Here is a 57,671-nt window from a genome sequence, read left to right as displayed (position 1 = left end):
AACCCCTGGGAGCAGGCGCTGGACAGTGCGGTTGAACTGGCAAGGCAGAGCAAACTGCCGGCGGCACTGGAGCTGCTGGAACAAGGCCTGGCCGATGCCCGGGAGCCCCGGGAACGGCTGTACTGGCGTCTGGCCAGTGCCAGGCTACTGAAAGAAACCGGCCTGAAAGCCATGGCCGCGCAACAGATTCAGGACCTGCAAGGGCAGGTCCGAGGCCTGGTTCTGGAAGACTGGGAACCCGGCCTGATCAAACAACTGGAACGACTGGCGTAACGCCCGCACGCATCAAACGCAGGAATGGAAACCATGTGGAGAAAAGCCTTACTCATTGGTCGTTGGCTACTGCCTCATCTTCGTAACGCCGCACCGGTCACCCTGGCGCTGGCGGTTATCGCCTTGCTGGTGGCCACCTGGTGGCTAGGCCCCCGCCTGGAAATTGGCGGAGAGTACCCGTTGATGGCCTGGCAGATGCGGGCCCTGGTGACCCTGGGTGTGATTTTGCTGGTGGTGGTGTTCTGGGGTATGGCCCTGGCTCGCCGGCTGGGCAAGGTGAATAAAGCCAAGGCCGAGGAGCAACAGGAACAGGAAGATCCGATCCTGCCCATGGAACGCCGGCAGCAGCGCTTGCTGGACCGCCAGTTGCAGGCCCTGAAAAGCAATCTGCCCGGCCGCAAAGGCCTGTACCGCCTGCCCTGGTACCTGGTGATGGGCCTGGAAGATGCCGGCAAGACCAGCCTGATTCAGCGGGCAGGGCAAACCTACACCCTCACCAACGTCACCCGGAATAACCGGGGCGACCGCAACCCCTTCGGTTTTGACTGGTGGATTGGCGATAACGGCGTACTGATCGACCCGGACGGCGAACTGCTGAGCCAGAACCAGGGCGAAGGCGCCACCGGCGAAATCCAGAACCGGCTGTGGAACCATTTTATCGGCTGGCTCGAGCGCAGCCGTCCCCAGCGCCCGCTGAACGGCGTGATTCTGGCCGTGGACCTGGCCCGCCTGAGCACCGCCAGTGATAAGCAGCGGGAAGCCCACGCCATCCTGCTGCGCACCCGCCTGCGGGAACTGATGGAACAGCTGGGTTCGCGGCTGCCAGTGTATGTCACCTTTACCAAGATGGACCTGATGTATGGCTTCGCACCGTTCGTGCGTACCCTGTCAAAAGCTGAGAAAGACAAGGCTTTAGGCTTCACCTTCCGACTGGATGGCCAGCAGGATCACGATCAGTGGTTGGAGCAATTCGCAGATCGCTACAACGACATGGTGGATGAGCTTAGCCAGCGCCTGCCGGATGTCCTGGCGGACACCCGCGATAACGAAGAGCGGGCCGCTGCCTATTCGTTCACCCGCCAGCTGGCAGGCCTGAAAACCACCATGGAACAATTCCTGACCGACCTGTTGTCGGCCGATGCCTTCTCCACGCCTGCCCTGGTCCGTGGGACCTATTTCACCTCGGTGCTGCAGGAAGGTGTGCCGGAAGATGCCTTTGTCTCTGCCGCTGCCCACAATTACCAGATGACCAGCCCCATCCAGCCGGCCCAGCGAGGCGGTCAGTCGGTCAGCCTGTTTACCAAAGGGCTGTTCCCGGAGGTGATCTATCCAGAGGCGGGCCTGGCGGGCGATAACCGCAAGGTGGTCGGCAAACGCCGTCGCAAAGTCGCTGTGGCCGCCGCCGTGGCGGTGTGTGCCGGTGCCGGAATGACCGCCGGCTGGCAGCACTATTTCATCAAGAACGCAGACGCCGCCGCCCAGGTGGAAAACCGGGTAAACGCCTTTATCAACAACTGGCAGCCGGTGGGCTACGAGCCCGACAGCACCGGCCGTAATCTGCTGCAACCGCTGGATGAATTGCGCGAGGCCACCATGGCCTTTGGCGACTACCGCAACGAGTGGAGCCTGGTAGCCGATATGGGCCTGTATCAGGGCCACAAAGTGGGGCCGGAAGTAGATGCCGCCTACCTCGACATGTTGGCCTACCAGTACCTGCCTGCATTGATGTTTGGCGTGATGGAAGAAATGGGCCGGGCACCTGACAACAGCACCGAGCGCCTGGAACACCTGCGGGTGTTGCGCATGCTGTACGACGCCAGCGGTCGGCGCAGTGACCTTGTCGCCGCTTACATGCGAAGCTACTGGCAGAACCGTTTCCCCGGCCAGCGGGAGGTGCAGAACCGTCTCTATGGCCACCTGCAATACGCCATGGCCCACACCAACCTGGCCGGCATGGCGGCCGAGGGCGACCAGACCGCCACCATGGCACTGGCACCGTTCCGCAGCAGCGTGCAGTGGGCGCAGCATGAGCTGGGCCGGATCAGCACGCCAGACCGCGTGTACCGTGATCTGCAGGTGGAAGCCAACCGGGAATTCCAGGCACCGCTGGAGCTGGCGCGCAGCTCCGGGCCGGCCTTCTCCACCGTGTTCACCCGCATGGACGCCTACGGCGAACCGCTGGGTGATGAATTACCGTCCGCAGAGGATCCGTTGTCCATCCCTGCGTTGCTGACCCGCGAAGGCCTGGAGAAGTGGTTCCTGCGCAAATCCGGTTCGGTTACCGAACTGGCGTTGGTGGATGCCTGGGTGCTGGGCCGGCGTAACGATGTGGATTTCAGCAAGGCGGACGAGGCAGAGCTGCTGGCCAGCCTGCAAACGCTGTATGCCGAGAATTATGCGGAGGCCTGGCGCACCGCCGTCAGCCGGCTGGATGTCCACCGGTTTGAAGACCTGAACCACGGCGTGCGCATTCTGGAAAGCCTGACCAGCGGCCACGAACCCCTGGCCCGGTTCCTTGGCCAGGTCCAGAGTAATACCCGCCTGATCCCGGTGGGTGACGGTGAAGCCGAGGCAGCCCGAAAACTGCTGGAACAGTCGCCCCATTTCCGTATGTTGCAGGATATCGAGCGCCAGTTCGCCGACCTGAACCGGCTGACCCGCAAGCAGGGTGACCAGCCTTCTGGCCTGGATGAAATCATGCAGGTGGTGGGTGAACTGCATGAATACCTGCGCAACATCCAGGAGTCCCCGGATGCCGGCAAAGCCGCGCTCAGCGCCGCCCGTGCCCGCATGGGCCTGCAGGGGGCAGACCCCATCTTCACGCTGCAGCGCATGGCCAACCACCAGCCGGAGCCACTGAACCGCGTGCTCAACCGACTGGCCACGGAAAGCTGGCGCGTGGTGCTTGACCGTGCGGTGGCTCAGTTGGAGCGCGAGTGGTACCGGGAAGTTTACCAGCCGTTCCAGCAGAACCTGGCCCGGCATTATCCGTTCACCGCCGGTGCCGGTCGCGATGCCGCACTGCAGGACTTCGAGCGCTTCTTCGCCCCGGATGGCATCCTGGAAACTTTCTACAATGACAACCTGAAACTGTTCCTGGAAGACCATCCCGAGCATGTGGGCGACGCCCGCCGGGCCAGCCTGGTACGCCGGGACGTGGTGGCCTCTCTGGACCGGGCCCGGCAGATTCGCCAGGCCTTCTTCACCCGCAGCGGCACACTGGACGTAGAATTCGCCCTGGAACCCCTGAACCTGACCAACAACAAGCGCCGGGCGGTAGTGAACATCGACGGCCAGCTGGTGGAGTTCTCCCATGGACCGCGCCAGAGCATACCGCTGGTCTGGCCCAATACCCTGCGGGATTCGGTGGAAAGCCGCATTACCCTGGTGCCGATTCAGGTCAACCGTTCGCCCCGGAGTATCTCCGAAAGCGGCCCCTGGGCATTGTTCCGCTTGCTCGACAAAGCCGAGATTGCCGGCGTCAGCAGCAGTGCGGTCGATGTGAAGTTCACCGTGGACGATGGCGAGATGCGATATCGCCTGCATGCGGCCAGTAATACCAACCCGTTCACACAGCAGCTGCTCTCGGGGTACCGCATACCCCGCAGCTTGTATTAAACTGTGTCCCGTCGCCCGGGCTTGAATGCTCGGGTTGACCGGAGCCTGCACCTGGATGGTGCCGGCTGAAACGGAAATGTTCATTCTTCAGGGACCGAAGTCATGCCCCAGGCAAGCGGATTGCAGTTCACCGCCCGTGTAGGCGAATTCCCCTCAGATCACTTTTCGGTAGTTGGCTTTAAGCTGGCCGAACAGCTGTCTTCCTTGTTTCATGGCCGGTTAGAACTGGCGAGCACTGACCCGGATGTGGCCGCTGCTGACGTTCTGGAACAACCGGTGGACCTGGTGGTGTGGCAAGACGGCCAACCGGTGCGGCGCTTTACCGGCGTGGTCAACGAATTCGTCCGCGGCAACACCGGCCACCGCCGCACCGCCTACGAAGTGGTCATCCAGCCCCCGGTCTGGCGCCTGGGCCTGATGCACAACAGCCGCATCTTCCAGACCCAGGCCACCGACGCCATCGTGCGTACCTTGCTCGAAGAGCGGGGCATTATTGATACGGTCTTTGACTTCAAGCGCGCCCCCGAAGAACGGGAATACTGCGTCCAGCACCGGGAAAGCGACCTGCAGTTCATTGAACGATTGGCCGCCGAAGAAGGCTGGCACTACCGTTACCAGCACGGCAGCGTGGATGGCGAAGAACAACCGGCCCTGATCATCGCCGACCACCATGGCGACGCCCCCAAGCTGGACCCGGTGCCCTGCAACACCCAGGCCGGCGGCAGCAGCAAACAGGCTTGCGTGTTCAGCTTCGCCTACGAAGAGCGCATCAAAGCCGCCTCCGTGGCCATGAAGGACTACACCTTCAAAAACCCCGCCTACGCCCTGATGCACGAACACAGCGCGGGCGGTGTGAACCACCGAGAAGACTACCAACACTACGACTACCCCGGTCGCTACAAGGCCGACGCCAGCGGCCAGCCCTTCACCCAGGCCAGGCTAGACGCCCTGAGAAACGACGCCTCCCTGGCCCAGGGCGAAAGCAACCGCCCGGACTTCACCCCCGGCGCCAAAGTGGAGTTGCAGGACCACGACAGCCAGAGCCTGAACCGGGAATGGCTGCTGACCGCCATCACCCACACCGGCAAACAGCCCCAGGCCATGGAAGAAGAGGGTGGCAGCGAACCCACCAGTTACCACAACGACTTCACCGCCATTCCGGCCGACAAAACCTGGCGGCCTCTTTGTGAACATAAACCCATGATGGACGGCCCCCAGATGGCCATCGTCACCGGCCCCGAGGGTGAAGAGATCCACTGCGACCAGTACGGCCGCGTCAAAGTCCGGTTTCCATGGGACCGCTACTCAAAAAATGATGAACACAGCAGCGCCTGGTTACGCGTCGCCCAGGGCTGGGCCGGCGGCCAATACGGCTTTATGGCCCTGCCCAGAATCGGCAACGAAGTGATTGTGTCCTTCCTGGACGGCGACCCGGACCAGCCGATCATTACCGGAAGAACCTACCACGCCACCAACACACCGCCCTACGCGCTGCCGGAACACAAAACCCGGACCACATTAAAAACCAAAACCCACAAGGGTGAGGGCAGCAACGAACTGCGCTTCGAAGACGAAGCAGACCAAGAGCAAATCTACGTTCACGCCCAGAAAGACCTGGACCTGCTGACGGAAAACAACCGCACGGAAGTCATCAAGAACGACAGCCACCTGACGGTGGAGAACAACCGCTTCAGCCACACCAAAGGCAACAGCCACCACACCGTGGACGGCGAGAAGCGCGAACAAACCGGCAAAGACCACAGCTTCAACGTCACCGGCACCCTGCACCTCAAAGCCGGCACCGCCTGGCTCAGTGACTCGGGCACCGAGCTGCATATCAAAGCCGGTCAGAAAGCGGTGATCGAAGCAGGAGCCGAAATCACCCTGAAAGCCGGCGGCAGCTTCGTAAAGATCGACCCCAGCGGCGTGGCCTTGGGTGGTGCGAGTATCAAGATGAACGCCGGTGGCGCTGGTGGCAAAGGCAGTGGGCAGAAGGTGCAGGTGCCGGAGAGGCCGGGGTTGGTGGATGCCGGTGGGGCGTATACCGAGCCCGCTGCGCAGGCCACGGTCGGCCAGAGAACCAATGCGCAACCGGATGCCCAGATGCGTGCGCTGCAGGAAGGCAAAGCCCTGACCTCCATTTGCCAATCAGAAGAGAACACATCGGGAGATGGGTCCGATGCTTGATGTTTTCGAGGGACCTTCAAAAGCTAACAATCAGCTTCAGGACATGCATTTCAATTATGTCCTGATTGATGGCAGCAAACGCGCAGAGGCGGAACGCTGGCTGTACGAGCTTGTTGACACTCCGGACTATCGTAATCTGTTTGATGGCACTGAGTGGGCATCGATTCGCGATGTTGCACCGTTGCTGGTGAGCACTGACCGGGGCCACCCGTTGTTGGAAAAACTGTCTCTGGAGGGCAAAACGTTCGAGTGGGGCTACGCGATCGCCAGTGATGAATCGTTGGACGCGGTAGCTGCTCATCTATGCCGGTTTATCACGGTACGCCACCCTTTGGGCTATAGCGTCATGTTGCGGTTCGCCGATCCCACGGTTGCAAGGGTCCTGCTGGCTTCTTCCGGTGATGGCGGTGTGCCCGAATACTGGTCTCCGTTTACTGCGGTAAAACTCCCCGATGCTTTATGGGATGGTTGGCATCTTGAGGTGCGCCCGGACTCGTTGCCAGAGGTTGGCGTTGGAAGGAACACGGAGGGTAGCGCTTCATTTCGGCTGGGTGAACACACCCTCAGAGGTTTAACGGACACTGATCGGCGTACAACGTTGGTCAAATTGATCCAGCATTTTGAGACCTATTTCCCGAGTAGAGCCGCGCCAAATGTAAGGCAGGCTGTAATAAAGGATCTTAGGACCATCATGGAACAGGCGTTGGCCAACGGCTATGAATCGCTTCAGGCCTTGCTCCATTGGTGTACCGTGTACGGCTATCAGGGAGAGCTGTCACTGTGGGAAGCAGCGGCCTCTGGCATTTATGACCTTTTTCATCGGTGGCCAGGAACGGCCGCAGAAGCGCAGGCTAGAAAAGCAGCGATGATCGCCATGTCCTCAGCTGGAACCCAAGTGCAAGGAGAGCCTATCCATGGGTAAGCAACTTACTAACCCCATAACCGCCGCCGATCGCGCAAGCCTGGCAAGCGCCACGGCTCAAGGCGCCTGCCCGTTGACCCGGTCGGATATTCAGTTGATCCCGGTACGATACGCCTATGCCGATGAAGCGGCGGGACACCCCTCATTGGAGCCCCGGTTCAACCTCGAATTTCAGCCAATTGGCATCCGTCAGGTACGGGATGGTTACCTCTACTTGTTCCATTCCGATGCCCCGGACATTCTGCATGAGTACGAAGTCAAAGACGGCGGCGCGGTCACCAAGCGGTTATGGCAAGGTAACGAGGGCGCTCAGGATCAGCGTACTGGAGCCCCGGATACTCCGGCCATCGTGGTGCCGCGCAGGGGGCATGTCGATGTCTTTTTCTCGTCCACACAGCTGACCGCGAAAAAGTGCAGCATGCTGATGCGCTGGGATGATTACCGTCGAGAGGTGATGCAGCGGGTGAGTCTATCTGGTTACTGCCCCATCAACGGCAAGCCGCAGTTGTTGAGCAAGGCAAATCTGGAATCGCTGCTGACACACCCAGATGCCCAAGCCGTGCCAATGGATGGGAAAACCCATTTACCCTCGTGGTACTGGGCACAAAATACACTGGATGCCGGCTCTGAACCGTTCGCCCATCGATTGCCAGCTTATGATCTGGACCATGCCTATATCGTGGTTGATGATTTTATGGGCCATATCGATGACCTGCTGGATGCCTGGGCGATTGTGGATACCAACCATAACGCATGGTTGGAGGCAGAGGACGCGAAATACTATCCGGCGCGCTTCATCAGCGATCTGATTCGATTGGATGACGAGCGAGTAGCCGAGCTGGCCCGCGCGTTTTCGGCGCAGGTTGAAGATGAAGATGCCAGGGCATTGTTTGAAAAGGTTGCTCAGGGGAGCCGCGACCAACATGTCCGGTTGAAAGAGCTGATCGACGACTTCCCTGAATATCAGCAAAGCGCCCGAAAGGTCGCTGGCCCCAGCACCTATAGCTATATGCCGTCCGACCATGAACGGGTCACCAGAATGCGTGACGCTGCTAAAGCGCTGGCAACAGAATTGGGCATGTCACAGCGTGACGTATTCAGTATCGTCGAATCCATGGCGGACTATCAGGCCGACCTTGTGGAAGGTTCTGCTCTCAGTGGTCAACAAGGTATCGCGGATTTGGTGAAGCTGGAAGACATGAACGCCTATCTGGAACAGGCTCAGCAACACCTGATGCAGTTCGCCGAGGAAAAACGACGGATCGTCACGGATATCCAGTCGTTACTAGCTACCTTTTACCTTCATGGTCATCTGCACGACCGGGAAAGCGATGCCGACTATATGGCGCTGCTGAAGATGGACAACGGTCTGATTGCGGTGCTTACGGAGTGGGCACAGTCATCGGGTGATTTTTCCTTCCTGAAGCGATTTTACTTTGAGGAGATCGGGCACCAGCATTTGATCTCCCTGGATCTGAAACCCGAGATCATCCCCGGCACATTAAAAGACGTAGTCGACGGCCTGAAAGCCATAATGGATGCAAAGCAAGCTCCTGCGGCATACAAAGAGTGGGTTCGGCTGGTTGAGCAGAGCCCCCATTTGCAATTTCCGTCGCTTTCAGAGGGCGCTGCCGCACAACTCAGCCACCATCTGGCTCAGCTCAACATTACCGGGCGATTGGCGGTATTCGAGCTGGTACAGGCGGTGGATGCAGCCGATCTGCATGGCCGACTGAAGCAAGTGTTCGAACGGATGGATCCTGGGCTTCGAGCCCACATCTTCGAGAACCAAAGGCTGTACCAGGTTGACCTGGAGATTGCAGATGCCGACAGCCTTGCCAGGCATGAATCTCTCGTGAAGGAAATCGAACGGCTGGCCAAGTTGCGTGAGGAGGTTTTGGAGCGGGAAAATCGCCTTCAGCAGCGGCATAGCGAGGCCAGCACCCGAGACCGTCGCCGATATAAACGAGAGTACGACGAACAGATCCAAGCCATTCGTGCTCAAAAGCAAGAACTGACCCATCAGCTTCGGGAACGGGGGTTCAGATTATTGGATACATCCCCGTTAGAGGGTGAAAATCATAGCGGAGAGCTCTTGATTGCTGGGTTGACCCGGACTGCCTACGGCCGTGCTGTGCAATCTGAAGTCGATGAACTGAAACGTCTGAGAGAGCGGGGCGGGCTTACCCGCATGATGGATTATGGCCGGGGTATGATCCACGGACAGGATACACTTGACCTGCCGAAACGAGTTGGTGGTTTGGGATTAGTGTCGTTTATGGGGCTGGTGGGGGCTGTTGGGGCTTGGGATGCGCTTAAAAAAATTCGAGATGATGCTCCTGACGCCAGTTATGCTGATGCAGTTTCCGGTGTATTTGGGACAATCGGCGCGGCAGCCAGTGTACTGACCATCGTCGGCAGTGCCCGCCTGAATTATTACTACCAGACCATATCCCAGGCGGATGACGTGCTCACGCGACTGGCCCGGGTGAATGTATGGGGCGGCACGATTGCGGCTTGGGCTGGGTTCTTTTCGGCGCTAGCGGACGGTATAAAGCAACTTGATGTCATTACCAAAGAAGGTCAAGGTGCCGGAATAAAGACAGGTGCCGGTATAACCTTTGCTGGAGACAGTATGCTGCTCTATGGCAGTGGTCGAATGGCGGTCAATGGATCTGCCGGTATCTACCACGTTCTCCGCAAAACCTCGGTCGACATCACCTGGAAATCGGTCAATCGGGGAATGCTGTCGTTGGCCGGCGGTGTGTTCAGGGGATTGAACGTTTACCTGTGGATAGGTACCGCTTTGGTCTGCATAGGCAATTGGGTACAAAGCTATTATAAACGCACAGACGTGCAGCGCTGGTGTGAGCAGAGTGCCTGGGGCAATGACGCCAAGGGTTGGGATACGGATCAGCAGCGCCACGAACTGGCCAAGGTCATTTACCAACCCACTCTGTCAGTGAAGGCAGAACAAGCCGCGTTGGATGGGCGCACGAGTTATTGCGCCTTCCGCCTGGAATTACCCGGACTGAGTTCGCTGGACGTAGATAATATGGAATGGGCAATCCTGCGGCAGGAAGGGACGGCCTGGGACCCGGACCACGACTACTGGAATCAGGCCATTACTACCACGAGCATGGGCGCGGCGGGCGTTGCCTTGGAACTATCCTTGACCGGAGCCGACCTAGAGACGGCCGACGGGTTCTATTTGGCATTCCGCTACAAGGCAGCCAATTCCCTTAATTGGTTGCCAGAGACAGACAAGGCGTACCACTACAGGCTGACCTTGCACGAGCAGGGTAATTTGCCGATGGTCGGAGCCAACGAAACTAAGCAATGGCAACTCGTCACACCTCTGGAAACACCGGACACTAGATTGACCGCGTTGATTATCGAATATCATACCCTGATAAATGACCCCACTAAGTCGTGACTATGACCAAAGACAACGAGAATCCGTCATCAGCACAGAAGTCGCGTGAATCCGATTGGGAAGTCGGAGTGCGCCGCACCACCAAAGACGGTCGCATACTGGCTCTGAGTCCTCAACCGGTGGTGACCGGGGAGCGGACGATAGACGTCAATTCCTGGATCCGACGAAAAACCGAAGGTTGGCTGGATTTGCAGAACGGCAACTTGTTGTTCGGCGCTGAGTTTTCGCTAATGTTCTTGAGCTTGAGCTTGTTGACTGTAATGGCGGCAGTGGGTTTCACCTTGGAAGTTGGCATCAACATTGGACGTTGGGATTGGGGGTTGCCTTTATTTGTACTTGTCGGAAATCTCTTGATCTCTCTGCCGTGGGGGCTGTGCATGCATTTCCTGGGCAACAAGGCAGTGAAAGAAACGCCACCGGTGAGGCTGAACCGGCAGCGCCGGGAAGTGGCCATGCCGCGCTGGACGACCGGAAAGGGCTTACAGCTGCCGTTTTGGAACTCAAACTCGGGCTTAATTGCATATATAGTTTTACTGCTCACCATAGGCTTTGTTTTTTCTGCTATTACGCAGGAGAATGCGTCCGATGAATATCGGAGCACATTGGTGTTTTGGGGATTGCTTACTCTAGGTACAGAAATCCTGGTAATAAGCACGTACCTTTTCATCGCCCTCCGCCTAAAGAAAAAACACGACCCCAAACTCGTCTACGAAATCTATCCCTGGGAAAAACTGGTCGCCTACATCGAAACCCGCCAGGACATCGGCCCCAGTTTGATGGCCACACACACGGTGCTCACGCTGGCGATTCCGAAACCCAACGATCCGGAATCGGCCTTGGCCGCTGCCAGCATCAACGTCGGCCATGAAACGGCCGGCCTGGCCCAATGGGAGTGTATTCGCCAGTTTATGGAAAACGGCCCCGAGGCCTGCCCGGATCCGAAGGAGGACGAGACTCTGGCTCACTACAAAGCCAAGTGCCGCCAGGCCCGTAAAGAAATGTCCTTGTTACCCTGGCTGGTCAAGAAAGTGGGCGACTGGTTCTTTCAGCGTTACTTAGCCCACATCATCACTGAACGCCGCATCAAGACCCTGGCCCTGAAAAGCTTGCCAGAAGAATTGAAAGCCTGGTCCGCGCCTTTGCCCAAAGATCAATGGGCCAAGCCATCCGAGGCGCTACAGGGGCTCAACCAGAAGCTCACTGATGCTTACGGGCGGGGCTTGCGTTTTACCCATATGGGGCCGGTGTCTGAGTGGCAAGCGGGGCGAGAAAAGAAGTCGCCACAAAAGCGGGGGAGAGGCCGTTTCCGGGCCTGAGGATCATCTTGAGCAATAAGAATCATACGGACATGGGCCTAAACGCACTCCGTCTGCCGCAGCTATGGACGGCGCCACGGCTGGCGCCCTGATGAGTGAGTGGTTGGGCGAGTATATCGTTGATGGGTGCTGCTAAAGCGGGTGTTGCTGGCGCGGTGTTGGGACTGAGTTCTGCGGTAGGCTGGATTGTTCTGGGCATCGGGTTAACACTGGTCATGGCTGCCGCGGACTTGTCCTGTCAATCCGTGTTTAAGACGTTTGTTGTGCGCCGGCCTTTGTATTGTCGTGGATTGACGTGTTGATGTGAATGGATCAGTCTCAGAGAGCCGTGTATAGTTGCCACGTTTGAAATCACTGCCGGACGCAGTGTGTTACTGGAAAAGGATAATCCGATGTTACTTTCCCCTGAAATCAGATTTCAGAGTATTTCTGTCAACGATCTCCAAAGCCTCGCAGAGGATCTCCAGCGGGCGCTTCCTCACTCGACCATTTCGCCTATTAATCAGCGCGGCAAGCCCGTCGTCTGGCGCGTTGGTGATGTTGCTGCGATACAGCTCAAAAACGATGACCGCAAGAAGCCTTTCATGGTGCTGAGCCTGAAAGAAGCCACAATCGCGCCCCAACAATCCGATGTAGATACGCTCGCGAAGGTGCTTGCTGTGCTTCCAAATAGGCTTGACCTTCAACAAGACGAGGAAGCGGGGAGTGGTCTGGTGCTTAGCACAGCCTTTCTCACGACACTCTATTTTTTCATGATGGAGAAGACTGCTTCCTACAACATGGGAATGATGAGTTTTCTGGCGGGTGGCGTCGTGGTGTTAATTGTGGGCTTAGTGATGTTTGGGTTGAGAGGGCGTAATGCCCCCGAAAAGGGTGTCAGCAAGTTGTCCCTGGTTCTGATATTACCGGGCTTTCTAATGACCGCCCCGCTGAGTTTGCTGAATCTTCCCTTGATGAATTACCTGAGACGTTTTCAAGGGAGCCGGTTGCTCGCACAATTAGGGTGATCAGCACAGCAAACGCTATACCGATGCTGTGAAACGCGATTCATACATGAATACAAGGAATGTTAGGAATGGAAGCTTCCTCAAAGTGCCGGCTTACCGCCGACGAATTACCTCACTGTATTGAAAATTTCCCACTTGCTCAGAATTGGGAAATGATTCTTCTGAATCCCGGGCCCATTTTTTTCCATTAGCGTCATGCTCCTGGTAGCCGGTTCTCAGCTCCCGCCTTCTGTAATTCAGGAAGTTCAAACATACGTCGACGAGCAGCAAAGCTGAGCAAGGCTCGTTTCAAGAAAATCAGTTCCAACAGGGATCGTAGCTATGGGCGCAGTTGTAGAATCGTCACCGTCTGCTTCGCTGAAGAAAGCGTTGGGCCAGAACAATATCAAGGAATTGTTGACTCGCTGGGCAGAGCAATCCTTTTTTACACTTTTTGCGACGGACCCTTCGGGTATCGAGCGTGTGGCCTTTGTCCAGTACGGGCCGGATCAGGCCGCTATCGTTACATTGGACCGGCAGGAGGCTGAGGATCTGGTCTCGGCGGTTGCTGAGCATAACCCATCAGTCAAACCCTTCGTCAAAACCTTGCCCCTTTGGGAAATCGCTCGTTTGGCCCATTCCGATGGGGGCATCGTGACGTGGCACCAACAAGGCACCGTGCTTGAGGGGCGTCCTTTGGCGGCGCTTGGGTATATGGCGCTGGTCACAAGTGAAGAGGGCGGCGATCGTTATTACAAGATAAAGACTTTGCCCCTTGAGGGTGAGGGCGCTGAGGACCTGGCTCCGGGCTGCCTGCAGCACTGGAACGACGAAGGTGAAGGCGCCGACACCGGTACTTTGCGACTGATTTACGATGACACCGTTGATTGGCAGGGTAATCCCATGCTGCCGGATTTGCCGGAGTCAGCAGTGCCACGCTCAGCTCTTTCAGACGGTGAGCGCCGGATATTTGATCGTTGGGCAACGCCGGTGCTTGGCCGGCACGTGCCGTTGACGCGGGATCAGAACGCCAGTCATCAGCCGCGGTTATCCGCCGTTGAGACAATGCCTCCGGCACTCCTGGCCACGGCACAGCAGTTTTACGAGTTGCTGGAGGAGCGGTTGTTCAACCAGAGTTCGGGCCTGAAACTCGAAGTGGCACCCACGACGATTACTCCAATCGCCGTTGACGATGATGGTAACGAATATGAGGGAGAACCTGTCGGAGCCATTCGGTTTGCGGTTCAATACATGCAGCAAAGCCGCTTTGGTGCCGGTATAACCTCGCTGAAACTGTATGAGGAAACACTGAGGGTTGAAGAGGTTGAACGAATGCCGTGCCGGCTGCCGCAGGCGCCGGGGCTTCATCCACTTCCAGACGCCCTGCGTGGACTGCTTCTGCGGCACATTAGCTGGAGGCTGTGCGTGCTTTCTCGCAGGTTGGAAGACGGTTTGTTTTTCTTGGGTGGGCATTTACGGGACCTGCTTTCAGCTCAGCCAGAAAACTCGGATTCACGCTTTTTCAGTGATCCCGATGACGAACGGTTTCCCTTTCTGGCAGGTTTCCGGTGTGGTGAGAATCTGGTGCCGGTGTTGGTTCTCGGGATGCAGGATGGCAACTATGTCTGTAGTCCTCAGCAAGACGTTGAGTTGGATGAAGAACAGGTTGCCACGGAGCTGCCGCAACGGGAATTTGTCGTTGTCGATGGTGTTATGACCCTTTGGGACGCGCTGGGCTCGATTGTTGTGCCGCCAGCGCTGATTGAATATCCGGAACCCTGGTATAACGGTGTTCGGGTGTCGCTGGACCAAACCGTGTCGCAAACCATCAGGAGTCTTGCGCTTCTGAGTTTTGCCTCTCAGGACGATGACACCTCAGGGCCAGCTGTTTCCGAAAATCGTGACAACGCTTCCGAAGGCAAATTGCTCCTGAAGTGGATGGGAGCAGCCGCCATTGTCTTTGTTTTCGTCATGATTCTGGTTGGCTACTGAGTCTGCGTTGGCTTGGGCGATTGTGTGTAACCCGTCAGCCGGTGAACGCTTACCTACCGGCTGATGGCTGCCTCTGGCTGGTTCAGCATGGCGATCAGCGGATTCTTTGCAAGAACATAGTCTCGCATCAGGTATCCGATCAATAGACCCAATACGAACCCGCCAAGATGAGCAGCCCAGGCCACGCCGCCCTGGGCGGTAAACATCCCGAACAGATTGATCAGGCTCCAGATCAGGAAATACCAGTGAGGGGCCAGTTTCTTCTGGTAGATAACGATCATGAATGTCAGGCTGGCATGGCGGAACCACATGAGATAGAGGCCGAACAGGGCTGCGATGGAGCCGCTGGCGCCTACCAGTAGCAACGGTCCTTGAGAGGCATCAAACAGCATAAGCTCTGCCAGTGCGGCGACCACCCCAGACAGCAGATACAGGCCTAGAAAAGCCCAGTGGCCCAATGCGTCTTCCAGGTTGTCGCCGATAATCCACAGAAAATACATGTTACCGACAAGGTGCATCAGCCCGCCGTGAACAAACTGGTAGGTAAACAGTTGCATGGCCACATGGGCTGCACTCGGGGAATCTGAGTTAAGGCCAAGGTTCAGAAAGATCCATTCATTGGAGCCGGCGTCATAGACGCCACTGAAAAAGACAAGAGAGCATAGTGCGATCAGCAGCCATGTCACCCAGGGTGTGCGATGGGGCTGAATGTTGTATTCAACCGGCATGGCCGTGAAGAACTGGAACACCCAGGATTTCCAGGTGACCTTTTTGTTCAGTTCCGCCAAGGCATCCTTAAGCAACGGCGAGTGAATGACTTGATCCACTTCATGCTGGTCAAGCCAGACACCGTCGCAGGTCGGGCAGCAGTCGATCTCTACGCTGTAATCGGCCAGTAACTGGTAGTGCGTCATGGGAACCCTGCATCTGGTGCACTGGCGCTTGCTTACGCCCAGTTTCGGCCCCAGGTGCTGTTCATGATCATAGTGCTCAATATGATCGTGGTGGCCGGTTATGGCGCAGTTCAGGCTGCCATCTTCAAACCACACCCCATGGCAATGCCTGCATTCAGCAATTCGTTGGTCGCCTCCCTGGAGTGGCCTCAGGGTGCGGGTGTCGCAGGCAGGACAGTAGGATTTCACAGTTGCTCCATAACTTGCTGATCACGCTTTTCCAGGAACCAGTCAAGAGTTTGGGTGAGGGTCCAGGCCGCAAGCATGTAAATCTGGCACATGATCAGAAGGCCGAAGGTTCCGGAAACAAGAAGTATAACGACCAGCGGGATATTCGCGACGACAAACAGGGTTGTAAGCGAGCCATCTTTGACCTTTTTTCGGATGTGGTCCTTGAGTTTAGCCGGTTGCCACCGCCGGATCGACTGCACTTCCGCCGGGGTTAATTCCGCCACAATCCGGGAATCCACGTCCAAATGCCAGCCACTATCCAGGGGGGTCTTCAGATCAAGGTAGCTGCCTTCTGATCCTTGGCGAAGCTCGAGTGCTAGGGACGTGCTTTGCTCTGAGTTCAGATGACTGATGGTGCGATTGGCCAGGTCAACAGAATACACGTGCCGCCCGGTGCCGAAGGTAACGCTTGCTGCCGTAAGAGCCAGCCAGAGGCCCGTCCAGCAATACAGAATCAATAACAGGTTGTTCTCGCCCCATGCTGTGTAGGTAAACGGCACCACAAAGCCGTAAGTCAGCACTGCGATTACCGGGAACCAAACCACGAGCAAACTGGTCAAGGCCGACCTGTTGCCGGCAAGCAGAAGTTGCCCTGCATAACGGTTGTGGTTTCGGATTTGTTTCAGGCTATCTAGCGGGTTAGTAACCGCCTGAGACGGTTCCATGCTGGCGGTCGTCATGACTTACAGATTCCTTTCTATTGGAAGAAATACCAATTCATAGGGCAAACCGGCACTGAGCCGTTGTATGTTCTGGGAGGCGGCACCGGCAGTCACATTGGAAAGTGCTAAAGCGTAATCTGTGCCGTTCGCTCGCAGGCTGTGCAGAAGAAACATCGGCTCACCCGGAGGCGTGGTGCCGCGCCAGACTTTTTTCACCGGGCGGATCAAGCCTCTGGCGAAAGGTGGTAGCGCGTCCTTCGAGGACAATTCTTCCAGCAGGTCGCTGGTGCCTGCCAGCGTTCCATGTTGAAGCAGAAGTTGGCCATTGCGACGGAGCCCGACCACCGCATCGGGCCACGTCAGTTGGCGCCATTGTTCCAGGGATTCCAGTACCGGCAGTTCCCCAGTGTCAAAGCTATTCCAGAATTTAGCCAACTTGCGGAGATCGGTCTCCGACAGGAGCGTGAGACTGCGTTCGTATGGTCCGGCCGGCTCACCTTTATGCCATACGGTTTCGTACTCCACTTGCCTTGAGCTGTACCGGCTAGTAGGAGAATTGTCGATACCGCGAATGGCGATGATTTGCCCTGTGCTCCAATCGCCGTCGGAGTAGGCCCAGGATGTCAGTGTTTGAATGTCAGTAACACGAAAGTTGACCAAGGCGCGGTTGACGCAGCGAACCAGAAAGCGGGGATGAGTTCCCGCCCGGGCGAGCACCGGGGCTTCGCAGGTTTCCGGGTCGATGCCGAGGTCTGTGTGTGCTAGCGGTTCGTCTTTGTTGGGCTTCAGCCAGCGCAGGGTCTCCGGTGTTTGCGTTAGCCGCTGCTGAAGGTCTTCGGCGAGTGCCGATATTGTCGTTTCTGCTTGCGTTGTTACGGTGGTGAACAGGCAGGCTACCAGTGCCAAGGCGCTGAAAGTGGGTTTAACCATGATTGATCAGCTCCTTGCCGCCTGCATGGTTTGCCTGGCCGTGGAGCCAAAGCCGCCACGCTGGCTGGTGCCGGTGAAGGTTCTGCTGGTGTTGGCTGCCAATTGGCTTTTGGTTCGTGTTACGGGATCACGAAGATTCTGGTTGCCAAGGTACTGACCGTTGGCCATCACGTAATGCCAGAGGAAGGGCGTGTGGCTGCGATAAGTCGAGCCCTGGCCTTCATCACCACTGCTGCTCAGGGTCTCGTCGGAAATGCTGTACACCGGCTGCAATTGCCTGTCATCCAGAGATTCGGGCGCGGGCCTGGTTCCCTCATAGGTGCCATCAAGGATGGCTTGATCGACCAGAAAGCCTGAAAAGGGGGGGCGATAGTAGCCATCTGCTGTGCGCTCGCAGATGGAGAGATCGTCAATGCCGCACCAGCCATTTTCACACGAACTGTTGACGGTTACGTGAGCAAAGTCCGACTCACATTGGTGGCGAGAAGTGTACTTTGGGGCGAGTGACGGATGCCGCTCTGCTGCCTCTGCGTTCAGTGTCTCGCAATACTCCTGTGCGCCTGGCAAGGCGGTCTGGCATGCCTGCAGGTCGCGAAAAACCCGGACCTCCGAATGCAGAGGGTCCAGGCCAAGCACAGCGAAGGGCGTAGCACCCATTAGCACCAGCGTTGCGGTCTGGGAGCGTTTCTGACGACGGGTACGGGTTGGCAGTATGGCGTTTGCCTCGTCCTGAGTGGCCATGGAGTGTCCTTCTCCTGTATGCAGTTTGGGCGGGAATTTATAGCAAGCGAAAGGAAAGGTCAATCCGGTTGGACTTGGCGACTTTCCCGGGTGTGGAAATGCCGGTAGACTCTCGCGCTTCAGGAAAGTATTGGACTGGCCCGCCTCAGGAGAAGGACACTCCATGAAACGTATTCAAATGGCTCCCCGCCCGGATTGGTGCTCTCAGGCGGAATCCTATGGATTCCATTTTCATACCCTGGAGGGCGAACCCTATTGGGATGAAACCGCCTGTTATCAGTTTACGCTTGCCGAAATTGAAGACGGTATTGAGGCTCCCACTGAGGAACTTCACGCAATGTGTCTCGATCTGGTGGGTGAGGTGGTCTCAAGCGAGCGCTTGTTGGATCAATTGGCGATACCCGGGAAGGCCTGGGATCTGATCGCCGAAAGCTGGAAGTTTTCTGAGCCGTCACTTTATGGGCGAATGGACTTCTCGTTCGATGGTGCCGGGCCTGCGAAGTTCTACGAATACAACGCGGACACCCCAACCTCTCTCTATGAAACCGGGTTCTTCCAATGGTTGTGGCTTGAACAACAAATTGAGCGAGGGCAACTGCCGGCAGGCGCCGATCAGTTCAATCGATTGCAGGAGGCTCTGATCGAGCGGTTGGCAATGATTGGTCGTGCAGGGCAGTCGTTTCACCTGGCCTGCTGCCGGGACCATCCCGAAGATGCCGGTACCATTGAGTATCTCGCCGACTGCGCGGATCAGGCCGGGCTTAATCCCAAGACCTTATTTATTGATGAGATTGGCCTTGGAGAGCGTCAGCGATTTGTTGGCCTTGATGATGAGCCTGTTGATCAATTGTTCAAGCTATACCCTTGGGAATGGATGTGGCAGGAATCTTTTTCCGATTATGTGGGTGCCAGTGGCACCCAGTTTGTCGAACCGCCATGGAAGCTGATCCTGTCGAATAAAGGTATCCTGCCTTTGTTGTGGGAGCGCCATGAGGGCCATCCAAATCTTTTGCCAGCCTGGTTTGAAAGCGATAAGCGACGTGATCCGAACCTCGAACGCTGGGTTCGCAAGCCGTTGTTCTCCAGAGAAGGTGCAAACATTGCGATTGAAACCGGCGCCGGAGTGGAGGCTCAGGTTGAGGGGCCATATGGCGATGGGCCAACCATCATTCAGGGTTGGTGTCCGCCTCCCCGTTTCTCCGGGCACTATTGCCTAATCGGGAGCTGGATTGTGGGTAACGAGGCTGTCGGGATGGGTATCCGTGAAGACAATACGGCGATCACGCGCGACACGTCGCGGTTCGTCCCGCATTTCATAGACGGCTGACGAGCGCCGCTATCCCGCCAGGTAGTTGCTCGCAAACGCCTGCAACTCCCCCGCCACCCGCTGCCGAATCGCGGCGCGGTCGTTGGGATCAAGCCCGTACTTCTTTGCCAGTACCTCAAAATCCTCATCCCGCAGGGTGATGGTCAGCCGGGGTCTGGCCCGATTCTTACGGTAGGGCAGCTGCAGGACTTTGCGCACCATATCAGCGGTGGTCATGTCCTGCAGGGCTGCAGACACCCGGAAGGCGCGCTGGATGTCGTTGGAGAGATCAAAGGCCAGTTGCACCGCCTGAACCGCTTGTTCTTCTTTTGACCAATCCGGTTTCTTTGCCATTGGCTTAGCCTGGATAGGCGCCCCCGTGTTGGGGGCGCGTAAAGTGTTACTGAGCCTGGTTGCCTTTCAGGCGGGCAAGGACATCGTTTACCGCGTCTTGCTCGCTATCAATGCCAGCGGCCTTCAGTTTCTCATCCAGGTCGGCCCCAGTAAGTTCTTTCTCAAGCGTAGCGCTGGCGTTTTGCCGGTCTTCTTCCCGGGCCTGGCGGTCACGGATGCGCTCCAGTGTTTCCTTGGCGGTACTCAGGGAAGACTGGTTGCTGTTAATGTTGGTGTCGATCTGGGCGGTGGTGCGCAGTACCCGCTCGTTGGTTTTCACCACCTGCAGTTCCCGGCGGTAGTCGGCCAGCTGCTTTTCTGCCCGCTGTACGCGCTCTTTCAGGCCGCTGATGCGCTGTTGCAGCAATTCGCGGGTCTGGGTCAGTTCCCCAGCGCGGCGTTCGTGGCCCACAATGCGTTCGGCCACTTCCCGGGCCAGGTCTTCCTGGCCTGCGGCCAGGGCTTTGCTGGCGTCCTGTTCGCGTTTGCTGGCGCTGTCCTGCTCAACGCGGATCTGCCGGGCCAGCGATGCGGATTCGGCCATCAGGGCGGCCAGTTCCTGCTTGGCCTGTTTCAGTTCCTGTTCGGCGTCTCGCAGTTCCTGTTCCAGAATGCGGTTGCCCTGGCCATCCACAACGGCTTCACCCAATTCGTTAACGCCACCGCGCATGGCGGTCAGGATTTTCTTCAGTACGGTTCTCATGGTTCAGCCCTCACTCAAGCCAGGTAGTCTTCAAAAGTCTGTAACAGGTCGATGGCATTCTCGGCGAGCGTGACCAGTTCCTGCATGATTTCGGTCGTACCGGAGGTGGGGCTCAAGGCGCCATACACCACGTAATGATCGCCGGTTCTTCCCAGTGCGCTGAGGGGCATGGGTACGCTTAGGCGGAGCATGTTTTCATGCAGCTCGTTCAGGCGTTCCGGGTTCAGTTCCTGTTCGTCAAAAAGGTACGCAAGGCACAGAATCTGGGTGTCGGTTACGGTAACGTACACCGGCGTTTCTTCAGCGCCGGAAACGACCACTTGCAGTACCGGCTCGTCACCGGCTACGGGCATCACATCAAAGGTACGGCCTGCATGGGTAGCATCGCCCAAGGCCAGGGTGAGGGATTGAGTGTCCACGAATAGCTCCTTCCTGTGGCATTGAATCGGTTCGGCCGATCCGGACGAACCTTGTCCTGTCGCTTGACATTTTATGTCAATAAGCCGAGTCTATACTCCGCAATTAAATATTTGCAAGAAATAGTTTGTTTGCGTTATAAACAACGCCTAATTGTTGACATGAACTGTCACCCATTGGATTTACCGGAACGGATGTCTGGTCGCGTATGGAAACATTCTTCGCAGTTGCGTTCTCCTTCCCGACGGTGGTTTTCTCCGTACTGCTTTGCGTGGCCATTATTTACTGGCTGATTTCCCTTTCCGGTATGGGCGATGTAGATGCCGAGGGTGATCTTGATGTGGCCGGTGATTTCAGTGGCCTGATGGTGACTCTCGGCTTGCAAGGCGTGCCCCTGCCGCTGGTGCTCACCCTGTTGTTCCTGGCTGGCTGGTTGACCAGTTATTTCATTGATCTGGCCTTGGGCGCACTGGTGCCGTCGGGCATTCTGCACTGGTTGTACGCGCTGGCGGTGCTGTTCACATCCCTGGTTAGCGGCCTGTTGGTCACGTCCATTGTCGTTCGCCCCCTTCGGCCTCTGTTCCGCCGTGCCTATCTGCCGCCTCTGCAAAAACGCATTATCGGCACACCCTGCGTGGTGATTTCTTCCTCGGTTTCTGAAACATCCGGGCGGGCAGAAGCCCATCTGGACGGTGCCCACCTGGTGTTGCAGGTGCGTAGCCATTCCCCGTTGTCCCATCGGGAGCGGGCCATCCTCATTGAACATATTCCGGATGCCAACGCCTGGTGGGTGGTGCCGGAAGCTGAATTTCTGTCCGGCGGTTCCGCCGGTTAACCCTGCACAAGCGTCCTTCCAATCAGCTCAGGAGAAAGCGTAAATGGATTTATCTTGGATCATTCCGGTCTTCATGACTGTCGGCGTTCTGGTCTTGTTGATACTGGGCATTCTGGCCCTGTTCAAGGCTTTCTATCGCAAGGTTGATCAGGGCCAGGCCCTGATCGTGAACGATCTGTCGCCCACCCCGAAAGTGTACTTCACCGGGGCCATGGTGCTGCCGGTTATTCACCGTTCCGAGACCATGAAAATCTCGGTCATTACCCTGGAGCTGAACCGTACCGGCAAGGAAGGGTTGATCTGTAAGGACAACCTGCGGGCGGATATCACCGTTGCGTTCTACTTGCGGGTAAACGAAACCGCAGAAGATGTCTTGCGGGTTGCCAAATCGGTAGGGGTTGGTCGTGCCTCTGACCGCGATGCGGTCAACGAACTGTTCAATGCCAAGTTCAGTGAAGCGTTGAAAACCGTTGGTAAGAAAATGGAGTTCATGCAGCTGTTCGAAGAGCGGCAGCGGTTCCGGGATTCCATTGTTGAGACCATCGGCGAAGATCTGAATGGCTATATCCTCGAAGACGTGGCCATCGATTACCTGGAGCAAACACCGAAAACCTCTCTGGATCCAAACAACATTCTGGATTCCGAAGGCATCAAGCGCATCACCGAAATTACCGCACTGCACAACGTAGAAACCAACCGCCTGGAACGTGATCAGGAGCTGGAAATCCAGCGCAAGAACGTCTCCGCCCGCGAAGCATCGTTGGAGTTGGAGCGTAGTCAGGCTGACGCAGAAGCCCGTCAGCGCCGTGAAATTGAAACCCTGCAGGCCCGTGAAACCTCGGAAACCGAGCAGGTACGTGAGCAAGAGCGTGCCCGTGCTGAAGCCGCCCGCATCAAGACCGATGAAGAGCTGGCGATTGCTGAAGAAAACAAACAGCGCCAGATCGAGATGGCCATGAAGGCCCGTGAGCGTGCGGTGCAGATTGAGGAAGTGCGCATTCGCCAGGCCCGTGAGCTGGAAGATGTAAACCGTGAGCGCGCCGTAGAGATCGAGCGCATCGGCATGGAGAAGGCGCTGGAAGGCGAGCGTAAGGAAATTGCCGACATCACCAGTCAGCGTATTGCGGTTGAGCGCAACGTGGCGGAAGAAGAAGAGAACATCAAGGATGTGCGCAACCGTTCTGAAGCCGAGCGCCTGAAGGTCAAGAAAGTGGTAGCTGCTGAAGCGGATGCCGAAGAGCTTAAGTTGATGGACGTGAAAGCTGCGGAAGCCGCCTTTGAACGTTCCAAGTTTGAAGCTGAACAGGTTCGAGTCAAAGCCCAGGCAGACCTGGATGCCGCCGAGAAGAAGTCGGTTTCGGATGAGAAGCTGGCCCGTGGTCGTCAGGCCATGGCAGCGGCCGATGGCCTGGCCGATGCCCAGGTCAAGGAAGCTCAGGCAACTGCGATCCGTGCGGATGGTCTGGCCCGTGCCGAAGTTAAATCGGCCACGGCGAAGGCTGACGAAGAAGCTGGCCTGGCTGAAGTGCGGGTGCTGGAGCAGCGCCTTGAAACCGAAGCCATGGGTGAAGAGAAGCTGGGTCTGGCCAAAGCGGATGCCCGCAAAGCCATGGTGCTGGCGGATGCCGAAGGCGAGCAGCGTATGGGTCTGGCCAAGGCCGATGCCCGCGAAGCCATGGCCAAGGCCGAAGCGTCTGGCCTGGTCGAGAAGCTGAAGGCCTACGACAACATGTCTGAAGAGGCTCGTCACTTCGAAGAATTCCGCATGAACCTGGAAGTTCATGAGAAGGAAGTGATGGCGCAGATCGAAGCCCAGAAGACCGGCCTGCTGGAAAATGGTCGCGTGATGGCGGCGGCCCTGAAAGACGCCAAGTTTGAAATGATTGGTGGCGACGGCGGCATCTTCGAGAAGTTTGCCCAGGGGCTGGGTTATGGCAAGAGTGTGCAGGGCGTTCTGGACAAGTCGCCCTCGCTGCAGGCAGCCCTGGCCGGCATCGCCGGACGGGTTTCCGGTGAGAAGTCCAGCCGGACTTCGGAAACCGCCTGAAGCCCCAGCGACCGCCGGCCCAAGCACCGGCGGTCGCTGTTCCCATTCCGATTTCCCTTCAGTTCAGGATGATTTGCTATGTCGACGGATCGCACCGGCCTTGAAAGCATTGTTCAGGAAGGCTCTGCCTTCGAAACCATCCAGCGGCGGCTGAAAGAGCAGGGCGGACAGCTCCGGGAGCAGGTGTCCGGGTTGAATCAGGCCCGGGAAGAGGTTTTCGGCAGTGCCGGCATGAACGTACTTGGCCGGGCCCGGGTCAGAACCGAAAACAATGCCATTGCACGGGATGTGGTTCGTCTTGGGGACAAACTGCTGTTTGGCTTCAATCTCCAGCTTGGCTTGCGCAAGTCCCTGGCGGTTGAGGATGTGTTCCGGCTGTACCACCTGAATGACGGCGACAGCGGTTTCGAAATGACCGAAGCCGCCATCGAAGGCTCCTTCCTGACCGATGCCCGCTTTGCCACAGACTTCCGGGAACTGCAGCAGTACTACAACACCGCCACCCTGTCTCAGCTGGTCATCCTCAAGGGCATGTTGCTGATGGCGTTCCGTATTGGTGACAAGCTGGACGACCTGAGGGTGTTCCGCTGGGAACTGAAGCCGGATGGCAACGTAAGCCGATACGTGGACAACCGGGGCGAGCGCGACCTGACCTTCCCGGACCGTTTCAGCTTCCCCTGGAAAACCGTTGGCCGTGACAGCCAGGTACAGGGCCGTTCGCCGCATCTGAACATTGCCGACACCCTGTTTGTTGACAACCTGCGGGGCAACATCACCTTCAAGGTGGAGAACAACACCGCCACCGGCGAGGGCATCTATCAGGACGCGGTGGAGTCTGACTCCCAGTCCCTGGACGACGCCAGTTTCGACTACGCCGACCTTGGCGAGATTCTGCTGGTGCGGATTCTGCCGTTCAATGAAAAACACTGGCGCTACTATCTGTTCAATCGCACCCAGCGCAAGGTTGAACGGGTGGATGCCATGGCTGGTTCGGTGGCGTCGTTGCCGGACAATCATGGCCTCATATTCCCCTCCGGCTATTACCTCACCACCGGTGAGCTGAAAACCTTCCAGATTCCGGAAGGGGATTTCCGGCTCAAGCGCACCCTGCGCTCACCGAACGGTGAGGACATGCTGTATGTGTTCTACGAGCAACTCACCGGGCAGGTGATACTGTTCCGCTACAACCTGATTCGGAAACAGGCGGATGTGCCCCTGATTGGCCATGGCTTCGCACTGTTCGAAAACGGTCATCTGGTGGTCTTCAATGCCGATAACGAACCGACCCTGGTGCACCCGCTGCAGGTATGGGAAACCCCGTTTACCTCCGAGAGCTTCCATGCCCAGGCCAGCGTGGCAAACGATTCGGAACTGGCTCGGATTGGCAATCCGGAACTGGTGCGGGGCATTGCCGAATTAAACACGGTAGTGACGCTGGTGGACTCCTCCAGCGCCAGTGAGCGCCACTTCACCAGCCTGATTCGCATCGTTGACCGGGTGCTCGACCAGTTCTTCTGGCTGTCTGGCAGGCAGGAAGAGGTTCTGTTCTCTGGGCTTCATCAGCACCTGACAACCATCCGTGGCACTGCGGAACTGGTACTGGATGAGTATGAGAAAGTTCAGAGCATCCGGGCGCAGACGGAAACCGCCATTAATGATGTGGCTGAGGCTCAGGGCATTTTGATGCGAGACCTGAAGCCGGACAGCTGGAAAGCGCCGGATCAGTTTGTCAGTTACTTGGCCCGCCTGCGCGAACATCGGGGGCGGCTGCGCACCCTGAATGATCGGCGGTATGCCGATAAAGCCCGTATCGAAACACTGGAAAGTGATCTGGCCGACGCTGAGGAGCGGCTGACGGAGCGAACCTTCCGTTTTCTGGCCTCAGCGGAGGCGCTGGATGGTTACCGCAAGACCCTGACCGAATTACAAACCGACCTGGCCGAGGCCGACACCCGGGATGCCCTGCGCAAGATTGTAGACCGCTACCGAGAGCTGACTTCCGGGCTGGATATGATTCAGGGCATGCTGGCGTCCATGGCCGGTGACGATGCCGCGCTGGAAACCGCCATCACCGATAACATCTCCGGCATCTACGCCACCATCAACCAGCAGCGTTCGGAAGCGGAACTGCGCTTGAAAGAGCAGGGCAGTGCCGAGGCCCGGGCCCAGTTTGCCGCCCGGCTGCGGTTGTTTGAGCAGAGCCTGGCCAACGGCGTGAGTTCCCTGACCGATGTGCGGGAATGTGATGGCCTGATGACCCGTATGCTCGACCAGTTGCAGGAACTGGAAAGCCAGTTTGGCGAATACGATGAGTTTCTTGCCGCCATTCTGGAGCAGCGTGAGAACGCCCACGAAAGCATTGAGGCCCGGCGCCAGCAACTGCAGGATCAGCAGCAGCGCCGGGTAACGACACTCACCGATGCCGCCGAACGCATACTCCGGAATGTCACCCGCCGGACCGAACGGTTCGCCAGCCCGGAAGAACTGCACGCCTTCTTCGCCTCCGATGCCATGGTGGCGCGCCTGCGCAGCATGGCCAAAGAGCTGCGGGAGCTGGGCGCGGCCATGGAAGCGGATGACTGCTTGGGGCAGCTCAAGGCCGCCCAGGACACCGCGCTCAGAAGTGTTCGCGATAAAGCCGATATCTTTGAAGACGGCGGCGCGGTCATCCGTTTGGGCAAGCACCGGTTCAGCGTTAACCAGCAGGAGCTGGACCTGACGCTGATCCCGCGAGACGACCACGTGCTGCTGCACCTGACCGGCACCCAGTATTACGAGCGCCTGGACGAGCCAGAGCTGGACCGCCTGCGCGGCTACTGGAATATGAGCCAGCCGTCGGAGTCAGACAGGGTCTACCGGGCCGAGTACCTTGCGGCACTGGTGATCGAGGAATTCCGGCAGGCATCTGATCTGCCCGTCAACGTGGCCGATCTGGATGAGCTGACCGACTACATCCGTAAATTCGCCTCCCCCCGCTACCGTGAGGGCTATGAAAAAGGCATTCATGACCACGATGCCGCTTTGATCGTCAGTACCCTCTGGCCGGCTATCCAGAGCGCCGGATTGCTTCGATTCAGCCCCAAGGCCCGTGCCCTCGCCATGCTGTACTGGGCCGAGGTGGCCCGGCAGGATCTAGCGGCACAACAGTTGCGTTCACGCTGCCTGTCTGCCGGTATTCTCAGCCGGATGATGCAGTCGAACGAATTGTTGTACTCCCTGGAGCAGGAACTTGCTCCGCAGATGTCGGAGTATGTCGCCCATCATCAGCTGGCGCTGGCGGAAAAAGGCAGTGCCGAGCGTACCCTGATTGAGTCGGCGGCCCAGTATTTAGTGCAGCAGCTGGCGGAGGAAAACGAGCAGTTTGATATCACCCGTTATGCGGGTGAGCTGGCGGCCGGTTTCACCGAATCCCTGAAACGGGATAACCAGTTTGCGCAGTACCAGCAAGCACTGGATGTGGTGAGCGGCCAGCCGGCGGCTCGCTGGACCATTGCCCAGCATTGGCTGAAGGCCTGGATGGGCAAAACCGACCAGCAACACCTGATGCATTACCTGCCGGAAGTGGTGGCCGTCCTCAATGTGGGCGATGCCATCAAGACCGGCGTGCGCAGCGTTGAGTTGGCCTTTCATGTGGATGGCCTGCTGGGCCAGCACAGCCGCATAAACGAACGCACACTGAGCCTGCAGCTGGACGAGTTCGATGAGCGCCTGCGCTACCACCGCCAGGAAATCATTCCCGGCTGGCAGCAATTGCAGGAAGTCCGCCACAAAGTCCTGGAGCGCTGGCGCGATCAGCTGCGCCTTGAGGAGTTCCGGCCCCGGCCGCTGTCGTCTTTTGTGCGCAACAAACTGATCAGCGAAAGTTATCTGCCGATCATCGGCGACAACCTGGCCAAGCAGATGGGTACCGCCGGTGAAGACCGGCGCACAGACCAGTCCGGCCTGTTGATGATGATTTCGCCACCCGGCTACGGCAAGACCACCCTGATGGAATACGTGGCAAACCGCCTGGGCCTGATCTTCATGAAGATCAACTGCCCGAGCCTGGGCCACGACGTCACCTCGCTGGACCCGGAAAAAGCGCCGCACTCCACCGCCGAGGCGGAGCTGATCAAACTCAACCTGGCCCTGGAAATGGGTAACAACGTGATGCTGTATCTGGATGATATCCAGCACACCCATCCGGAGTTCCTGCAGAAGTTCATCTCCCTGTGTGACGGCACCCGACGCATTGAGGGGGTCTGGCGCGGCCGCACCCGCACCTACGACATGCGCGGTAAACGCTTCTGTGTGGTCATGGCCGGTAACCCCTACACCGAGAGCGGTGAAGTGTTCAAAGTGCCCGACATGCTCGCCAACCGGGCTGATATCTACAACCTGGGTGATGTGCTCTCCGGCATGGAACACGCCTTTGCACTGTCCTACATCGAGAACAGCCTGAGCTCCAACCCGGTGCTGGCGCCTTTGGCCACCCGTGGCATGGCGGATTTCTATCGGTTTGCCGATCTGGCCGAGGGCAAGTCGGTGGCTGACTCCGATTTTGAACACGATTACAGCGCCGCCGAGCGGGACGAAATTGTCTCCCTGCTGAAAAAAATGATCCGGGTGCGGGAAACCGTACTGCGAGTGAATCAGGCTTACATAGCCTCCAGTGCCCAGGCCGAGGCCTATCGCACCGAGCCGACGTTCAAGCTGCAGGGCAGTTACCGGAACATGAACAAGCTGGCAGAGAAACTGTCGCCGATCATGAGTGAGGAGGAACTGGAAGCCCTGATTGACGACCACTACCAGGGTGAATCCCAGCTGCTGACCCAGGGCGCGGAAGAAAACCTGCTGAAACTCAAACAGATGCGCGGCACCCTGAGCGAGGCAGAAGCCGCCCGCTGGCAGTCGATCTGCGAAGAATACCGCCGCCGCCAACAGGCCGGTGGAGATGAAGAAACCGGCGTGAAAGTGGTGCGCCAGCTGGGCCTGATTTCCGAGCATATGCAGCAACTGAGTCAGCAATTGGTGGCCGGAATGGACAGCCGAAGGGAGTCCGAACCGGATCTCGACAAGGCCGTGAGCCAGTTGTCCCGCTCCCTGGAAACCGGCCTCACCGAAGGCCTGCAATCGGTGCAACTGAATCCCGCAGTCACCGTCAACCTGGACAGCCCACCCCAGGTGGGCGATGCCCTGATGGCTTTTGCGAGGATCTTCGAGGAATCCATTGTGCCACTGGTGAAAACCATGGATGGCAAGCTGGATCTGGATCTGAAAACCCAGCAGGAAATGAGTCGGGTGTTGAGGGTGATTCGGGAGCTGCAGGACAGATTGCTGACGCAGGATCGAGCTCAAAGCTAAGCCGTTAATAATGCAAGCAAGGATGTAGTCCATCATGATCAAGGAAGATTTGGCAGTGCCCACAGCGGCACAGTTTTTAGAAACACTCAACAGCGGTGATCACCTGAAGCTCATTCGGGAATGGCGCGATGTGGTGTTTCATACCGTATTCGTCAAGAAACACTCTGGACTTGAATTGCCAATGCTCTATCCGGTTGACGAGCATCAGAGCTTTCTGGCGAGCCCGGATGCCAATGAAGTTCAAGAGGCATTGGAAGGCTTTGCCCTTCCGGACGATGCCGACGTTTTCGTTAAAGCTGAACCGTTACGAGAGCTGGCCAGAAACGCCCATATGTTGGGAGCCTGGCTGAACTGGCTGGGTGCCGAGATCATCATGAACAGTTCACTCATGGAATTGTTTGGGATGAAAGCTCTGGTGACTGTGGAAGGTGGGCAAGAGAAATTGTATCAGGCAAAAGTTTATGCCTCCCCTGCACTGAACAAGAAGGGCCCCTCGGCCAATGCAAGCGCCCAAATCTGGAACATCAGCCAGGTTGTTGGCGGGTCCGACATTCAGCGCTCCCAAGAAGTCATGATTTATGATGACAGCAAATCTATTGCGTTCGCAGAGAATGAAGGCTCGATTCTCTCTTCACGCAAATTAAGCCAGTTGACGGCGGATGAAGCAGCGCTCTTCGACAAATGGGCGGCGCCGGTATATGACTTTGGGGCGTTAACCCAGGGTGAAGAGAAGGGGAGCGACTCTCTTATTCAGGACACCTACGTTCCCCACCCCTCATTGCTTGACGATGCGTTACTGAATTCATTCTGTGAACTTGAGCGGGCGATTAACAATGAGATCATGCCCGATGCAAGCCGCCTTTATCTGGAGGTTAGCAAAGACCAGGTTTTCGCCGAAATGGAAGAGTCGGGAGATGACAGCCTGGATCGCGTTGAGGGTCGGAAGTTCTGTATTCTTTTTGAGGATCACCCCGAATGGTGTCTGTTGCTCGGTGGCGATGGCTTGGCACTGACCGATTTCTCCGATGACGTCTGGCTACCGAGCTCTACTGGTCGCCATGAGATGCCGGAGCCTTTGCGCCTGAAAGTGGTTCGGGCCATTGCCTGGACGTTATTCTGGAAGGGGCGGGAGCCTGGTACGCGGGTGTCGCTCATTCCCGGCCAGTTTGCGGGTCTGAAGCCTTTTCGCCCGGACAATCTGAACAGGATCTTTCATCCGACTCTGGATGACACCCGGTTCCCGGTGCTGGCTTCCATGCCTTGTGGCGTACAACCGATGCCCGTGCTGGTGCACGGTGAGATACCCGAAGGTTACGTGGTTGAAGCACTGGAGGATCTGACGGTTCAAGCTTCAGATCTTCCCCGGGGAACACCGCGCCGAGACAGCATACTGGTGAATGATGCGGTTCATTTTGGCTCGATGTGCGGCCCCATAGTGGTGCCACAGAGTGCCATCGAATTCCCGGATGAGTGGTACACAAGCGCTCGAACGTCCACCACCCAGCTAATTTCCGATTTCAAGTTCTTCCTGCAGAGCCAGCCCCGGAGGACGTCTGCGCCGGGTAAAGATCTTGATAGCCCGGGGGTGGTGATAGGCATCTGCGTTGGTTTCATGGCCTTTTTGTTATTACTGGTTGTCATGCTTGGTTGATAGCAGGCTGACCCGGAACTGACGTATGCAGCCAGAGGGCCAGCTTTTCGCGCCGCAGGGTGTCATAACGTCGGAATGCCACAGATACCAATCGGCCCTGCGGTTCACCAACCACCAGATTCCCAAGGCCGAAAAAGGTGTTTACCAGTCTGCCGATGCCACGGAAAAAGCGGTCTCGAGTTTCCCCAGCAGGTTAGAACGCAAATCCACGCTGCAATAAGTGCCCTCTCGCCCATTCGCTACCATGTTTCCAGGCCAGATCGAGATCACTTTGCTGCTGTTCCGTAGTGCGCTCAAACGTACCTTCAAGATAGAGAACAATATCTTTGGGGGCGAATTTGTATGCAGCCGGGAGTACGCTGTAGGGAGGTGCGCCGAGGAGCGGGTTTTCGCTCGCTCCCGCGTTGACAAGCATTTCGACTATCTCAAGATTTCCACTAACAACCGCGTCGCGTAACGCATTGGATGACATCTGCTTGCTGAACCCATCGGGGTGGGCGCCGTGGTTTAGTAGCTGTTTAACCACAGATTCTGATTTATTGAACACAGCAAGTTTTAGCGGGAATCGATAGTCCTGGTTGTAGACATTTGGCCTTGCTCCCATTGAGAGCAAGGCTTCTACCATGTCTTCCCGGTCGGCTTTGACGGCGGTCATGAGAGGGGTATTCCCTCCGAAATCCCGGGTATTAAGGTCGTATATCAAAGGGTGCAGGGCCCGAAGTGCCTCAACCTTGCCAGTGTGTGCAGCGATATGGAGAGTTTGTGGTGTCACTGTGGCACCGTTTTTCAGCAGGTATTCAATGGACTCAGCGTCATTCTGGAGGACTGCTGTATCCAGAAGTGTCAGTCTGCTAACGGGGTCCTCTTGGGTGAGCTTTTCTCGATCAACAGTTGCCAACACGCTGTAACCTTCCTGAAGGTATCTCCAGACAGGGGGTGTGGGTTCGTCGGTATTCGTGAACAGTCGGCGCAGGCGGTCCAGAAGCGGGGAAGTCTGCCTGTTTTGTTGGTCTTGCTGGAGCAGGCGGACAAGAGCGATACGGTGCCCCCACTCGATGTCTTCTCCAAGAACCTCTGTTGCCTCCTGAACCGGTGATGAGCCGGAATAATCTTTGTCGCCAAGATCCGCGCCGCTGCGAACCAACGCGTTGATCAAAGACAGATTTTTTCCCGAACGGATGAACGGGTTCAACACATCTGCCAAGGGTTCATCCAAAGCCGCGCGTCCTTGCTGTTTGAGCCATGAAACCAGCTGCTCTTCAGGCATAGCCTGCGAAAGAGGCTCCAGGCTGGCGATAAGGAACTCGGCTCTTTTACCTGAATCCATGGAATTGAGCAGCGTTTCAGCCAGTTCCGGCTTCTGGGACAGCAGTGCAAATTGGTAGGTCGCGGTGTACTTACGCATAAACAGGCTCGGCCGAAACACTGCACCCTTCTGGAGCAGTGACTCAAACGCTGGGAGGTTGTTGTACCTTGCGGCCATGGATAGCAAAGGCTCTCCGGCAAAGGTATCGTTTGGGTCAAGGGACTGATCCAGAAGCATCTCGTACCAATCACGGTTTTGTTGTGCGAGGGCGACCATAAAATAGGCGGCTTCGGGCTTTTCTTCATAGTGCCCGGAATCCAACGCTGCAAACTCTCTGCTCAGGTAGCTCATCAGCCTTTCCTGGCCGTAAATTGCAGCAAGGATAGCGAGGTTGTCGGAATGGCGGGCGTCCGCTCTGGCGAGAAGCAACGCGACAGGTTCGTTCAGGCGAGCGGCATAATCCAGGGGGAACTTTCGTGCATCGTCTTCCGGGTAGACTCCCTCGCTCAGCTCGATGGCCCGGGATGCGAGTTCAGGGGTGCCATACGCACCAATCAGATGGAAAGGGGTCCGGCCCCGTTTGTCTGTCTTGAGCAGCACCTCAGAATTCAGTAATAAGGATGCTGCATCAAATTGCCCGGCGCGTATTGCAAGGTGGGCAGGCGTTTCCCCATGATCGTTGGTTTGGGTAAGGTCGGCCCCCTGTTCTATTAATGCCTTCAGTGTTTCAAATTCGTGTGTTTTCAGGGCTGTCAGCAATGGCGAAAGTTCAGTTTCGGGCGCAGCCACTGTCTGTTCAGGGCGGCCCGAACTATCCAGGTTTTTTTGCGCAAGCTCCAGAATTGTGCCCTCGGGAGCTTTAACGGCAGAAGGATCGCCGCCCGCCTGCAAAAGCGTCATGAGTATCACAAGCTTTCGATCCCGAACCGCCCGGACAACGGCATTGCGATAGCCATCCCCTGTACCGTTTGGGTTAGCACCATGCTTCAGCAGTGGGTCAAGCATTGCCACATCACCGTTTTCGATAACACTGAGTACAGCTTCAGACAGGCACTCTTTATTACGGGCGTGCGTTTTCGCCAGCAACTCAATGGCTGGTAATGAGCTCTGCCGGATTGCCACATCAAACGCGGAACGACACCGGCGCCTTGGCGCCCTGACGCCGGCAGTCACAAGGTCCACCAAAAGATCGACGTTGTCATAGCGAACAGCTTCCATGAGAGCGTAGGTCAGGAGGTCTGCGCGTCGATTAGTAAACGACAGAACCTTTTCAGTCCACCCTGCTGCTGCGAAGTATTCCAGCCGCTCATAGTAATTGTCGTCGCCCAACACGGCATCCGGATGCCATAACTGTTTGGCAAGATCAGTGTTTCCCGTCTTGGCTGCGACTATAAATGGTGATGGCTCGGTTTTGTCGATCTGTTGTAATGGAGGGTTCTGTTTTAAAGCCCACTGCACCAGGTAAGGATTGTCTTTTCGCAGGCCTGTGCGCAGAACCTGAGTGATCGGGACACCTTGTGACACCACGAGTGGGGCAAGTTCCAGCATCTCGCCGCCGTGGCTACCTATCTGATTCAGTAGCCAGGCAGGGCTGATCACTCGCCGGTTGACCAGGTACGCAAGGTCGTCTAAATCATAGTTGATCAGGACAGCATTGCCCTCTCGGGGATAAAACGCCAGATCGTCTTTCTCTTGCTCTAATGAGTCGTACAGCATTCTTGCGAGCTTCGCGGAACCATACTTTACGGCGAGCCTGACGTCCGGTACGTCGACAGATTGCCAGTGATTCAGAAGCTCGCCAACGGCTTCGACTTGGTTGAACCGAATGGCGATTTTCAGCGGGGTCCATTTGTTGAAGCATTGGCTCGACAGAGTCGCCCGAGGGGCGAGTTGGAGCAGTCTTTTCAGTGTGGGCAAGTGGCCAGATGCAGCCGCCCAGTGCAGGGCGTTGCACTCCGCCTGATTTAGATCCTGTCTCAGGAGACTCTCAGGAACCCGTCCTGGCTGCCCGATGAATGACCACCAGGCCGCAGGTGAAATGCCTGGCGGCGGCATTCCATCCCCATGTTTTTGCCAGTGCGCCATCAACGTGTGCAGAACAAGGACATTATCAGCCAGCTCAAATGCTGTGCCTGACCGCGAGTTGATGAGTGGGTCTGCGCCTGCGTCCAACAGGAGGGTGACGGATTCGGAAGCGCCATATCGCGCGGCTTTATGCAGTGCGGTTGGATGGTTAACCGTCCTTTGAAGGTTTGGATCGATACCTGATGTCAGTAGCCATTGGACAACGTTAACCTTGTTGGAAGACGAGGCGGAGTGAAGCGTGCTATCTCCGAAGCTGTCGAACTGGCTGAAATCGACTCCGAGATTATGCAGATATTCCAGAATTTCAAGCTGCCCCTGTTTCGCCGCGGTATTGGCAAACCCTGCCCACTTCGCATTCTCCGGGTTGATGTTATTGCCTTGAAGCCGAACCCAGAGCTTTAGATCATCCAACTGGCTATTGTTTGCCATGACGTGTGGGGCTTGACTAATAGCCAGAGGGCTCCAAGTGAGCAGGAGCGATGACAGGCAGAACGCCCAGAGCAGCTTCATTCAGGAATCTCCGTTTCCTTGGGGGGCAGTACATCCTTGTGAGATCAGCGCGGAGCGTAACAAAATCGGATGTTATAGTCAGCTCTGGTGTTGCTCCGTCCAAGGCTTTGAAGACCATATTAAGCGACTCTTGTGGCTATCACATCAAAGTTTCCAGATAGGTCGTCAGGTAGAATGGCCCCTCCAAAGTAGTCGCCGAACTGGGTATCAAATTTTATGCAAACCGCTAATGGATTAGCAGCCAGTTATGCGCCTGGCGCCTATCGCCGGGATGCAATCCCAGTGCAGGAGCCCCTCAAGAACATCAGCCGTTTTGCCAAGTCACTGGAGGCAGGGGATTTCATTGAGCGTTTACCCTGGGGGGATTATGCGGGGCTCGATATGCATGTCCTTCCCCAGTATGTGAAGAACTACCAAAAGAAACTCGAGTCGGGCGGAGTTGGCTGGGTGGGGCCCAAATGGACGCATCGACAGCAGCCTTCTGATTTCGTCAAAAGCCGTTGGCAGTTGTTACTTATGCTCGCTGGTGGTTTAGCAGACTACGGAGTAATGAAAGTATTCTTCGTTGCCTTCGCTTTTGCTGAAATTGTCGCCTATATAAAGTTTGGAGAGTTTTCGTTTGTTTTTCTGGCGTTGGTCGGTCTTCACTTATTCTTCCGCTACCCCTTCACCTGGTTTCTGCAACGCAATCCCGGAGTCATTGTTAAGGATCTGGGCTGTGGTTTTTTCCGCCCGACGGGCATGGTGAAGTTCCGTACCTGGCGAGAGGAAACCTTCGAAGCACCGTTTATCGAGTTTGATCCCTACATCTCATTTCATGTGAATCCGAAGGGCCCCGTCAGCTACAAGCTGCTCCTGCGCCATCGTTATACCGGTTGGCAAACGACCGTCGCGCAGGTGGCGGATGTCCACAAAGTGGAGCTGTATGCGCACTGGGATGAACTGCAGCGGTATATGGACGTTAGCCAGCCCTTACCCGACGTTCCGGCGTTGGAAAAGTACCGTCACCTGGACCCCACGACAGCCGAGTACGATGCGGCAGGCAAGCGGGGAAGAGCAGCAGACTATTGGGCGACTCTGGATTTGACGTGGTGGGAAAACGAAGGTTATCCGGCCCACCTGAAGGCTATTCGGGAATTCCCATGGTCGACACTGGAGGATCGGATGGAGAAAAGCGTTCCGAATCTGGCCGAGGCGGCCATGGTGTAATACCCATGAGGTTCTGCCGCCGACATCGGCAAGGCGAGGCTCGGCCGTGAACATCTCTCCCCATTGGCGTATTATCCCCGCCTGACTGATTAACCAACACTCCAGGGGAGCCCACCATGATCTGGACCGTATACCTTTCCGGCGAAATCCACACCGACTGGCGTGAGCAGATTGCTGCGGGTGCTGAGGCGGCGGGGTTGCCGGTTGAGTTTACCTCTGCCAACACCGACCACGAATCCAGCGACGCCGCGGGCGATTTCCTGGGTAAGCCGGAGAGCAATTTCTGGCGTGATCACCAGTCTTCCAAGGTGAATGCCATCCGCACCAAGACCCTGCTTGAGCAGTGCGATCTGGCGGTTATCCGTTTTGGCGACAAGTACAAACAGTGGAACGCAGCCTTCGACGCCGGCTACTGCGCCGCCATGGGCACCCCTTATATCACCCTGCATGATGAAGACATCGTACACCCGCTCAAGGAAGTGGACGCTGCCGCCATGGCCTGGGCACAAACGCCGGAGCAGGTGGTTGAGCTGCTGAAGTATGTAACGGCCTGAGTACAGCGTTTTTCGTAACACCATCAACAGGATGTAAAAAGGGCAAAGGAACATGCCACTCTTCAATACTGGCGGTGTCGGGGCAACAGCCCTGACACTTTGCCTGCTTTTTCTCTCGTTACTTGCCATTGATCCCATTCAGGCCAATGCACGGCCGCCTGCCATCCCTCTGGCCAATGTCTATCACCCGGGTGTAAACCTAGAGGAATACTGGGTCAGCGAAAAGCTGGACGGTGTCCGGGCCTATTGGGATGGCGAGCAGCTCTGGTCCCGGGGCGGGCATTTATACGCGGCGCCCGACTGGTTTACGGCGCAGTTTCCCCGGCATCCACTGGACGGTGAGCTCTGGAGCGGTCGCGAGCGCTTTGCCGAGCTGTCCGGGGTGGTGCGCAAAGAGCAGCCGGTGGATCAGCAGTGGCGTCAGGTGAGGTTTCATGTGTTTGATCTGCCACAGCCTGAAACCGTGTTCGAGCAGCGCTATCGTCAGTTGGAACGGGTGGTTGCAGGTTCTGACTCACCGTATCTGGTATTGGTGGAGCAGCGCCCGGTTGCCAGCCATGACGAACTGAAAGCACAGCTTGAAGCGATGGTGTCAGCCGGTGCGGAAGGGTTGATGCTGAAGCGAAGAAACAGCCGGTATCAGGCCGGTCGTTCCGATGATCTGCTTAAAGTGAAAACCCATGAGGATGCGGAAGCGAAAGTCGTTGGTCACCTGCCGGGCAAGGGCAAGTACGAGGGGCTGATGGGGGCTTTGGAAGTGGAGCTGTACGATGGCCGGCAGTTTCGCATCGGAACCGGGTTTACCGATGCGGACAGGCGCAACCCGCCGGCGATTGGCTCAATCATTACCTTCCGCTACCGTGGTTTGACCGCCACCGGCTTGCCGAGATTTGCCAGCTTTCTTCGGGTCCGGAATGATGAACCGGTGCCGAAGGCCGATTAGGGCGAGATGGCCTTGCTGCTCTGGGCCAGCTCCTCCAGCGTGCTGTATTCACACTCCAGTTCAGCGATGAAGGTGCGGCCGGAATCGGTCAGGATGTTGTCATCCCGGAGTAGTCGGCGGCCCAAAAGTACCGGGTAGGAAAATTTGCCCCGGTCGGTGAGGGAAAACTGGGTTTCATGGACCTTGCCGCCGAGGCAGAAGTCCATTTCGACCACATAGCGCCGCTGGGAGGGAGCACCCTTGCGTTTGATCAGTACGGTGCGATGGACCGGTCGCTCAAATTCCAGAATCACTTCGTCGTGCTTCAGGTCACCCTCGCTGGGCTGGTCTTCGTGGTCACCCAAAGGCAGCTGAAAGCGTACCCAGTCCTCGTTGTCCTTCTCGAAAGATTCCACATTCACAGCATGCAGGGACGAGGTCTTGGCGCCGGTATCCAGGCGTGCTTTTAACCGGATGCCGGTCTCGCCCATCACCACCCACTCCACAAAGCCCATCACTTCCGGCTCCGCCGATGCTTGTGACTGAGTCTCGGCCGTGGCCGGGTTGGCAGAGAACAAGAGGCTGGTCAGGGCGATGACAGCAGATCGCATTGGATGCTTCCTTTGGCTGGTCAATCTGAAAAGGTGGAGCGGCACGGGCCGGTCTGTTGCTGTGCAATTCCAGCAAGGTTATCAGGGTCGGTCGCCTGTAGCCCTTTCGGGCAGATTAACAAACCGTGAGCCTGTCTTGCCGGATTTGCTCCGGGGCCGCCACTCTGGCCCGAAAATGGCCAGTGTAATGCACTGCAAAGGGCGTACACTGAAAAAATACTCGGGAGACTAACCATGGTGTCTGTTCCTTCCGCTGGGCGAGTCCAGCAGCACATTTCAGCCATTGCCAGCGGCTTTCTGGGTGACTGGCTGGAGCACCGGGGCAATCCGCTGGCGGTGCCGATGACGGTGTTTGCCGATGGCGAAGCGCTGGATCTGCAGAATCCCCAGCCCGCAGCGCCGGGGAGCGTGCTTTGCCTGTCCATCCATGGGCTGATGGAGCTGGAATCGGTGTGGGATTTTCCGGCCAAGCCCGATGAACACTACGGCACCCACCTCGCCAACACGTTGGGCGATACGTCGGCCCTCAAGCTCCGTTTCAATACCGGCCGGCCCATTTACCGTAACGGCCAGGATCTTGCCGCGTTGCTGGAGCGGCTGGTGAGTAACTGGCCGGTACCGGTCAAGCGGATTGTTCTGATCGGCCACAGTATGGGAGGCTTGCTGATTCGCAGTGCCTGTCATTATGGGGCTGCGAATGATCACCGCTGGGTCAGCCTGAACCCGGATTGTGTGTACATCGGCTCACCCCACGACGGCTCCTGGCTGGCGGTGGGCGCCCATAAAGCGGCAGGCTGGCTGAATCGGGTGCCCCGGGATTATCTGAAAGTGGTGGGCGAGGTGATTGACCTTCGCAGCGAGGGTATCCGCAACTTATCCCGGGGGGATGCTTTTGAACCGGGTACCTCAGATCAACCGCTGTTGCACGGTGCCCGGCATTACGTGATCAGCGGACTGCTCGCCAAGGGCGAACGGCACCCTGTAAACGTTCTGTTTGGCGATGCCCTGGTGCATCAATCCAGCGCCCGTGGTGATCGTCGTGAAGGCTGGGAGCTGGCGGGCATCGCCAATTTTCCCGGTGTTGACCATATTCGCCTGGCCCACCACCCCTTGGTGAGCCAGCAACTGCAGGAGTGGCTGGCATGAAAGGACCGGACAACAACACGCAATGGTGGCTGGGTGTGACGGAGCTGGTGGCCCAAGGCATGCATCACGGCGCGGTTAAGCTGAAACGTGTGCACCTTTCCATTGCAGACGAGAGTTTTCGGGTGCTGGACGCCATTCCGGCCACTCGGCCCGGTAGCCGGCTTGTTCGGGTGTGCCACCATGGTATCGCCAGAGTCAGTTACGACAGCGTGTCGCTGGCCGGTCGTGTGATTGCCGAAGGGGCGGCGTCTGCCGGTGCCCGTTTGGCGATGCGTCGGCACGACATGACTGAAACATGAATGATTCTTAGTAGGGTTTTAACCCCCAACCAGCCGTTATCTCTGTAGGGTAAACGCATGCAATCGGGATAGAGACATCCGGATTGTTCGTTTCGACGAATGGAAAACCCAACCACAGAGGAAACGCGTTATGAGCTACAAAGCCAGTTTTGCGTGTGCCACGGTTCTGTCTGCTGCTGTACTGACAGCCCCTGCCGTCTGGGCACAGGATAAAGTGAGCCGGGATAACTCAGGGCCATACATCAGTGGTAGTTACGGGGGCTACAAATCCCACGGCGGTGAATTCAAGGATGAAAACGATCTGCTGGGTGCGGCGCTGGGTTACCAGTTCAATGAGTTCTTTGCCCTGGAAGCGGAATACATTGATTTCGGCAAGTTCGGCGATGACGACGTTAAAGCCAAGCTCAAAGGGGTTGGCCTGAGCGCTGTTGGCCGTTTGCCTCTCACTCAGAGTTTCGGGGTGTATGCGAAGGCCGGTGCATTCGCTTCGGCCTTTGATGTGGATGCCTTCGATGAGAGTGAAACCTATGACGAGGTCAATCCGTTTATTGGCGCCGGTGTGGATTTCCGGGTGACCAATAGCCTGACCGCCTTCGCCGAGTATGCCCGTTACAACGTGGATATCGATGAAGACGATTTCAATGGCCAGATTACCAATAATGGTCCGGATTTCGACACCGGCCGGGTTGGCTTGAAGTACCAGTTCTGACTCGTTACGGGTTTGGGGCGCCCGCTGTAACAGGCCTGCGCCCCTTTCTTTACGCCTTAGGGTGTTCGGCTTCGTCTGGCCCCGATGTTTGCCCTGCTGGAATAACCTCCAGGCGGTTCCGGCCGTTACGCTTGGCGGTGTATAGCGCCTGGTCGGCCAGCCGGAGATATTCCGCAGATGTGTGCTCTGGTGTTGGAAACCCCAATGCCAGGCCAATGCTGACGGTCAGATCAATCCCTTTATCCTTGCAGGTATCACAGCGCCGGGTTGCGACTTCCTCGCGGAACCGGTTCAGCCGAGCCTTTATGTCATCTGCATCCTGATAACTGGCAAAAATCACAAACTCTTCTCCACCAAACCGTGCCAGACGGTCAGTGTCGCGGCGGAAATGTTCGCGCATGGTATTTGCCAGGGATTCCAGGCACCGGTCACCAGCCTCATGCCCCCAATTATCATTAATTTTCTTGAAATGGTCCGCGTCGACCATGGCAACCGCAAAGCCGGTCTGGTGCCGCAGGCACCATTGAAAGCTGTTGGAGAACTCCCGGTCGAAGTAGGTGCGGTTGCCCAGGCCTGTGAGGTTATCGGTCACACTCAGACGGGACAGAGCGGTATTGGCCTCGGCAAGTTCCCGATTGAGACGGCCGAGTTTCCGGTTCCAGTAGACCAGCAGGGCGGTGGCCAGCAGGCCCAGCGAAAGTATTTGCCAGAACCGGGTATAGTCAACGCGTTCCTCGATTCGCAGGTTGCGCCAGGTGCTTTCAAGCTGAGTGCGCTCTGCAGGTGTCAGGCTCAACACCAGTTTCTGCATGATTCCGTGTAACGTGGGTTCGTCATTGCGGGTGCCGATCGCCAGTGACCAGTCGGCCGGTACCCGGCCAATCACCTTCAGGTCCGCCAGGCCCATTGACTGCATGTAGTAACTGGCGGTGGCCAGTGTAGTGACATAGCCGATCAGCTCCCGGTTCTGAAGTTTTCTCAGGCCTTCTTGCTCTGACTCTACGGTAACCAGTTGCAAGGATGGATTGCGTTTGCGCAGCAATTCGGCAAACGCGTAGCCTTCCACAATGCCAACGCGGCCGCCCTCCAGCTCGTTGAGACGCTGAATGAACGGGGCCTCAATACGGCCAATCACCACGTTTGGTACTTCCAGATAGGGTGAGGTGAAGTCCAGATAAACGGACCTTTCGGGTGTACGCATGGCCATCGGGAACATGTCGCAACGCCGATCCTTCGCCGCGGCAATGGCTTCCTGCCAGTTGCTGGTGGGCACCAGCCGGAAACGCAGGTTACCTCGTTGGCTGAACAGCTCAAGTACATCTGCGGCCAGGCCGGTGTGTTTGCCATCCCTCACGCCTTCGAGGGGCATCCAGTCCGGGTCTGCGCAGATGCGAATTTCCCGGTTCCGTTGTTCCAGCCATAGGGATTCGGTGTCTGTCCAGTGCACCAGTTCCGCTGTGTTCAGCGAGGGCTGGTTGCTGGCGCCGAGCCAGCGGGTTTCGATCACCTGTTGTTCCGTTGGCGTAATGCTGGTCAGTGCCTGATTCAGGATGTCTGCCAGCGGCGCCAGGGCCGGTCTCACCCCGAAGCGAAGGTCCTCGCCACTGAAGCCCGGGAGCTGAAGTTCTCCGGCGATTCGGGTGCCACTGATACCCAGTTGCCGGATCCAGTAATTGCCCGAATGCAGGGCTCCGATAACGACATCCACATCGCCGCTCGCCAACGCCTGGAACATGGGTTGCTGTGAGTGGAAGCTGAGCAATGTGCCGTTACTCAGCAGTTGCCGAAGCGTTTCCTCATAGTAGATGCCCGCGCCCAGTCCAACCCGATAGTGCTTCAAGTCCTCAAGATTTTGGTAGTTGAGACTCTCATCCTGGGTAAAGATGACGTTGGGAATGATGTGATAGGGCGAGGTGAAGTGGGCGAAGGACTCCCGTTCCGGGCGATGGGACATGTTGGCCATGACATCAATGTCGCCGTTCTTGAGCATGGGAATCAGTTCGTCCCACTGGCCGCTGACAGGAATAGCCTGCAGGCCAGTCAGGTCAACCAGCCGGTTCATGATATCAACGCTCAGACCTCTGACCCGCCCGCCGTCGGTGAAACTGAACGGCGCATAATCATCCATGAATCCGATCCGAACCGGCCCCAGACTCGCCAGGTACTGTCGTTGTTGCGAGCTGAGGGCCAGCTCTGTACCTGTGGAGCCGGTCAAACCGCCAAACTCCTGCCAACGCTGCAGCAGGTGCTGCAGTTTTTCCTCCGGTACGGCATTCAGCCCGGCCTGAATCTGATTGAACAGGTTCAGGTTGTCGGCGAGAACACCAATACGGAAATCCTCCCCGGAGTATTGTTGCAGCGGCGCCGGGCCAAGCAGTTCCAGGAAGCGGAAACCGGCCTGGTTGGCGAGATACTCCATAGTGAGTTTGGGGCCCACAGCAATATCGATCCAGCCAAAGGCCAGTGCCCGAACAACGCTCGTCAGGGAGTCGTAGGTGGTCAGTGAAATGCCGGCGTCGGCGAATTCAGTGCGGTAGAAAATGTCCTCTACCATGCCAACGCGAAGGCCTTGTAAGTCGTCCAGCGCCTCAATCGTGGGAGTCGGACGGGCGCTGTCATGCATCAGGTAAATTTCGCGGTAGTGATAAGGTTCGGAGAACAGGACCTTTTCAGCACGGTCCGGACGCCAGGAAATACCGTCTATCGCATCCAGATCTCCGCGCAGGAAGGCCGCATAGATGTCTGGCCAGCTACCGGCACGAAAATCAAAGACCAGGTTGCTGTTGCTGGCCACTTCCCGAAGGACGTCAATGGAGAACCCGGCTGGATTGCGACCTTCAAAAAAAGTGTAGGGTTCGTTGTCGGCCACCACGCCAATTGTGACAACGGGAGACGAGCTCTCCGGCTCTTCCGCCCGGGCTGCGAACGTCAGCACCGCAATCATCAGTGTGGCCAGCGTTAGCCAGGCAGCACAGAATTTTCGCTGGGGCGGTTGAGGCAGGCGGCTTTGCAAGGTATACCTTCCCTGTGAATAACAGTGCCAGTGTAGTTGCAGATCGTAACCTTTGACAGTGGTGTGTGGCTATATTGAATACAGATTCAGGCTATGAAACGGCACGCCTTTGATGGAGTAGGAGAATGACAGAAACGGGTTTTGACTGGCAGCAGATGCCGGCCGCTGTGTGGCGCCGGCACCGCTCCGGCCTGCGGGCCATTCGCCGGCTGGATCCGGTCAGATGGGCTGATCTCACGGGTATTGACCGGCAGAAACAGGCGCTTGCCCGCAACACCGAACGCTTTCTGGCGGGGCAGCCCTCCAATAATGCGTTACTTTGGGGGTCCCGGGGCACCGGCAAATCGTCTCTGATCAAGGCATTGCTGAACCGTTACCAGGCGGATGGCCTGCGAATGATTGAAGTGGACAAAGACGACCTGGTGAACCTGCCGGAGATTGTCGACGACATCTGCGAGCTGCCGTACCGCTTTGTGATCTTCTGTGATGACCTGTCGTTTGATGTGGGGGAGTCCGGTTATAAGGCCTTGAAAAGCGTGCTAGAGGGATCACTGGAGCTGCCCCCGGAGAACGTGCGGGTGTATGCCACCTCCAACCGCCGGCATCTGATGCCGGAATTCATGAGTGACAACCTGAAAAGCGAGGTGCGCGACGGCGAGCTGCACCCGGCGGAGGCAATCGAAGAGCAGGTCTCACTGGCGGACCGGTTCGGGCTGCAATTGTCGTTCTACCCGTTTTCCCAGGATATCTATCTGCAGGCGGTAGACGCGCTGTTTCCTGAGGTGGCAGAGCGCTCGCAACTGCACCAGGAGGCCGTCCAGTTTGCCACCGGCAAAGGGGTACGCAACGGGCGCACGGCCCAGCAGTTTTACCGCCAGTTTGCCGGGGACCCCAGATTCGGCTGACGCCGGCTATTGCCGGCGGGCCATGCGGATAAACCGGTGGTGGATGGTCCGGATGCCCAGGAATACCAGCACCATGATCACCGGTATGGCCACGCCCAGTACCAGGGATTTGTTGAACGCCAGGCCGCTATCCTGCAGTACGTCCAGGCCAAGCTTGAGCAGGCTGATCAGATAGTAGGAGATCGCCACTACCGAGAAACCTTCCACCGTGTGCTGCATCATCAATTGAATGCGGGAACGGCGGTCCATGGAACTCAGCAGTTGCTGGTTCTGGCTCTGGATGGCCAGTTCCACCCGGGTACGCATCATGTCGGAGGCGCGGTCTACCCGGCGGGACAGGTCTTCAAGGCGTTCTCCAACCGCTTCGCAGGTTTTCACGGCCGGGGTTAGCCTGCGGGTCATGAATTCGCTGATGGTCAGGTGGCCGGAGACTTCGTCTTCCCGCAGTTCTTCCAGCCGGGTCAGTACCAGTTCGTGGTAGGCCCGGGTGGCGGCAAAGCGGAAGGTGGAGTGGGCCCGGTAGGCTTCGATGCGGGCCGCAATGTGGGTCAGTTCGGCCAGTATCTGTTGTTCGTCCAGGGATTCGTTATCCGCCAGGGACTGGGTGATGGTGGCCAGTTTGTGGTCCATGTCGTTCAGACTGGGCGTCATTTCCCTGGCCAGTGGCAGCGCCAGCAGCGACATCAGCCGGTAGGTTTCAATCTCCATCAGACGTTGTACCAGGCGGCCCAGCTGGCTGTTGGACATCTTGTGATTGAGCACCATGAACCGGCCGAAATGGTCGCTGTGCAACTGGAACGAGCCCAGTACCCGGGCGGCGCCTTCCTGTGGACTGCTGCCAATGAGGCGCATACCTTCGAAATACTTGCGCATGAACGCCAGTTCGCTGCGGGCGTCCTCTTCTGACGGGCGCACCTCTATGTGAAAGGCCCCGACAATGGTGCCGTCCAGCTGTTCCAGCCAACCCTCAGGTAATGAGCTGATGCCGGTCTCGGCAAACGGGTCGGCGCTGGAAACGTCCAGGTTGGTGAAGGTGTAGGAGGCAAACTCCATATGCACTTCACGCCGGACGCGCAGCTTGCCGAAGTTGTGCTCATAGCAGCTGACTTCCTGTTCCGGCCAGGGCTCGCCCAGCAGGCGGTGCAGCCGCTGAAGATGCGCGAACTGTGTTCGGCGCTGCTCCGGTGTGACCAGCACAGCAATGTGTGTCACCCGGGCGGTGGAAGGAATCACCTGGAATGGGCGTGAGTGCAGTTCCTGGTAAAGGTCTGCCCGCAAGGGATGAAAATCCAGGGATGACGTTTCGGCACTCACAATGTTTATCCTGTTTCCGGGCGGTATACCGGGATGATAACCCGGAAGCTCACCCCGTCAATGCCACCTTCGCGGGTGTTTCGGGCCTCCACATGGCCACCATGGTAGTCGGCAATAAGACGTACGATCAGCAACCCCTGCCCCAGGTGCCCCTCGCTCTGGCCCCGGCGCTGGGAGACAAAGGCGCCAAAAATATCCACGCCGGCGTGTTCTGGCAATTGCGAGCCCTCGTTGAACACACACAATTGGTAGTGGTCCGAATGGCGTTGCAGGCTGACCTCTATGGCGCCGCCTTTGGGGGTAAAATCCCGGGCGTTATCCACCAGCTTGTCGAGCATTTGCACCAGCATTTCCGGTGAGCCCATCAGTGGGCATTCGGCTTCGGGAATCTGGTAACGGATCTGGTGGTCGGCATCCAGTTGTTGGTACGCCTCGGTGGCTTGCGCGACCACCTCGGACAGGTCGAACCGTTCTTTGTCAGCCTGGTCGAAGCTCTGCTCGAGCCGCGCGGCCTCACTCATGCTGTTGAGAATTCGGCGCAGCCGTTCGGTGGCCCCGGCGGCCCGTTCCAGGTATTGCTGCCGTTCCTGCTCGGAGCTGTTGTGAGCGAGGTTCTCCAGGGACGACCTGACCACCGCCACGGGGGTTTTCAGCTCATGGGACAGCCGGCGGGAAAAACTCTCCAGGTAGTGGTTATAACTCTGCAGCCGTTCCACCATCTGGCTGAAATGCTGTTGCAGTTGCCCCAGTTCATCCTGGGTTCTGGCGCCGGGCACCTGGCTCAGAATCCGGCCATCTTCGTCCACGCTGGCGCTGACCAGGCGTTGCAGGCGGGCAATTCGCCAGGATAACCAACTGGCATAACCCAGCAGCACCAGGGTTAACGCGAGAATGATCAGCAGGCTGCGGGCCAGGACGCTGCCAAGGGCCGAGCCGGAGACGGTGAGCAGTTGATCGAGGGATTGTTCCAGTACCAGCGAGCGACCGCCAAACAGATCATGCTCGGTGGCCAGCCAGACCGAGCCGTCATTGCGCCTGACCAGGTGATTGTCTGGCAGGCCACCGGTGATCAGCCTATGGGTGGCTTCGCCCAGCGGTGTGGGCTCCGGCTGGTAGAGCCGAATCAGGGCGCGCAGGGCGTTGAGGGTGATTTTCTCAAGTACTTGCACGGGAGACAGATCATCGAAGTCCGGGCCCTGGCCAGTGGTCGGATGCCGGTGATGGGCAATCACCCACCCCGCCGGCTCAACCAAAGTGACTTGCTGACCATCACCGAGCTGGTCCGCAAGTGCCCGTTCCAGTTCTGGGATCCGCTGCACCAGCGGGGGTGGTGGTTCAATGCCGGTGCCGGGTACGGAGGCGTCCTGGCCTCCCTGGGTCAGCTGGAAGCCCAGCAAGCTGCCACGGGCAGGCTGCGGCATCTGCAGCTCTAGTTGCCAGCCAGACCCCCGATCCCGCCAGGCACCCTGAACCCGATAATCCGGAGTCTGCTGGCGGTCTTCCCGAATGGCATTCACGCTGCCCGGCGCTGAGGTTCGTATTGTCCAGCGTTGCCGTGGCACCGGCTGTTGCAGGTTGGTGACCGGCGGTTGCAGCACCAGCTCAAAGCGATCATGGGGTTGGTCAGGCCGGTTCTGCTGAAACAGCTGCATGGCCTGGTTCTGCATCTGGACCAACAGGAACAGGTGTCGGCCATCACTGGCGGCCTGCCATCGCAGGTGGGGTTCGCCTGGCACGGGCAGGGGCTCAGCCGATTGCCAGGGCTGCAGGTGATCGGGCTCATCGTAACCGGGCCAGTCGTCGGCATGGCCGTCGGGTTTGATCGGGGTTTCTGCCGGGCTGGCGTAGAGCGCGTTCGGGGTGGTGATGGCGGGTTGCCCCAGCAGCAGGTCGCCGGCCAGGTTTGCCATCCGCAGGCCCCGCTCCTGGAGCTGTTGCAGGGCCTGTTGGCGCAGGGCGTCATCCAGTTCCAGCACAAACTTCAGCCCGGCCCAGGGTATCAGCAGCATCAGCAGGCTGGCGAGGAACAGCTGGCGTTTAAGGCTCAAGGTCAGACCTCACGGGCATTCCAGCGATAACCCATTCCATAGGCGGTCTGAATGCCATCAAAGCTGCTGTCCAGCTGGCTGAATTTACGCCGGATGCGTTTGATATGGGAGGTCACCGTGTTGTCATCCAGTACCGTGCTGGCGGCTTCCATCAGCTGGTCCCGGCTGCGAACGTGGCCGGGATGCTGAACCAGGCTGTGCAGCATCCAGAATTCGGTCACCGTCAAGTCCACGGGCTGGTTGTCCCAGGACACGGTCATGCGGTCGACGTTGAGCGACAGCCGGCCCCGGTGCAGCAGCTCATCCGGCTTCTGCAGTGCCTCGGCCCAGGCATCGGCCCGGCGCAGCAGGGCAGTAATCCGGGCCAGCAGATGTTCCAGGCTCATGTCTTTGGTGACGTAATCGTCAGCGCCCAGGCGCAAGCCGTGCACTGAATCGATGTCGCTGTCCCGGGCGGTCAGGAAGATGATCGGCAAGGTAGCAGACTGCGACCGAAGGTCCTGGCACAGGGTAAACCCGCCTTCCGGCTCGTCTCCAAGCCCGACGTCAATAATGGCCAGGTCTGGCAACGCCTGGCGCAGCACTTGCCAGGCCGATGGCCGGTCGCCATAGGCTGATACCCGGTAACCCCGGCGCTCAAACGCCGCCCGGTAGTTATCGCGAATGCCTGCTTCGTCTTCAATCAGAACAATGTGTTTTTTCATGGGTGATGCTGTTCAGCAAGATGTGCTGTCATTAAACCATGCTCCTTGCGCGGCACAAGTCGATGCTGCGGGATTGCCATAATTCATCATTTTCTATCGCTAGCTTGCCCGTTTCTGCCACGGCAGGGCCCATTCAGCCTGTTGCAATGGCATCACTAACTTCCACAAAAAGGATGTCGTGATGATGTTGCTATCGCTGCTTGCCAATCCGGCCGTACGGCCTGACCTGTTCACCGCCCGCCGGGCGAAGCCAGCCGCTAAACAATCCAGGTGGTTGCGAATGGCCGAGGGTATCAGCCTTTGGCTGGCGGTTCTGCTGATGTTGTTTGTCCATCCCCTCTATGCGGAGGCGCGTCAGATGGACATGGAACAGCCGGGTCAACTGTACCTGATGAATGATCAAAGTGCCCGGCAGCAGCCGGCGGTGATTCTGGACAGTGAGTTCCAGGTTCGTGTGTCTGGCTTGCTGGCCCAGACCAGGCTGACCAGGACGTTTCGTAATGCCAGCGACCAATGGCAAGAGGGGATTTTCGTGTTCCCGTTACCCGACAAGGCCACGGTGTACGGGCTACGCATGACCATTGGCGAGCGTGAAATCGTGGGGCACATTGAGCCCAAAGCCAAGGCCCGCCAAACCTATGAGCGGGCCAAGCAGGCCGGGCAGCATGCGGCCACGCTGGAGCAGCATCGCCCGAACCTGTTTACCAGCCGCGTAGCCAACATCCCGCCAGGCGAAAGTGTGCAGGTGGAAATCCGTTATCAGCAACCGGTGGCCTACAAGCACGGTGAATTCGAACTTCGACTGCCCACCACCTTGACCCCTCGGTATATGCCAGGCGAACCGCTGGCGGAAACCCAAGGCCCGTGGCAGTCGGGGTGGGCGCTGGCCACCACAGAGGTTGCCGATGCCCATGAAATCAGCCCGTTTACCGTTCGCCCCGCGGACGTCGATGGCGGCAGTCACCGGGCCAGGATCGGAATAGAGATCGAAAGCGGCCTGACCCTGGCGGATGTCTCCAGCCCAAGCCATCGACTGCACACCGAGCTGGACGGTGCCAGGGCGACGGTGAGGCCGGAACAGGAAAAGGTGCTGATGGACCGAGATGTGATCGTCAGGTGGCGCCCGGTAGCCGGCGGTGAGCCAAAAGCGGCCGTGTTTCACCAGACCTGGCAGGGTGAGGATTATCTGATGGCCATGGTGCTGCCGCCGGAAACGGTCGGGCCGGTGCTGCGCCGGGAGCTTGTGTTCGTTATTGATACCTCGGGTTCCATGGCGGGAGATGCAATTGCCCAGGCCCGGTCTGCCCTGCTGAAGGGGCTGGAATCCCTGCGCCCCGGTGATTCGTTCAATGTGATCCAGTTCAACAGCCAGGCCCATGCCCTGTTCGCCCAGCCGGTGCCGGCAGAAGGCCATTACCTGGCCCGGGCTCGGCGATATGTCCAGGATTTGCGGGCCAATGGCGGTACCGAGATGGCGGGTGCCCTGTCGCTGGCGCTGGGAATGGACTCTGGCCCGGGGGGTGAACGGGTGCGCCAGGTGGTGTTTATCACCGACGGTGCCGTGGGCAATGAGTCTGCCCTGTTTAGCCAGATCCGATCAGGTTTGACTGACCGAAGACTGTTTACCGCGGGTATTGGTTCTGCACCCAATATGCATTTTCTGCGGGAGGCGGCCCGGTGGGGCCGGGGTGAGTTTACCGCAATTCACTCAGGCGCCGAGGTAGACCGGGCCCTGAACCGGCTGTTTGCCGCCATGGAGGCACCGGTGCTGACCAATCTGGACGTCCGCTGGCCGGATCAGGGACAGCCTTTGGAGCCAGTACCGGCCAGGCCCGGAGATCTGTTTCGCGGCACGCCGTTGGTCCAGGTAGTCCGGGGGCTGCCGGCAGCAGGGCAGTTGCAGGTTTCCGGCCAGTTGCCCGGAGGCCGTCACTGGTCCACTTCTCTGGATCTTGCCCAGGCGGCGCCCGCCAGTGGTTTGAATCGTCAGTGGGCCCGTGGCCGGATTGATGAGCTGACGGATGCCGCCCGGCTTCAGGGTCAGGCGCCGGATGAACAGAAGATCACTGAGCTGTCGGTTCGCCATGGCGTGATTTCGCCGTTCACCAGCTTTGTGGTGGTGGAGCAGCGCCGGGTTCGCCCGGAAACCGAAAGCGCAGGGTCGCAGAGCATACCCACACTGCTGCCGGCAGGGAGCCAGCCCGGTATGCTCAGGTACCCCCAGACGGCCACATTCGCACCGTTGTTCACTGCGCTGGGTTTGCTGGGGCTGATGTTTTCCCTGGCCATTGCCATGCTGAACCGGAGGCCATCCCTGTGAGTCGCCTGCTGCTGTTACTGTTCGGTTGTTCTGCCACGGTGCTCATGTTCGGGCTGTGGATTCCCTTCAAGGCGCTGGTGGCACAGGAGCTGCTGGCACTTGCCTGGGCGGAAACCCAGGCCCGTCAGGTTCAGGCCCGGCCCTGGCCCTGGGCGGATACCTGGCCGGTGGCCAGGCTGGAAATGCCTGAATTGGACGTGTCGATGATCGTGTTGGATGGCCTGCATGGCGAGAGCCTGGCCTTCGGGCCGGGCCGGGTGGTGGCCGGTGCCGACGGGCCGGTCATCCTGGCCGGCCACCGGGACACACACTTCAGCCACCTCCAGCATCTCGCTCCGGGCAACCCGGTCAGATTGCAAGGCCAGGATCAGCGTTGGCAGGACTATCGGGTAACCAGTATCCGGGTAGTGGACAGTCGTAAGGAGCTGATCAACACTCACGCGTTGGCGGCCGGCACCCTGCTGTTGGTTACCTGCTACCCTTTCGACGCCATGGATGCCCGTGGCCCCCTGCGCTATGTGGTTGAAGCCCATCCCGTTTACGCTCTCGAACAAAAGGATACTGTTGCCGCGCTTTAAGTATGGCGTACACTTGTGCGCCAAGTGAGTCTTAACGGAAAAGCAGTATGGCAGTGGTAAGAAAAATCCTGGCGTGGATTAGCGTGCCAGTCTTGTGCCTTCTGGCATTGGTGTTATACCTGGCCCGGCCGTTCAACCCGGATAACAACCGGCTGCTGGGCTGGATCGTCGCCCGGGTAGGGCGTTGTTTGCTGGGCATGAAACGCCCCCTCTATGGGGCCGAGAACATGCCGCAGGACAGGCCTACGGTCATCATCGCCAATCACCAACAGAACGACGACCTGTTCCTGATGGGGGACTTGTTGCCGCCACGCACCGTGGCGGTGGGCAAGTCCTCACTGGTTTGGGTGCCGTTCTTTGGCCAGGTATTCTGGCTGGGTGGCAACATCATTCTGAACCGAGGTCGGTCCCGAAAAGCGGTGGCGGTGATGGAGGCCACCAGTGAGGCGATCAACCAGCAGCGTAAAAGTATCTGGGTATTCCCGGAAGGCACTCGTAGCCGTGGCCGTGGCCTGGGAAGTTTCAAGAAAGGCGCGTTTCACACGGCCATTGCCGCCGGTGCCCCCATCACCATGGTGTGTGCCGGTGAGTATCACGGCAAAACACGAGGCTGGTCTGGCCGCAGGGAGCCAGTCCCGATGCGGATTCTTCCGCCCGTCGAAACCCAGGGGCTGACCTCTGCCGATATACCCGAGCTGATCGCCCGGTGCCACCAACAGATGTCGGAAGCCATCGCAGGGCTTGCACGAACTCCCGGAACTGCTTGAATGGCCGTGAAAAACAGGGCAGTCTTCTGAACAGGAATGCATTCTGGACTGGTAAACCTTGGGAGAATGGATAGATGAGCCTGATCTGGTTTCTGATCATTGGTGGTCTTGCCGGCTGGCTGGCTGGCCTGATTATGAAAGGCAAGGGCTTTGGTGTGCTGGCCAATATCGGTATTGGTATTGTCGGTTCGGTGATTGGCGGCGTGCTGTTTGGCGTGCTCGGGCTGGCGGTAAAGAGCATGGTCGGCGAGCTGGTAACAGCGACCGTCGGTGCGGTACTGCTGTTGGCAGTGGTTAACAAGATAAAGCAGGGCTGACATGATCGTACCCGTAACCGCTGTGTTCGCGGCCGTCCTCGGCTTGTTGTTGCTGGTGTTGTCCGGCCAGGTGGTTAAGTACCGGCTGAAGTACCGTAAAGGGCTGGGCGTGAACGACGATGTGGAGTTTGAGGCAGCGGTGCGCGCCCACGCTAACCTGGTCGAATATGCGCCCATTGGCCTGATCATGCTGGCGATTGCCGAGCTGAACGGTGTTGCCTCAGGCCTGATTTACTGGACCGGCATGGCGCTGGTGGTGGGCCGTATTCTCCATGCCTGGGGCATGATCAACGGCAAGGGTGGCCCCCACAAGGCCCGTATGATTGGTATCCTGTTAACCTGGCTGGCGATTCTGGTGGCGGCGTTGCTGTTACTGTGGAACGTCTGGCAGGTGTACGGCTGAGCAAGCCGGCAGCGATTGCTTAAACGGGGCCTGTTGGCCCCGTTTGTGTTTGTACCGGGTGCTCAGAGTGCCCGGGCAATGTCCATGGTCAGGTATTCCAGCTCCACCCGTCGGTTGGCCGCGTGGTCTTCCGGCCGGGCCAGGGGGCGATCCGAACCCCAGGTGGCCAGCACAAGGGCAGACTGGTGAACGCCCTCACGCATGAGCAGGCGGGCAACGGAGTTGGCCCTCAGGCGAGCCAGGAAACGATTGTATTCCTCTGAACCAAAGCGGTCGGCGTGGCCATGAATTCTTACCCGCATACCCGGGTGGTTTTTCAGGTAGGCCGCGTGCTGCTTCAGAACCTCGATGTCACCGGCATCCGGGGTGTGTTTGTTGAAGCCGTAGTGAAATCGGGTGCGGTGAGGACGGCTTCCGTCTTGTGAAGGCTGGCCCGCCATGCCGCCGAATGCCAATGCGGCCTTCGCCAGCAGGTCAGGGTTGTCCAGAACTAGTACGGTCATGTGCAGTATCCTCGAGTCCAGAATCCGGTTTTTGTTGTTATTGCTTCCCCAATATTGTTGGTTGAAGCAATAACGGCAATTGGCGAATGGTCGATAGGCACCGGAAGTGAGTGGTTACCGATTGAATGGCATTTGTGTGACTGTGTGATGACATCCATGGTTGTGTGCTGCGCCACATTTCCCGTTGCAGACCTTTGATTTCTGCTCGCCAGGTGTCATTACACCGGGAAAAGAAGTCGCTGCTGTGGTAAAAAGCAGCTTTTCAGGGACAGATTGTGATGAATTGTGACCGCCCATGCTGATTATTCCTGCCGAGAACGCCGTTAACTGGAAACGCCCGCCCTGGGTAACCCTGAGCCTGATGATGGCTTGCCTGCTGGTCTTCCTGTTCTATCAGGGCGGTGATGACCGCAAGTTTGAAGCTGCCCTGGAGCAGTACCTGGAAGCCGACCTGCTGGCGCTCGAGGCACCGGCTTATGAAGACTATCTGCAACGGGAAATCCGGTTTTCTGGTGATGCCCAGAGTGTGCTGGAGCTTCAGGAATTCCAGCAACTGCAGGAGGACAACGAAATCTTCTGGCTGGCAGCCACCCTGTTGGTGAACCGGGAGTTCTACCAGTACCTGCAAGAAAACCGGGACCTGATCTGGGCGCCGGCTGAGCGAAGTCACTGGCTGGAGCAGCGGGTTGCCATCGACGAACAGTGGCTGTCTCGAATGAGCGCTTATCAGTTGGGGCTTATCCCGGCTGAGTTGTCGCTTTACAGCCTGATCACCTACCAGTTTCTGCACGGTGGCTGGGGCCATATTATCGGTAACCTGCTGTTCCTGTTCCTGCTTGGCTTCACGGTCGAGAAAGCCCTGGGGCCCGGCCGTTACCTGATGGCCTATCTGGCCTGTGGTGCGTTATCCGGCCTGATGTATACCGGCTTCTCCATGGGCAGCCAGATTCCTCTGGTGGGCGCGTCAGGCTCCATTTCCGGATTGATGGGCATGTATGTGGCCATATATGGCGTGCAGAAAATCCGCTTTTTCTACTTCCTGGTGGTCTACTTCAATTATTTCCGGGCCCCCGCCATCGCCCTGTTGCCGGTGTGGGTAGGCAAGGAAATCTACGATTACTGGTACGCCGGCTCTACCGGTATTGCCTATATGGCTCATGCTGGCGGGCTGCTTGCCGGCGCTGGCCTGGTCTGGCTGTTGGGTAAAAGCTGGTTGCAGGTGAAAGAAGAGTTTTTTGAACCGGAAGAAGATGAGCAGGACGCCCGCTTTACCTCGGCGTATGCCCAGGCCATGGCCAGCCTTGGACGGATGGATTTCGATTTGGCCCGGCGCCAGTTTGAAGCGTTGCGGGAACGCTATCCCGAGCGCACCATCGTGTTGGAACATCTGTACCAGCTGGCCAAACTGCGGCCAGACCTGCCAGCCTACCGGGACCTGTCACGGGAACTGATGGCCGATGCCATGGCCCGACGGCAGCCAGAGCAAATGATCTCAGTGTGGCAGGAATATCTTAGCAAGGGTGAGGCCCATCATCCGCTGGCGGTGGAAGACCATAACCGGGTAATGTTTGCCAGTCTCAAGCACCACGATTTGAAATCAGCGGAAAAGGCTTTTGAACGCATGCGCTCAACGGCGGATGTGGAAATGGTCAACGAGGCCTGCCGGTTGTTGCTGGCGGAGTTCGAGAAGCACCAGATGGAGCCAAAAGCCCGCCATTACCGCCAATTGCTCCAGAACACTCTTTGAAGCCTTAAATGCCGGCACAGGGCAGCTTGCCCTGTGCCGGCGCTTTCCGATTACTCCGGTACCTCAAAACTCGCTTTCGGGCCTTTCAGCGGTTGCTGATTGCGGGCCTGGTCCAGCCAGGTGTCAATCTGCCCATGCAAGGGGTGGGTGACACAGCGCTTCTTGATAAACGCGAGAAACGCACTGGCTTTCTCCCACTGCTGCAGACCATTGGCCAGTGCCTGGGCGGCCAGTAAATAGGCCGGTGCCAGCTGGTCGCTGTCCGGGAACCGTTTGTGGAAATCCTGCAGCAATCGCAATGCCGGCTTGAAGTGGCCCCGGTGATACAGGGCACTGGCACACTGCACCGCCAGTTCCGGATCGTCCAGCTGAAAGCCAGGCTCCGCCGCTTGCAGAGTCTGCATCAGCTGGTTCAACCCGTCCCCATCGTGTCGTTGGGCGAGCCACGCCATCAGGCGCGGGTGATACCGGTACAGCTCGGTCGTTGCCTGCCGGGCGGTCAGAATCTGATAGAGCTGCCCAATGCGTTTCGGATTGTCCCGGTCTTTTTTGAGGGATTCGATCAGCATGCTCTGAACCCGGTCGTAGTTGCCGTCTTTCAGGTTCATGTCCAGATCGGCATCAAAGCGGGTGCTCCGGTCCCGGTTCTGTTGGTCTGCGTCGCTTTCTTCCCCCTGAATGTCCGAGGCAAAGCCCAGTTCTTCCTGATACTGGAACAGCAGGTAACCCAGCATGTGGAACAGAATCAGGGTAAAGGTACTGTTGAGGAAGCCCGCCAGGGGCTGTGCCACCCACATCGGGAAGTGATCAACGGCAAAATCCTGGGCCGCCCCGGAAGCCAGGGTGAGCAGAATCAGATAGCCATACAGCAGGAAGTAGGGGGTGCCGATACGGGAAATCAGCACCGCCAGGTTCATCGGGTTCACCGCCGCACCCACTGATCGCTCCATCGCCAGCACCATGATGCTGGCGGGCAGGGCGAGTATCGCAAATGCCAACGCCAGCATCATAAGAATCGGCCCGCCGATCATCGCGGCCGCAGCCACCAGGCCACCCATCAGCACGAACACCAGAAGCTGCAGAATAACGATATCAAAACCGCTGCCCGTAAACGCCACCGACACCGGTGGCGGTTTCAGATGGCCTTCTGCGGTGTGGCTGATCACGGCATAGGTGTATTTGAACAGGGCCAGTGCCAGCACCAGCCAGATAATCAAGCCGACAATGTTCGCCGGTGCAACGATGGGCACCAGCGTACATATGGCGATTACTATCAATGGATCGGTATGGAACGGGTAGCGGAAGAAAGCGCCGATACGGTGCCAGAAGGGCACCACCTCGGTTGCCGCCCCGAGATACCGCATGGCCTTGCTGCAGCGTGGGCACAGGGCGCGGCGCTGGCGGGTATCTGCATCGGGCATGCAGCGGTTGCAATAGTGCATCTGGCACTCACCACAGTGCCACTTGGCCGGGTCGCCCGGGTGGTAATGACAATCGTGTTTCACGGTAGATCCTGATCCGTCAGAAAACAGCGCCAATGATGACAGAACTGGCCTCGGGCCGCAGCTGATCTGTTCACACATCCCGGGCAATGTTGTTTTCAGGTTGCTCGTACGGGCCCCTGCTAACGCCATAGATATCAAAGCAAGCAGGGCTGTACTTGGCTCGGTGGCCTGGCTGTTGGTGGGTATTCATGGCCCGAATGCTGAACATTCACGGCTGGAGAGTTGAAGTCTGGGTATTCGCTGCAATAGTTAAGGGAGATCAGCCAACAGAGGAGGCCCCGCATGTCGAATACCTCACTGAGCAAAGACAGCCTGAATACCCTCTCCACCCTGAACGCGGGTGGCAAGACCTATCACTACTACAGTCTGCCCAAGGCGGCCGACACCCTGGGCGACCTGAACCGCCTGCCGTTCTCCCTGAAAGTCCTGATGGAGAACCTGTTGCGTAACGAAGACGACACCACGGTCGACCGCTCCCATATCGATGCCATGGTGCAGTGGCTGAAAGACCGAAGCTCCGACACTGAGATTCAGTTCCGCCCGGCCCGGGTATTAATGCAGGATTTCACCGGCGTACCCGGTGTGGTGGACCTGGCGGCCATGCGCGAGGCGGTAAAACAGGCCGGCAAAGACCCGGCTCTGATCAACCCGTTGTCACCGGTGGACCTCGTGATCGATCACTCGGTGATGGTGGACAAGTACGGCAATCCGTCGGCCTTTAAGGATAACGTCGCCATCGAGATGGAGCGCAACCAGGAGCGCTATGAGTTCCTGCGCTGGGGCCAGCAGGCCTTTGATAATTTCCGGGTGGTGCCGCCCGGCACCGGTATCTGTCATCAGGTCAACCTGGAGTATCTAGGCAAGACCGTGTGGCAGAAGGACGTGGATGGCAAAACCATTGCCTACCCGGATACCCTGGTGGGTACCGACTCCCACACCACCATGATTAACGGCCTGGGCATTCTTGGCTGGGGTGTCGGTGGTATCGAAGCGGAAGCCGCCATGCTGGGCCAGCCGGTCTCTATGCTGATTCCCGAGGTGGTAGGCTTCAAGATCACCGGCAAGCTGCGGGAAGGCATCACCGCGACAGACCTGGTGCTGACGGTGGTGGAAATGCTGCGCAAGAAGGGCGTGGTGGGCAAATTCGTTGAATTCTACGGCGACGGTCTGAAAGACATGCCAGTGGCCGACCGGGCCACCATCGCCAACATGGCCCCGGAATACGGCGCTACCTGCGGCTTCTTCCCGGTGGAT

General features: G+C 57.9%; 42 protein-coding genes (2 of these 42 running past the window's edge). 27 read left to right on the top strand and 15 right to left on the bottom strand.

Translation table 11 applies throughout. The features are described from left to right. The 8 genes from tssA to QUE75_RS18570 form a co-directional block, all read left to right on the top strand. Positions 1–273 carry the 3' end of a type VI secretion system protein TssA gene (gene tssA / locus QUE75_RS18605; protein WP_286252417.1) on the top strand. The gene continues 1,170 nt to the left of window position 1, outside the view, so the window shows 273 of its 1,443 coding nt (coding positions 1,171–1,443); its start codon lies off the left edge, out of view; its stop codon occupies positions 271–273. A 24-nt stretch (positions 274–297) separates the two neighbouring features. After that, complete coding sequence (tssM, locus tag QUE75_RS18600; RefSeq protein ID WP_286252415.1) at positions 298–3,891, top strand: type VI secretion system membrane subunit TssM; 3,594 nt, start codon at positions 298–300, stop codon at positions 3,889–3,891. Between the two features lie 102 nt (positions 3,892–3,993). Beyond that, the gene (locus QUE75_RS18595) at positions 3,994–6,078 is read left to right on the top strand and encodes a type VI secretion system Vgr family protein (protein WP_286252413.1); all 2,085 of its coding nucleotides are present in this window, start codon (positions 3,994–3,996) and stop codon (positions 6,076–6,078) included. Continuing rightward, positions 6,071–7,000 (top strand): DUF4123 domain-containing protein, encoded by a 930-nt coding sequence (locus QUE75_RS18590; protein ID WP_230714321.1) that lies wholly within the window; start codon positions 6,071–6,073, stop codon positions 6,998–7,000. The genes QUE75_RS18595 and QUE75_RS18590 overlap by 8 nt, the downstream gene beginning before the upstream one ends. After that, entirely contained in the window at positions 6,993–10,436 is a 3,444-nt protein-coding gene (locus tag QUE75_RS18585; protein ID WP_286252408.1) for a toxin VasX, read from the top strand. Before QUE75_RS18590 ends, QUE75_RS18585 begins: the two co-directional genes overlap by 8 nt. 2 nt (positions 10,437–10,438) lie before the next feature. Continuing rightward, the gene (locus QUE75_RS18580) at positions 10,439–11,752 is read left to right on the top strand and encodes a hypothetical protein (protein ID WP_286252406.1); all 1,314 of its coding nucleotides are present in this window, start codon (positions 10,439–10,441) and stop codon (positions 11,750–11,752) included. A 368-nt stretch (positions 11,753–12,120) separates the two neighbouring features. Further along, a complete protein-coding gene (locus QUE75_RS18575; protein WP_286252404.1) occupies positions 12,121–12,759 on the top strand; it encodes a hypothetical protein in 639 nt (212 codons plus the stop codon). Positions 12,760–13,080: 321 nt separating this feature from the next. Further along, the gene (locus QUE75_RS18570; protein ID WP_286252402.1) at positions 13,081–14,730 is read left to right on the top strand and encodes a hypothetical protein; all 1,650 of its coding nucleotides are present in this window, start codon (positions 13,081–13,083) and stop codon (positions 14,728–14,730) included. 53 nt (positions 14,731–14,783) lie between these two features. Here the strand turns inward: QUE75_RS18570 and QUE75_RS18565 are convergent, their stop codons facing one another. From QUE75_RS18565 to QUE75_RS18550, 4 genes are read right to left on the bottom strand one after another with little or no spacing between them, the layout of a single operon-like run. Next, positions 14,784–15,872, bottom strand: a complete 1,089-nt coding sequence (locus QUE75_RS18565; protein ID WP_286252400.1) for a rhomboid family intramembrane serine protease — start codon at positions 15,870–15,872, stop codon at positions 14,784–14,786. Then, on the bottom strand, positions 15,869–16,594 hold the full coding sequence (locus tag QUE75_RS18560; protein ID WP_286252399.1) for a hypothetical protein: 726 nt from the start codon (positions 16,592–16,594) through the stop codon (positions 15,869–15,871). Before QUE75_RS18560 ends, QUE75_RS18565 begins: the two co-directional genes overlap by 4 nt. A gap of 3 nt (positions 16,595–16,597) precedes the next feature. After that, positions 16,598–17,506, bottom strand: a complete 909-nt coding sequence (locus QUE75_RS18555; RefSeq protein WP_286252397.1) for a hypothetical protein — start codon at positions 17,504–17,506, stop codon at positions 16,598–16,600. A 6-nt stretch (positions 17,507–17,512) separates the two neighbouring features. After that, positions 17,513–18,247 (bottom strand): DUF1190 domain-containing protein, encoded by a 735-nt coding sequence (locus tag QUE75_RS18550; RefSeq protein ID WP_286252396.1) that lies wholly within the window; start codon positions 18,245–18,247, stop codon positions 17,513–17,515. A gap of 163 nt (positions 18,248–18,410) precedes the next feature. Here QUE75_RS18550 and QUE75_RS18545 point away from each other — a divergent pair, with 163 nt between their 5' ends. Then, positions 18,411–19,574, top strand: coding sequence for a glutathionylspermidine synthase family protein (locus QUE75_RS18545; protein ID WP_286252394.1), 1,164 nt, complete (start codon positions 18,411–18,413; stop codon positions 19,572–19,574). A 9-nt stretch (positions 19,575–19,583) separates the two neighbouring features. Here QUE75_RS18545 and QUE75_RS18540 read toward each other — a convergent pair whose 3' ends face one another. Genes QUE75_RS18540 through QUE75_RS18530 form a run of 3 tightly spaced genes read right to left on the bottom strand, consistent with a single transcriptional unit; the run spans position 19,584 to position 21,068 of the window. Then, entirely contained in the window at positions 19,584–19,907 is a 324-nt protein-coding gene (locus tag QUE75_RS18540) for a hypothetical protein (protein ID WP_152439358.1), read from the bottom strand. A 46-nt stretch (positions 19,908–19,953) separates the two neighbouring features. Beyond that, a complete protein-coding gene (locus tag QUE75_RS18535; protein ID WP_072676040.1) occupies positions 19,954–20,649 on the bottom strand; it encodes a PspA/IM30 family protein in 696 nt (231 codons plus the stop codon). 14 nt (positions 20,650–20,663) lie between these two features. Beyond that, complete coding sequence (locus tag QUE75_RS18530; RefSeq protein WP_058091627.1) at positions 20,664–21,068, bottom strand: YjfI family protein; 405 nt, start codon at positions 21,066–21,068, stop codon at positions 20,664–20,666. Between the two features lie 206 nt (positions 21,069–21,274). On the opposite strand from QUE75_RS18530, the gene QUE75_RS18525 reads away from it, so the two are divergent. The 4 genes from QUE75_RS18525 to QUE75_RS18510 all read left to right on the top strand — a co-directional run bounded on the left by QUE75_RS18525 (position 21,275) and on the right by QUE75_RS18510 (position 30,942). Beyond that, positions 21,275–21,901: a hypothetical protein gene (locus QUE75_RS18525; RefSeq protein WP_072676041.1), complete on the top strand. Its 627-nt coding sequence runs from the start codon at positions 21,275–21,277 to the stop codon at positions 21,899–21,901. A gap of 43 nt (positions 21,902–21,944) precedes the next feature. Then, positions 21,945–23,948 (top strand): flotillin family protein, encoded by a 2,004-nt coding sequence (locus tag QUE75_RS18520; protein WP_286252385.1) that lies wholly within the window; start codon positions 21,945–21,947, stop codon positions 23,946–23,948. A 78-nt stretch (positions 23,949–24,026) separates the two neighbouring features. Beyond that, complete coding sequence (locus QUE75_RS18515) at positions 24,027–29,291, top strand: DNA repair ATPase (RefSeq protein WP_286252384.1); 5,265 nt, start codon at positions 24,027–24,029, stop codon at positions 29,289–29,291. Positions 29,292–29,325: 34 nt separating this feature from the next. Further along, positions 29,326–30,942: a hypothetical protein gene (locus tag QUE75_RS18510; protein WP_286252382.1), complete on the top strand. Its 1,617-nt coding sequence runs from the start codon at positions 29,326–29,328 to the stop codon at positions 30,940–30,942. 193 nt (positions 30,943–31,135) lie between these two features. Here the strand turns inward: QUE75_RS18510 and QUE75_RS18505 are convergent, their stop codons facing one another. Continuing rightward, on the bottom strand, positions 31,136–34,843 hold the full coding sequence (locus tag QUE75_RS18505; RefSeq protein WP_286252380.1) for an ankyrin repeat domain-containing protein: 3,708 nt from the start codon (positions 34,841–34,843) through the stop codon (positions 31,136–31,138). Positions 34,844–35,059: 216 nt separating this feature from the next. On the opposite strand from QUE75_RS18505, the gene QUE75_RS18500 reads away from it, so the two are divergent. The 3 genes from QUE75_RS18500 to QUE75_RS18490 all read left to right on the top strand — a co-directional run bounded on the left by QUE75_RS18500 (position 35,060) and on the right by QUE75_RS18490 (position 37,549). Further along, positions 35,060–36,052: a hypothetical protein gene (locus tag QUE75_RS18500; protein ID WP_286252377.1), complete on the top strand. Its 993-nt coding sequence runs from the start codon at positions 35,060–35,062 to the stop codon at positions 36,050–36,052. 116 nt (positions 36,053–36,168) lie between these two features. Further along, on the top strand, positions 36,169–36,606 hold the full coding sequence (locus tag QUE75_RS18495; protein ID WP_058091620.1) for a YtoQ family protein: 438 nt from the start codon (positions 36,169–36,171) through the stop codon (positions 36,604–36,606). Between the two features lie 52 nt (positions 36,607–36,658). Further along, a complete protein-coding gene (locus tag QUE75_RS18490; RefSeq protein ID WP_286252374.1) occupies positions 36,659–37,549 on the top strand; it encodes a DNA ligase in 891 nt (296 codons plus the stop codon). Here the strand turns inward: QUE75_RS18490 and QUE75_RS18485 are convergent. Further along, positions 37,546–38,139, bottom strand: a complete 594-nt coding sequence (locus QUE75_RS18485; protein ID WP_286252372.1) for an ATP-dependent zinc protease family protein — start codon at positions 38,137–38,139, stop codon at positions 37,546–37,548. The two genes, QUE75_RS18490 and QUE75_RS18485, sit on opposite strands and share 4 nt — an antisense overlap. Positions 38,140–38,373: 234 nt before the next feature. Here QUE75_RS18485 and QUE75_RS18480 point away from each other — a divergent pair, with 234 nt between their 5' ends. The 3 genes from QUE75_RS18480 (at position 38,374) to QUE75_RS18470 (ending at position 40,293) form a co-directional block, all read left to right on the top strand. After that, positions 38,374–39,285 (top strand): esterase/lipase family protein, encoded by a 912-nt coding sequence (locus QUE75_RS18480; protein WP_286252370.1) that lies wholly within the window; start codon positions 38,374–38,376, stop codon positions 39,283–39,285. Further along, positions 39,282–39,584, top strand: a complete 303-nt coding sequence (locus tag QUE75_RS18475; RefSeq protein ID WP_286252369.1) for a hypothetical protein — start codon at positions 39,282–39,284, stop codon at positions 39,582–39,584. The genes QUE75_RS18480 and QUE75_RS18475 overlap by 4 nt, the downstream gene beginning before the upstream one ends. A 130-nt stretch (positions 39,585–39,714) precedes the next feature. Beyond that, a complete protein-coding gene (locus QUE75_RS18470) occupies positions 39,715–40,293 on the top strand; it encodes an outer membrane beta-barrel protein (RefSeq protein ID WP_106694054.1) in 579 nt (192 codons plus the stop codon). A gap of 49 nt (positions 40,294–40,342) precedes the next feature. Here QUE75_RS18470 and QUE75_RS18465 read toward each other — a convergent pair whose 3' ends face one another. Beyond that, positions 40,343–43,306: a transporter substrate-binding domain-containing diguanylate cyclase gene (locus QUE75_RS18465; RefSeq protein ID WP_286252367.1), complete on the bottom strand. Its 2,964-nt coding sequence runs from the start codon at positions 43,304–43,306 to the stop codon at positions 40,343–40,345. Positions 43,307–43,431: 125 nt separating this feature from the next. Between QUE75_RS18465 and QUE75_RS18460 the strand changes: the two genes are divergently transcribed. Continuing rightward, positions 43,432–44,211, top strand: a complete 780-nt coding sequence (locus tag QUE75_RS18460; RefSeq protein ID WP_286252364.1) for an ATP-binding protein — start codon at positions 43,432–43,434, stop codon at positions 44,209–44,211. A gap of 6 nt (positions 44,212–44,217) precedes the next feature. Here the strand turns inward: QUE75_RS18460 and QUE75_RS18455 are convergent, their stop codons facing one another. The 3 genes from QUE75_RS18455 to pdsR are packed head-to-tail and all read right to left on the bottom strand — an operon-like array spanning position 44,218 to position 48,277. Further along, complete coding sequence (locus tag QUE75_RS18455) at positions 44,218–45,525, bottom strand: DUF3422 family protein (RefSeq protein WP_152439345.1); 1,308 nt, start codon at positions 45,523–45,525, stop codon at positions 44,218–44,220. 5 nt (positions 45,526–45,530) lie between these two features. Then, positions 45,531–47,573, bottom strand: a complete 2,043-nt coding sequence (locus tag QUE75_RS18450) for an ATP-binding protein (RefSeq protein ID WP_286252361.1) — start codon at positions 47,571–47,573, stop codon at positions 45,531–45,533. Between the two features lie 2 nt (positions 47,574–47,575). Further along, on the bottom strand, positions 47,576–48,277 hold the full coding sequence (gene pdsR / locus QUE75_RS18445) for a proteobacterial dedicated sortase system response regulator (RefSeq protein WP_286252359.1): 702 nt from the start codon (positions 48,275–48,277) through the stop codon (positions 47,576–47,578). Positions 48,278–48,557: 280 nt separating this feature from the next. Between pdsR and QUE75_RS18440 the strand changes: the two genes are divergently transcribed. The 5 genes from QUE75_RS18440 (at position 48,558) to QUE75_RS18420 (ending at position 52,662) form a co-directional block, all read left to right on the top strand. Beyond that, a complete protein-coding gene (locus tag QUE75_RS18440) occupies positions 48,558–50,597 on the top strand; it encodes a marine proteobacterial sortase target protein (protein WP_286252357.1) in 2,040 nt (679 codons plus the stop codon). Then, positions 50,594–51,175, top strand: coding sequence for a class GN sortase (locus tag QUE75_RS18435; protein ID WP_286252355.1), 582 nt, complete (start codon positions 50,594–50,596; stop codon positions 51,173–51,175). The genes QUE75_RS18440 and QUE75_RS18435 overlap by 4 nt, the downstream gene beginning before the upstream one ends. A gap of 47 nt (positions 51,176–51,222) precedes the next feature. Next, positions 51,223–51,942, top strand: coding sequence for a lysophospholipid acyltransferase family protein (locus QUE75_RS18430; RefSeq protein ID WP_106694050.1), 720 nt, complete (start codon positions 51,223–51,225; stop codon positions 51,940–51,942). Positions 51,943–52,016: 74 nt separating this feature from the next. After that, on the top strand, positions 52,017–52,259 hold the full coding sequence (locus tag QUE75_RS18425; protein WP_061330921.1) for a GlsB/YeaQ/YmgE family stress response membrane protein: 243 nt from the start codon (positions 52,017–52,019) through the stop codon (positions 52,257–52,259). A gap of 1 nt (position 52,260) precedes the next feature. Further along, positions 52,261–52,662, top strand: coding sequence for an MAPEG family protein (locus QUE75_RS18420; RefSeq protein ID WP_061330920.1), 402 nt, complete (start codon positions 52,261–52,263; stop codon positions 52,660–52,662). A 62-nt stretch (positions 52,663–52,724) separates the two neighbouring features. Here QUE75_RS18420 and QUE75_RS18415 read toward each other — a convergent pair whose 3' ends face one another. After that, positions 52,725–53,165 (bottom strand): OmpA family protein, encoded by a 441-nt coding sequence (locus tag QUE75_RS18415; RefSeq protein ID WP_286252348.1) that lies wholly within the window; start codon positions 53,163–53,165, stop codon positions 52,725–52,727. 295 nt (positions 53,166–53,460) lie between these two features. On the opposite strand from QUE75_RS18415, the gene QUE75_RS18410 reads away from it, so the two are divergent. Next, positions 53,461–54,912, top strand: a complete 1,452-nt coding sequence (locus QUE75_RS18410) for a rhomboid family intramembrane serine protease (protein ID WP_286252347.1) — start codon at positions 53,461–53,463, stop codon at positions 54,910–54,912. Positions 54,913–54,962: 50 nt separating this feature from the next. Here the strand turns inward: QUE75_RS18410 and QUE75_RS18405 are convergent, their stop codons facing one another. Continuing rightward, entirely contained in the window at positions 54,963–56,417 is a 1,455-nt protein-coding gene (locus QUE75_RS18405; protein WP_286252345.1) for a B-box zinc finger protein, read from the bottom strand. 282 nt (positions 56,418–56,699) lie between these two features. Between QUE75_RS18405 and acnA the strand changes: the two genes are divergently transcribed. Further along, on the top strand, positions 56,700–57,671 hold the beginning of the coding sequence (gene acnA, locus QUE75_RS18400) for an aconitate hydratase AcnA (protein WP_286252343.1). The gene runs 1,788 nt beyond the window's last position; 972 of the gene's 2,760 nt are visible here — the first part of the coding sequence; its start codon is at positions 56,700–56,702; its stop codon lies off the right edge, out of view.

It is taken from the genome of Marinobacter shengliensis (assembly GCF_030297115.1).
GTDB lineage: Bacteria > Pseudomonadota > Gammaproteobacteria > Pseudomonadales > Oleiphilaceae > Marinobacter > Marinobacter shengliensis.
This window is presented reverse-complemented; position numbering and strand designations above follow the sequence as displayed.

What these genes read in the sequence shown, in the direction of transcription:
- tssM (WP_286252415.1), top strand. Translation starts at nt 298, where the DNA reads ATGGAAACCATGTGGAGAAAAGCCTTACTCATTGGTCGTTGGCTACTG.
- QUE75_RS18595 (WP_286252413.1), top strand. Translation starts at nt 3,994, where the DNA reads ATGCCCCAGGCAAGCGGATTGCAGTTCACCGCCCGTGTAGGCGAATTC.
- QUE75_RS18590 (WP_230714321.1), top strand. Translation starts at nt 6,071, where the DNA reads ATGCTTGATGTTTTCGAGGGACCTTCAAAAGCTAACAATCAGCTTCAG.
- QUE75_RS18585 (WP_286252408.1), top strand. Translation starts at nt 6,993, where the DNA reads ATGGGTAAGCAACTTACTAACCCCATAACCGCCGCCGATCGCGCAAGC.
- QUE75_RS18580 (WP_286252406.1), top strand. Translation starts at nt 10,439, where the DNA reads ATGACCAAAGACAACGAGAATCCGTCATCAGCACAGAAGTCGCGTGAA.
- QUE75_RS18570 (WP_286252402.1), top strand. Translation starts at nt 13,081, where the DNA reads ATGGGCGCAGTTGTAGAATCGTCACCGTCTGCTTCGCTGAAGAAAGCG.
- QUE75_RS18560 (WP_286252399.1), bottom strand. Translation starts at nt 16,594, where the DNA reads ATGACGACCGCCAGCATGGAACCGTCTCAGGCGGTTACTAACCCGCTA.
- QUE75_RS18555 (WP_286252397.1), bottom strand. Translation starts at nt 17,506, where the DNA reads ATGGTTAAACCCACTTTCAGCGCCTTGGCACTGGTAGCCTGCCTGTTC.
- QUE75_RS18550 (WP_286252396.1), bottom strand. Translation starts at nt 18,247, where the DNA reads ATGGCCACTCAGGACGAGGCAAACGCCATACTGCCAACCCGTACCCGT.
- QUE75_RS18545 (WP_286252394.1), top strand. Translation starts at nt 18,411, where the DNA reads ATGAAACGTATTCAAATGGCTCCCCGCCCGGATTGGTGCTCTCAGGCG.
- QUE75_RS18540 (WP_152439358.1), bottom strand. Translation starts at nt 19,907, where the DNA reads ATGGCAAAGAAACCGGATTGGTCAAAAGAAGAACAAGCGGTTCAGGCG.
- QUE75_RS18535 (WP_072676040.1), bottom strand. Translation starts at nt 20,649, where the DNA reads ATGAGAACCGTACTGAAGAAAATCCTGACCGCCATGCGCGGTGGCGTT.
- QUE75_RS18525 (WP_072676041.1), top strand. Translation starts at nt 21,275, where the DNA reads ATGGAAACATTCTTCGCAGTTGCGTTCTCCTTCCCGACGGTGGTTTTC.
- QUE75_RS18520 (WP_286252385.1), top strand. Translation starts at nt 21,945, where the DNA reads ATGGATTTATCTTGGATCATTCCGGTCTTCATGACTGTCGGCGTTCTG.
- QUE75_RS18515 (WP_286252384.1), top strand. Translation starts at nt 24,027, where the DNA reads ATGTCGACGGATCGCACCGGCCTTGAAAGCATTGTTCAGGAAGGCTCT.
- QUE75_RS18510 (WP_286252382.1), top strand. Translation starts at nt 29,326, where the DNA reads ATGATCAAGGAAGATTTGGCAGTGCCCACAGCGGCACAGTTTTTAGAA.
- QUE75_RS18505 (WP_286252380.1), bottom strand. Translation starts at nt 34,843, where the DNA reads ATGAAGCTGCTCTGGGCGTTCTGCCTGTCATCGCTCCTGCTCACTTGG.
- QUE75_RS18500 (WP_286252377.1), top strand. Translation starts at nt 35,060, where the DNA reads ATGCAAACCGCTAATGGATTAGCAGCCAGTTATGCGCCTGGCGCCTAT.
- QUE75_RS18495 (WP_058091620.1), top strand. Translation starts at nt 36,169, where the DNA reads ATGATCTGGACCGTATACCTTTCCGGCGAAATCCACACCGACTGGCGT.
- QUE75_RS18490 (WP_286252374.1), top strand. Translation starts at nt 36,659, where the DNA reads ATGCCACTCTTCAATACTGGCGGTGTCGGGGCAACAGCCCTGACACTT.
- QUE75_RS18485 (WP_286252372.1), bottom strand. Translation starts at nt 38,139, where the DNA reads ATGCGATCTGCTGTCATCGCCCTGACCAGCCTCTTGTTCTCTGCCAAC.
- QUE75_RS18480 (WP_286252370.1), top strand. Translation starts at nt 38,374, where the DNA reads ATGGTGTCTGTTCCTTCCGCTGGGCGAGTCCAGCAGCACATTTCAGCC.
- QUE75_RS18475 (WP_286252369.1), top strand. Translation starts at nt 39,282, where the DNA reads ATGAAAGGACCGGACAACAACACGCAATGGTGGCTGGGTGTGACGGAG.
- QUE75_RS18470 (WP_106694054.1), top strand. Translation starts at nt 39,715, where the DNA reads ATGAGCTACAAAGCCAGTTTTGCGTGTGCCACGGTTCTGTCTGCTGCT.
- QUE75_RS18460 (WP_286252364.1), top strand. Translation starts at nt 43,432, where the DNA reads ATGACAGAAACGGGTTTTGACTGGCAGCAGATGCCGGCCGCTGTGTGG.
- pdsR (WP_286252359.1), bottom strand. Translation starts at nt 48,277, where the DNA reads ATGAAAAAACACATTGTTCTGATTGAAGACGAAGCAGGCATTCGCGAT.
- QUE75_RS18440 (WP_286252357.1), top strand. Translation starts at nt 48,558, where the DNA reads ATGGCCGAGGGTATCAGCCTTTGGCTGGCGGTTCTGCTGATGTTGTTT.
- QUE75_RS18430 (WP_106694050.1), top strand. Translation starts at nt 51,223, where the DNA reads ATGGCAGTGGTAAGAAAAATCCTGGCGTGGATTAGCGTGCCAGTCTTG.
- QUE75_RS18425 (WP_061330921.1), top strand. Translation starts at nt 52,017, where the DNA reads ATGAGCCTGATCTGGTTTCTGATCATTGGTGGTCTTGCCGGCTGGCTG.
- QUE75_RS18420 (WP_061330920.1), top strand. Translation starts at nt 52,261, where the DNA reads ATGATCGTACCCGTAACCGCTGTGTTCGCGGCCGTCCTCGGCTTGTTG.
- QUE75_RS18415 (WP_286252348.1), bottom strand. Translation starts at nt 53,165, where the DNA reads ATGACCGTACTAGTTCTGGACAACCCTGACCTGCTGGCGAAGGCCGCA.
- QUE75_RS18410 (WP_286252347.1), top strand. Translation starts at nt 53,461, where the DNA reads ATGCTGATTATTCCTGCCGAGAACGCCGTTAACTGGAAACGCCCGCCC.